The organism is Pseudomonadota bacterium (assembly GCA_018817425.1).
GTDB lineage: Bacteria > Desulfobacterota > Desulfobacteria > Desulfobacterales > RPRI01 > RPRI01.
Genome location: JAHITX010000030.1, coordinates 1 through 57671, shown reverse-complemented (window position 1 = coordinate 57671; position 57671 = coordinate 1). Strand labels below are relative to the sequence as shown.

Sequence of the window (57671 nt, the reverse complement as noted above, 5' to 3'; positions counted from 1 at the left end):
TTTAAAAAAACGATACGGCTGAGGAGGAAGACCATGCCTTTTTCTCGTTATGCAATTAAGTCTGTAAAACTCTTTCACAGCTTCAATGGTAGAGAAAAAATTAATGCTTACGCCACTTGTATCTGCTTTTTTAATATTTCTTTTGAAAGTATTTTTTAAAAGTTTATAAATTTCATTTTCTTTGCGTAAAAGATTAATACGGTGTCCAAAAAAACCGGACGAAACAACTGCATTGGGCAAATACTTGTCGCCACTTCTTAGTTCTATATACTTCCAGTTATGCTTTTTAGCATATTTTATAATCTGATCAAATATATCCTGAAATTTTATATCTTTTGAAATAAGTGGATCACAATAATCGGTAAACGGCAGAGAAACTCCCCTGCGTCCGGTTATAGTACTTTTTATATCCATCATCGGAACTATAGATGCTAATTTATCTTTATTATAAGCTGCAAAATAACATGGTATATAATTATAGGAATCGGATAAAACTTTTAACCAGGCAATCGAATGAAAAACAGAGCAATTATGGAGCATAGAAATCTCATCATCCCATTTTTCATAGCTTTCAGGATCCAAAATCTGAAAAGCAGAAGCCACGGTTTACAGTCTCCGGTTCTCGGTTTTCATTTAAAATTAGTTTCCACTCTTCGCTATACGGCTTACAGCTAAACGATAAACGCTAACTGCCAATCGCAAACCGTTTTATTTCATGCGCTACATATTCAATCTGCTCCTGGGTCAATTCAGGAAACATGGGAAGTGAAACAAGCTCATCCGCACATTTTTCCGCTACAGGAAAACTGCCTTTTTCAAGTTCCATAGTCTTATATGCATCCTGAAGATGTATTGGAACCGGATAGTGAATTCCGCATGATATACCGGCTTTTGTAAGATACTCTATAAGCGTATCCCTCCTTTTGGTTCTTATTGCATATATGTGATACACATGTTTTGTTTGTGATGTTTCAACAGGAAGTAAAATGTGCTCTGTATCTTCAAACAATTCTTTGTAAATTCCTGCATTTTTTCTCCTGGCATCATTCCATGCCGAAAGATATTTAAGCTTTACTTCAAGTATGGCGCCCTGTATTCCGTCCATGCGTCCGTTCCAGCCTATCATTTTATGAAAATATTTTTTTGACTGTCCGTGATCACGAAAGATGCGCATTTTTTCCGCTAATTCGATATTATTTGTAACAACTGCTCCGGCTTCACCATATGCACCAAGGTTTTTGCCGGGATAAAAACTGAAACATCCGGCATCCCCTATTGATCCTGCACGTTTCCCCTTATATTCCGCCCCATGAGCCTGGCAAGCATCTTCGATTACAAAAAGATTATGTTTTTTTGCTATTTTTGTAATAGGGTCCATATCGGCCATTTGTCCGAAAAGATGAACCGGGATAATGGCTTTTGTCTTAGATGTAATTGCTGCTTCAATAAGCTTGGGATTCATATTGCAGGTAGCTTTATCGACATCTACAAAAACCGGTTTTGCTCCGCTAAAACTGATAGCTTCGGCTGTGGCAATAAAAGAAGCAGGTACTGTAATAACCTCGTCACCATCTCCTATCCCAAGGGCTATCAAGGCAATCCATAAGGCATCTGTTCCGCTGCCCACACCAATGGCTTCTTTGCATTGGCAGTAAGGCGCAAAGGCTTTTTCGAAGCGTTCAACAAAAGGCCCACCCGCAAATGCGCAGTTATCAATGACTTGCTTTATTGCATAGTCGACTTCATTTTTAATTGAAAGATATTGAGATTTCAGATCAAGAAACGGTATTTTCATAATTAATTATACCTCAAACCTTTTTTTTGAGTATTTTAGCCGGATTCCCGGCAACAACAGCATTCGGTGGCACATCTTTTGTAACAACGCTTCCGGCACCTATAATAGCATATTCTCCGATCGTAATCTCGGAGAGAATTGTGCTGCTAGAACCTATAGAAGCTCCTCTTTTTACAAGAGTTGGCTCAACCTTCCAATCGGACTCAGTCTGTAAGTTACCATCTTTAGTGGTGGCCCGTGGCTTTTTATCATTAATAAAAGTTACATTGTGGCCTATGAACACTTCGTCTTCTATGGTTACTCCTTCACAGATAAAAGAATGGCTTGATATTTTGCAGTTCTTTCCTATAAAAGCATTCTTCTGTACTTCCACAAATGCACCAATCTTTGTATTATCGCCTATAGTGCATCCATAAAGGTTGATAAATTTTGAAAGTGTGACATCATTTCCAAGTATTACATTATCGGCAATACAGAGATAATTCATAACTGCACTAATTTCCCTTTGTTTTTGAGTGATTCAGTAGATGCTTCAAGCATTCTTACCACCTCATACCCTGCAACACCATCATTTTCAACTTTACCGCCGCCATTTAAATAATTTATAAAACTATCGACAGTGAGTTGAAGTGCTTCAGTATGATCAATCTTAGGTGCCCACATGTCTCCCGAACGATAGGATACCAGCAGGTTATATTGTCCTTCTTTTGTTTTTACCTGGACACCTTTATCGTAGATTTTTATCTTTTCATCAGGTTCAAGATCATTCCAGACAAGCATTTTTTTCTGGCCCCCGATTAGTGTTGTTCGCATCTTTATGGGAGAGAGCCAGTTTACATTGATATGTGCTATTAAATTATTGGAAAAGTAAAATGTAAGGTATGCAACATCTTCCAGACCTCGATCAAAGTGTTCTGCCCCTGTGGCAATTACAGCCTGCGGTTTTTCACCTAATACATACAGCATTATGGAAATATCATGCGGAGCGAGATCCCATACCACATTAACATCATGTTGGAAGAGACCCAGATTGACCCTGGTTGAGTCATAGTAGTAAAGATTTCCCAGCACTTTATCATCAACAAGCTGCTTTATCCTCCTTACTGCACCTGTATAAAGAAATGTGTGGTCCACCATAATTTTAAGATTTTTCTTTAAAGCTATTTCGACCAGATCCTGGGCCTCATTGCTGGAGTATGTGAAGGGTTTTTCAATAAATACATTTTTACCTTCTTCAAGAGCCATTTTTGCAAGTTCATAATGTGTGAATACAGGAGTAGCTATTACAACTGCATCAATACCTGGATCTTTAATTACTTCTTTATAATCTGTAGTTGTATTAATTCCGGGGTGTCTCTTGAGTGCTTTCTTAAGAGACTGGCTGTTTGTATCACATACGATAGAAACTTCCGAACCATCGGCAGTGCTGAAGTTTCTGACAAGGTTGGGGCCCCAGTAGCCATAGCCAATTACACCAACGTGAATCATAAAATATTCCTTTTATAAATGGGTAGGTTGTATCATGGATTCGTATTCAGGCGGTATGTATAATATTTGATTATTCTTTTTTTGATCCTCGAATCCCAAACCTTGATTGCTCCTGCCCGGTTTATGGTTAATGTGCTCCCTCACCGGTGAGAATTACAAGCGGGGTTTTCAGAAGAAGTTTAATATCAAGCCACAACGACCAGTTATTAATATATTTCAGATCAAGACGAACCATTTCATCAAAAGTGGTTTTGCTTCTTCCTGTAACCTGCCATAACCCGGTAATACCTGGTTTGGCGGAAAGCAATCTGCGTTTGTGCCAGATATCGTAAAGCTCACATTCATAAGGGATGGGAGGGCGCGGTCCAACAAGCGACATTTCTCCTTTTAGCACATTAATAAATTGAGGAAGTTCATCAAGGCTTGTTTTTCTAATGAAATTACCTAGTGGTGTAATTCGTGTATCATTACATAACTTATATACCCCAGGAGTATTTGGATCGGAATCACCCTGCCCGATAAATTTTTCAATATATTCTTTATGGCATTGACTATCACTGTTTTCATACATTGATCTGAATTTTAAGAAGGAGAATTTCTTGCCGTTTAATCCCATTCTTTCCTGCTTGAAAAAAACCGGACCTTTTGATGTCAGTTTTATGGCTAATGCAATAATAAAAAAAACAGGAGCAAGAAAAAAAAGGGCAAACAAACTACCTGTAAAATCCATTATCATTTTTAAAATTGATTTTGCCTGTTTTGAAATGCTCTGTTTTGAAAGGTCGGGATAAAGAGTTGTATTAAACAATCCGCCATTAATCTTCGAATCGCCATTTGCCTCCGGGAAAGCATGGACTGATATTTTAATTTTTTTTGCCAGTACTACATCTATTGCGATATTGATACTGTCATATACTTTTCTAAGTATACTTTCCATCGAAGTTTCGTCTATTGAATTTATTTCCGTAAATATTGCGCCCATAATCTTATTTGTTTCATACCAGCCACTAATATCAGTTTCTCTTAAACAGGAAATAAGAACTTGTTTCATTTTTTCAGCAGAATCCTTATCTTTTTTGGTTTGTAGTTCTGAGATATCAAGCAGCATGAGAATGAACGGTTTGTTTGATCGCTCTGTTCTTTTTCTTTCTATCTTAAGCATATAGAGAAACTGAGTCATGTCAAAAAACATATGGCTTACTTCGGAAAAAGGTTCTGTAACCGCCTTAGATGTATCATGAAGAAATTTTGTAAATTTTTTTACAGATAAGTTTAATGTATCCATAGCTTCCTGGTTTGATTCAAAATTCATTACTATTCTCCTTGGTTATAAGGCAATTGTTTCATAACCGGTAGTTCGATATTTATACTTATATAAAAAAGACTTTTCAATCATAACCGAAATGTTTTTATTTCGTCATGTTTAAAGAGTTTGGATAAGCCCTTAATATGTATAGTATTATATATAATTATAATTCTTATTGTTATTATAATAAATTATATAACATTTAACAATAATTATGTCTGTGACAAATATCACATTTTAAGCGTTAAAATTTTTATAATACAGGGTATGAAATCTTGAAAAATGACAACTATTCATTTTTCTCATTTATTATTAAACTTTGAGCTAATTTTACGACCAAAACTTTTGGATTTATCTTTTTTAACATTCCCATGATATGGATAGTACTGTGAGGTCCCAAAATACCGGGATCGAAGCGCAGCTGATTTAAAATTCATATCATTTAAAACAACGCCGATAATTTTGTCTTTTCCAAGAAACTTAATGGCCTGTTGAATGGGCCCTCTTGGTGTTATGCCAGCCCTTATTACAAGAATAATACAGTCAACTAATTTGTAAAGTACATGCGGTTCTGTTGTTGCAAGCACGGGGGAAGAATCAAGTATAATATGCCGGTCGCTATAGCGGGATTTCAACTCGTCAATGAGGCTTTCCATCTTTTTCGAACCGATCATTTCAACAGGATTTTCCTGGCTGCTGCCTCCGGTAAGAATATTAAGCTTATCAATACCAGTTTTCATTATAAGATCCGGTAAATCTGCATATCCCAGCAGATAATCCGATAAACCTTTAGCTTTATCGACGCCAAACCACCTTGAAAGTGAGGGATTCCTGAGATCGCAGTCTAATAAAAGGGCGTGGCTGTGGAATTCCATAGCGATTGTAATAGCAAGGTTTATTGCAATCAGGCTTTTGCCTTCCCCGCTAAAAGCGCTCGTTATAAGAATTGTTTTGGGTTTTTCACCAAGCGCAGGCATTAAAAGATATGTTCTAAGTTTTTTAAACTGTTCCGAAACAATTGAACCGGACTGGAAATAGCAAACTAGCTTGTCGTCAAAAACAGTGTTAACTGGTGAGGATTCGATAGTTTCCGCTGTAGATGCCTGAATATTTTCTTCTTCTGCTTTTTGCAGCGCTTCAAATATTTTTCCCATAACAATCCTTTAAAAATTAATAATTTTATCAAAAAAATCCGGATAAATTATAAATATGGTAACCGTTGTGCACATAAGAATTAAAATAACAAAAAAGATTACGGGCAAAATTAATTTTTTCTTATTTTTCTGCAATCCTTCCAGATCTCTGATGGCTTCTAAAATAACCGGTTTCCCGATACGTCTTAAATTACGTGAAAATCCAATGATAAGAGCATTATCACATACGGTATTTATCAAACGGGGGGTACCTTTTGAATATTTATATATTTCTTTTATGGAGTTTTTGTCGAATAAAGAAAGATTACGGCCTCCCGCTTTTTTAAGTCTGTATTGTATATACTCTTTTGTTTCACTAAAATTAAATTCGCTCAAGTTATAACGAACGGTAATTCTTTGTTTTAAGGCTCTGAATCGGGTGTCGGCTATAGTTTCGTTTAATTCAGGTTGTCCCAGAAGAATTATATGGAGCAACTTATTTTTTGAAGTTTCAAAATTTGTTAATAATCTGACTTCTTCCAGGATTTTTGGGTTCATGCACTGGGCTTCATCGATTATCAAAAAAACCAATTGCTTTTTATTAAAACAATCCAGAAGAAAATTATAAAGCAACATTAGATTATGCCCGCGTGATTTATCAGTAGTTGTTTTTATTCCAAGATCAATACAAACATAAGTGATAAAATCACCGGGTGACATTATAGGATTAAAAATATTAGCGGTACGAACATTCGGACCTAAATTACTTAAAAGCATGTGCACGAGAGTGGTTTTCCCTGTACCTACTTCTCCTGTAATGAGGCTGAACCCTTTTCCTTCCTTTACTGCATATTTAAGATGAGCAAGTGCTTCTTTATGTTTCTCACTAAAAAAGAAAAATCCAGGATCAGGTGTTATTTCAAAAGGTTTGTTAATTAAACCATAATACTTTTTATACATTTTCAGGCTGCTTCTTTCTCAATACTTGGTATGGTGGCGATTACCCTCAGACCAAGAACCAGCTCAACATCTTCCGCATCGTGGAAAGATGTATCCATCTGTTCACGTAAAACGGCTAGTCCGATGCTACATCCTATACAAAGAGCAAAACCGATGAGAAGAACTTTTTTAATATCCGGGGAGAATGGTTTTTCCGGAATACGGGCTGGATCAATTATCTTAAATTGTTCTCCTTTTTGTTTAAACTCCAGATTCTCCGCTTGCTGAGCTTCCTGGCTCTTTTTGAACAAGGTCTCATAATTTTCTTTTGTTTTGCTGTATTCCCGCATAAGCGAAGCCATTTCCTGCTCGCGTGATGGTATATTTTCAATCCTTGTTCTGTAGATAGTTATTTGTTTTGATATGCCGGTTATTTCGGACTGATATTGTTTTATCTCAAGATCTATCATCTGAAGCTGCTTGTTTAATTCTATGTAGCGAGGGTCTTTTTTCAGATCGTATGACTCTTGAACCGTTTCTTCATCAGATTCATGTTTGGATTCAAGATCGGCCAGCTTTTTCTTTGTTGTAATTACGTCAGGATGATTTTCAGTGTATTGGGATGTTAATTCATCTAAAAGTTTTGTCAATTCATCTTTTTGCAACTCATATGAACTTTTGCTTTTTGCTCTGGATTGAGCTGGTGCCAGTCTGTTGGCAGAAGCAGACAAAGGTCCGGCCAGGGCATTATCTTTTAGTCCGATTGTTCCGGTTTCCGAGGCTGTAGCCGGCGATTCAAAATCTGAGATCTGCTTCTGAATAAATAATTTCCGGTCCTGGGCTGCGTTAAGATTTTCTCCTATTCTCTGGTACTGGTTTTGAAGCTGCTCCAGAATTTTCAAGCTGGTGTCAAGTTGCTCCGGCAATTCGCCCATATATCGTTTTTTATACCGGCTGACTATCATTTCCAGTTCTTCCAGCCTTTTTTTTGAAGAAGCAAGTTCAGCTGTCAAAAATTCCGTTGTTCCGGTTGCCTGCTGCTCTCTTAGCTTGAGATTCTCTTCAATGAAAAGAGATGTTAATCTGTTGGCAACGGTAGCGACAATTTCCGGATTTATGCCGGTATATGCTATGGTAAAAAATGTTTTTTCTTCTTTTCTGGAAGGAAGTTCGACTGTGATATTTTTTTGCATCAACCCAACAAGTTGTTCCTTTGAAAGTTTTTTGCTTTCTTCACGGTATAACTTAAATTCATCCATTACCTGTTCCAGTCGGGTCCTGCTCATTACCTCTTTTGAAATAGACTGTAAACGCTCTTCGATGTGTGATGTTACAGTGGATTGAACAAATGCTTCCGGAACCTTTTGCGGTGAAACAAGAACAAGCGTTGACGCTTTATATATTCTGGGTGCATAGACGGCATAAAGTATAGTGCCTGGCAGTATGATAAAAAAAGGAATAATAAAATACCAGATTCTTCTTTTCAATATTTCAACATAATCAATGATGCTGTAAGAACGTGCTGAATTAATCATGGTTTTTATTTCCGGCTCTATGGTTTGTTGTATTTTTATTAGTACGTTGCAGTGATTTTAAAAATTCCCCTGTTTTCAGTGTAATCATCTGTAGATATGTTGGAATCTTTGTTTTTGTGCGATATGTCCAGATATAATGTCAGCCATTTCAAAGGTTTGTGTGACAGATTACAACCTGTACCCCATATCCAGTCTTTCTTGCCGGTATCAAACGTGGATCGCTCAACATTTCCATATAAGCCAAGAGAAGTTCTCATAGCAAGTGAATGTGTTATGGATCCTGTTAATCTGTGATATCGGCTGAATCCCAGATTTTCTGAAGTAAAATAATCTTCATTATATCCGCCCTGCAAGCTTAGTACATATGAAGTTTTTACATTCCGGTTAGTTATCCCGGCTTTATAACTCATACCGTCTGTACGTGAACCGGTTTCCGGATCTTTAACAAAATATCCTATCTGGGCGCTTGCATCAAAATTTGGGTTGAAGGAATAAGATACGCCAATAAATGGTTGATGGATATCGTAATCAACACTTGGAGGATCAAAGTTTCGCGTTGAAAAATTGTATTCTCCAAAAACCGACGATTTTGGACCAAAATGGTTTGTGTAACGCATAGTTGCTTTATGGCTTGTAAAATCTGCAGAGCTTTCAAAATTTCCGATAGTATAACCATAATCTAAATAGATGTCATTTTTCTGATCAAGCTTCCATGAAAAAAAAGGATTAACAAAATCTTCCTGGCTGTCATCCGGATTAGAGCTGTCTATCCTGTATATATTGTTTCGATAATTGACTCCGATCCGGTTTTGTGGTCCGAACTGGTATTCTACAGTAGGTGATAAAACATTCCGCCAGTATTTTTCTCTTTGTGTTTCAGTGGAAAGAACAAACTTGTTTTCCTCCGCGGGTGTAAAGTATTCCCTTTCTCTTGGATCATCCGAACGGATGAAAGAGTCTTTTAGAAAGAAATTGAAATGCTCTTTTGTAAGATATTTGGCATTTAATGAAGCATTGTGGCTAATATAGTTTAAATTCTCATGTTGCCCGTAAAACACAAAACCGGCATTATAATCAAGGTCTATCCCAGAAAATGTATCCATATTTGAATATTTCAGACCGGGCTTGATTGTAGTAATAAAATCTTTTTTTTTATTGTTTGATGTAAGATCAAGGTTGTCATTATACTCTTCTTCTACAGAAATATAAGGATGAAACCTGTCTTGTGAAAATGTGTCGGCAGAAAAAGCAACCACCGGTGCAAATATAATCAGTACAAAAAGCATCAGGGGCTTAATTGGCAGAACACACATCTTATGTGATAAATTATAAAAATATATCGTCAAAAATATTTTCTTCATGGCACAATCACTGCGTCTCCGTTTTTAATTGCAATATCAGGCTCTTTTCCTTCAATAATTTTCTCATAATTTATCGGAATTCTTTTTTCCATTCCGTTTTCTTTTCTTATAATCTCAATATTTTTCTGATCTGCCCAGTCGGTAAAACCTCCTATCATGACTATTAGTTGCAAAAAGGAAGTCTCACTGCGAAGTTTGAAAACCCCTGGATTTTTTACCTGGCCGGTGACATATACTTTATAACTGTTTGCCTGAGTTACTGTTACAGAGATTGTCGGGTTTCCAATGAAGTTTTTAAGCTTGGTTGTTATAACTTCTTTAAGTTGTAAAGGTGTAAGACCTGCGGCCTGGATATCGTCTGTAAGAGGTAATGATATTTTCCCATCCATCCTGACAGTAACGGATTTTGTCAAAGATTCTTCCCTCCAGACAAAGATATCAAGGACATCTTCCGCACCTATAATATAAGTATTACTATCAACAGCAGTTTTATCGACTGTTTTTACGGGTGGGGTTAAATCATTTTTTGGTTTGAATGAAGTACATGCCGGGAGTAAAGCAATCAAAAAAAATAATGTAATTATAAAATTTAGTTTTTTATGAATTTTCATATTTAAATTTCCCATATAACAATTTGATTATTGTTGAAAAGGTTTTTATGAAATTCCTGGTAATAAAATCAAAAATTTACTGATATGTCAATGATTTTAGGCAAATCAAACCTCATAGTATTATCTGACATTTTAAGCTTGGTATCTAAATTTGATAAAACTTTTTTATTTCTTCTACCACATAAATCTGCATATCGTCTGTAAGTTCGGGGTAAATGGGCAATGCAATAGTATTTGCGGAAGAATCCTCCGAAACAGGCATATCGCCTTTTTTATAGCCAAGAGACGAAAAACATTCCTGAAGATGGAGTGGGACCGGATAGTAAATTTCAGTGCCTATTCCGGCATCATTTAAATAAGATCTTAGTTCATCTCTTTTTCCGGACACTTTTATTATAAACTGATTATATATATGGCGGTTTTCTTTTTCAGGAGGAAGAGTTATTCTTTCAGAAAGACCGGCTTTGTCAAATAGCAGTCTGTATTTTTGTGCATTATTTTGCCTTGCGGCAGTCCATTGGTCAAGATATTTTAATTTAACTGATACAATTGCAGCCTGAAGAGCGTCAAGCCTGAAATTACCGCCTATATATTTGTGGTAATATTTGGGATGGGAACCATGAACCCTTAGTATTTGCATTTTTTCATAAAATGTTGAAGAATTTGTAGTAATAATCCCTCCGTCTCCAAAAGCCCCGAGATTTTTAGAAGGGAAAAATGAGAAACAGCCGAAATCGCCAAAAGATCCGGCCCGCTTTTTTTTATATTCAGAACCTATAGCCTGAGCTGCATCTTCTATTACCAGAAGATTAGCATTTTCTGCAATTTCAAGTATAGCCCCTATGTCTGCACACTGACCGTAAAGATGAACAGGCATAATGGCCTTTAAGGTTTCCCGCTCATTTTGTTTCATTGAGGAAATTGTTTCTGATATCTTATCAGGAGAAATATTATAAGTGTCCGGATCAATATCTGCAAAAATCGGTTTTGCACCGGTTCTAACTATTGCTCCGGCTGTTGCAAAAAAAGTATAGGGTGAGGTGATCACACTATCTCCAGGCCCTATGCCTGATGCCATAAGTGCAAGAAGAAGCGCATCAGTGCCTGATGATACCCCGAGAGCATATTTTGTTGAACAATAGTTTGCTATCTCATTTTCCAGTTTTTCTACATGCGGACCCAGGATAAAATACTGGCTTTCATATATTTCGGCGGTTATTTTTAATATTTCTTCTTTAATGCTGTTATATTGTGCTTTTAAATCTAGAAGAGGCACTTTCATAAGTAACGATTCCTTTACACTGTTTCCACACAAATCAACTCAATAGAGCTATCATTGGGGTTTGAAATGTTTATGGTTTTTTTTTCTGAAAATACAAAGGATTTTCCTTTAATAAGTTTTAGAGTTTTATTGACTGACTCAATTTTTGCAATTCCGTCTACCGCAAGATATTGCTTAGTCCTGCCGTATGGATTGGAAATTTTATATAATGAACCGGGGTATACAATTATATTTGTAACAGTAAACCCCTTTTTTTGTTCAAGAAGGGTGATATTTCCCCATTGGTAGTAAACCGTTTTATGACGTTTATATTCTTTGCGTTTACTTTTCTTTAGTTTTGATACTATATTTTTGACGTTTCTGCTGTTAGCAATATCTGACACAAAAACAGAATCGGGGGTTTCAACTATAACAATATTTTCAAGATGGTTTGCAGCTATAAGCCTTTCGCGTCCCATGATAAAACAATTTTTTGTATTCTCGATAACAACATCACCATCAAGTACATTATTTGTTTTATCTTTGGGCAGAAAATCATACAATGATTTCCATGATCCGATATCACTCCAGCCAAAATCGGAAGGAATAACCAATCCTTTTTCAGTTTTTTCCATTATTGCAATATCTATGGGAATATCTTCTAATTCTCCATAATGCTTTTTTGTAAATTGGTTTTTTCTTGAGGTTATATTTGTCATCATTTCAAAAAGAGAAGGTGTAAATTTTTTGAATTCTTCAAGCATTACATCAGCTTTAAAGACTAACATACCGCTGTTCCAGTAAAAATTTCCGGCTTCTAAATACTGTTGCGCAGTTTTTTTATCCGGTTTTTCAACAAATCGGTTAATATGTAGTCCATCAGGTGAAACTTTACTGCTTGCCTCTATATAGCCGTATCCTGTTTCAGGATAATCGGGCTTTATTCCGAATGTGACAATGTAGCCTTTTTCAGCTAATTTTATGGCGGATTTAAGTTTCTTATTAAAGAGTGATATATTTTTTATAACGTGGTCTGTTGGAAATACACAAATCATCGCGTCTTCTTTAATCTTTATAATATTCAATACTGCAAGTAAAATTGCAGGTGCCGTATTACGTCCGCGGGGTTCGCATATTATTTTGCCATCCGGATTTATACCTATTTCTTGCATATGCCTTGCAGTTTCATGCAGGTATTCCTTTGCGCATACTATTTTTATTTTATCTGGGTCTATAACGGATGCAAGCCTTTTTATAGTACTCTGGACTAAGGAATAATTGCCGATAAATCTTACAAGCTGTTTTGGATATAGCTCTCTTGAAACAGGCCATAGACGGGTTCCGGTTCCACCTGCAAGAAGAACGGAATAGATATTGTTTGTTGTGGGTTGCATATTGTTATTTATATACTTCTGCTTTTTTTGTGATATTTACTGTTATTGTTTACTGCATGAAGTTCTATAGGTTTGCATACACTTTCCACAGCATTGTATCCCAGAAGGATATTTACTTCTTTTTCAAGTAAAAAACCGGGCTTTAATTTCATTGTATCCGGAAGTTCTATGATAATATCCGATTTCCCAGGGTCTATTAAATGTACAAAGCCTTTAGATAGGCCGGGGTGATTTATAATAATATTTTTCAATTTCAAAAGCGAATCTTTTGAAGATGTTACTATATCAATATTAAAATGTATTTCTGATGTCCATTTTTCTTCAACTTTTTCAAACGGAACGATAGCATCGGCAAGCACTTTTAATGATTTCTCATCTTTTTGAATCTTGCCCTGGATAATAATAGATTTGTCTGTAGCAATTTCATCAAAGGCAAAAGCATAAACGGAAGGGAAAACAGTGGTTTCAATGCTTCCATGCATATCTTCCGTTACAACATATGCCATGTCATCCCCTTTTCTGGTTTTAATTACTCTTGTGCTTGTTATTATTCCGCCGAATCTTGCAATTTCACCGTCATTCATATCTTTTATAGCAAAAGAATCCGTGTTGGTATATTTTAGAAGAAGTTCTTTATACTTGTTAAGCGGATGCCCGGTGATGTAAAAACCAAGATATTCTTTTTCAAAGGCGAGAAGTTCTTTTTCGTTCCATTCATCAATTTCAGGAATTGCAGGAGTATCAGGTAATGCGCCATTATCTTCAATAGATCCGAATAAACCTATTTGCGGACTGTTTTTTTCTCTTTGGACTCTCTGTCCGTATTCGACAGCATCTTCAAGAGAAGCCATCATTCTTGAACGAAAGCTTCCTGTTAAATCGAATGCTCCGCATTTTATCAGGCTTTCTATAACGCGTTTATTAACTTTTTTAAGATCAACCCGTTCGCAAAAGTCAAACAGAGAAGTAAATTTCTTAATATTTCTTGTTTCAACTACTGCATCAATAGCGCCTTCTCCCACGTTTTTGACTGCGACAAGGCCGAACCTTATCTTTTGGTTGTTTACGGAAAAATCCCTGTCGCTTTCATTAATATCAGGGGGAAGAACAGGAACATCGTGGCTTGCGCACTCGGCAATATATTTTACAACACTATCCGTAGAACCCATTTCACTGGTTAATAGTGAGGCCATGAACTCAACCTGGTAGTGTGTCTTCAGATATGCGGTTTGGTATGCGATAAGTGCATATGCCGCACTGTGAGATTTGTTAAATCCATAACCGCCGAATTTATCAATAAGGGCAAATAGTGTATCGGCATTTTCTTTCGGTACGCCTTTTGCGGTTGCACCACTAACAAAACGTTTCCTTTGCGCAGCCATAATTTCTACGATCTTCTTACCCATTGCTTTTCTAAGATCATCGGCTTCAGCCATGGAATAACCAGCTATAACACCGGCAATTTTCATTACCTGTTCCTGATATACTATTACTCCATAAGTTTCTTTAAGTATGGGTTCAAGATCAGGTATAAGATATTCAACAGATTTTCTGCCGTGCTTTCTTTCCACATAATCATCAATCATTCCGCTTTCTAATGGGCCGGGTCTGTAAAGAGCTACAAGCGCTGTTATATCTTCAAAATTCTCGGGTCTGACCCTTTTAAGAAGCTCTTTCATCCCTTTGCTTTCAAGCTGGAATACTCCGGTTGTATTTCCATCTGAAAGAAGTTTATATGTGGCCGGATCATTAAGAACCAGATTATCAATATCAGGAGGGGTTTTACCTTGTTTTGAAATAAGGGAAAGCGTGTTTGCGATTACAGTAAGATTACGAAGTCCTAAAAAATCGAACTTTACAAGCCCAATCTTTTCAACCCGCTTCATATCAAACTGTGTAACAAGTTCGCCGTTTTTACCCTTGTAAAGAGGCAGATATTCATCGAGTGGTTTATCTGAAATAACAACTCCGGCAGCATGTGTCGATGCATGACGGGTTAATCCTTCAAGTGTGCGGCAAATGGCAATCAGTTCTGCAATATCAGATCGCTGTTTGACAAGCTCCGACAGCTTTGGTTCCTGTTTTAATGCTTCATCAAGGCTTATATTTAAAACATCAGGAATCATCTTTGCAATTTCATCTACTTCGCGCAAGGGAATATCTAATGCGCGTCCGACATCACGTATTACAGCTCTGGGCTTCATTGATCCAAATGTGATAATCTGGGAAACCCTGTTTTCACCGTATTTTTCTACAACATATTTTAGAACTCTGTCACGACCGTTTATGCAGAAATCGACATCAATATCCGGCATACTTTTACGCGCCGGATTTAAGAACCGTTCAAAAATAAGACCATGTTCGATTGGATCAAGATTGGTAATTCCAAGTGAGTATGCGACAAGACTTCCAGCTGCAGATCCTCGTCCGGGACCGACTGGGATATTATTATCTTTGGCATATTGTATAAAATCAGAGACAATCAGAAAATATCCGGGAAAGCCCATTGAAATAATAACCGACATTTCATGTTTTAAGCGTTCCCTGTATAGGTTTTCATCTATCGATGGATTTTTCAGTTTAATTTTTGCAAGAACCTGCTCGAAGCCTTTGGAAACTTTTTGTTCAAGAAGTTCCTGTTCGCTTTGTCCTTCGATAGTAGTAAACAACGGAAAATGGTAATTATTAAAATCCATTTCCACATTGCATCTTTTTGCAATTTCTGTGGTATTTTTAAGCGCATCAGGGGTTGTTGCGAAAAAGGAATTCATTTCTTCGCCGGATTTGAAATAAAGCTGGTCGGTCTCAAATTTAAAATGAGACGGGTCTTTTACTGTTTTTGCAGTCTGTATGCATAAAAGAATTTCATGCGCGCGGGCATCTTCCTTGTTAAGATAATGGCAGTCATTGGTTGCAACAAGGGGTATGGAAAGCCTTTTGCCCATATCAACAAGAGCTTCATTTATCTTGGTTTGAATTTCTATCCCGTTATGCTGAAGTTCTAAGAAAAAATTGTTTTCACCAAACAAATCCTGATAAAAACGTGCGGCACTATCGGCTTGCTTAATATCCCCCTGGCCTATAAGCGTTGGGATTTCGCCATGAAGACATGCCGAAAGAGCAATGAGGCCTTTGCTGTATTTTTGCAGTACTTCTTTATCTATTCGAGGCTTATAGTAAAAACCTTCCAGCTGGGCAATTGATGCAAGTTTGCAAAGATTTCTATAGCCTTCGTTATTTTCAGCAAGAAGTATAAGATGGGAAAGCCCTTTTCCATCTATAGAAGTTTTATCTGTAAGTTTGCGTGGCGCTAAGTAACATTCGCATCCAATGATAGGTTTTATATTATTCTCAATTGCGTTTGAATAAAATTCCAAAGCTCCGAACATGCTGCCGTGATCGGTTATTGCAACAGAATCCATGTTAAAATCATGTGCACGATTAAATAGATGTTTGAATCTTATGGCACCATCAAGAAGACTGTACTGAGTATGAACATGAAGATGAACAAAAGGAAAAGATATATTAGACATTATTAAACCTGATTTCAGTCAAGCCTGTAATTGGGGGCTTCTTTGGTTATAATTACATCGTGAACATGACTTTCTCTTAATCCTGCGGCAGATATCTTAATAAATTTTGCTTTTTCCCTTAATTCTTTCAGATTTTTGCATCCAACATATCCCATTCCGGCTTTAAGCCCTCCCACAAGCTGTAGAATATTTGACGAAAGAGAACCTCTGGAAGGAACACGGCCCACAATTCCTTCAGGAACAAGCTTGTCGTCTTCATCCTGATGCTCCTGATGATATCTGTCTTTGCTTCCGGATTTCATGGCTTCAATAGATCCCATGCCCCTGTAAACCTTATATGTTCGTCCCTGGAAAAAGATTGATTCACCGGGGCTTTCCTCTGTTCCGGCAAATAATCCGCCAATCATGATTACATGTGCACCTGCTCCAAGTGCCTTTGTAAGATCTCCTGAAAATTTGATGCCACCATCGGCGATAAGCGGAATTCCTGTTTTATCAGCAATTTTTTTGCAGTTCATTATTGCTGTTAACTGAGGCACTCCTGCTCCGGCAACAATACGGGTTGTACAAATGGAGCCGGGGCCGATTCCGATTTTTACTGCATCAGCTCCGGCTTTAACAAGAGCAGCAGCTCCTTTTTCCGTTGCAATATTTCCAGCTATAAGTTCTATATCTTTAAAGGTACTTTTTAAAATCTTTACAGCATCTAAAACATTTTTTGTATGTCCGTGAGCAGTATCAATTAGAATAACATCAGCGCCAGCGCCCAAAAGCTTTTCTGTACGTTCTTGTATATCAGGGCCAACGCCTACGGCAGCTCCTACTCTGAGTCTTCCCATTTTATCTTTACATGCATTCGGGTATTTTTTTATTTTTTCAATATCTTTTATAGTTATCATGCCTGCAAGGCGACCTTTTTTATCAACTACAAGAAGTTTTTCAATTCTGTGCTCATGTAAAAGTTTTTTTGAATCTTCAAGCGAGATGCCTTCAGAAACTGTAACAAGATTATCCTTTGTCATTACATCACATACCTTCTTGTCAAGGTTGGTTTCGAAACGCAAATCTCTGTTTGTTACTATTCCGACAAGTTTATCCCCTTTTGTGACGGGTACGCCTGAAATTTTGTATTCTTCCATCAATTGTACAACTTCATAAACTTTATGATCGGGATTTATAGTGATTGGATTAACTATCATCCCACTTTCCGATTTCTTAACTTTATCAACTTCAACAGCCTGACTTTTTATGCTCATATTTCTGTGGATAAAACCGATTCCACCTTCTCTGGCCATGCTGATAGCAGTTTGTGATTCAGTTACCGTATCCATGGCAGCGCTTACAATCGGAATATTTAATGTTATATTTTTGGTTAGTTGTGTAGTTGTATCGATATCTTTAGGCAGCACCTCTGAATAGTTTGGTACGAGCAAAACATCGTCAAAAGAATAGGCTTCCTCAATTTCTGTTTTTAACATGAGTTCCTCCACAGTATTTAGTATACTGCTAAGTTATAAATTTACTATTTATTAAACTATTGGAATAGCAAGAATTTTGATAATTTACCTGATCAAGGCTGCATAAGAACCAAAATCACCTTTAATTTTTCCTCCTTCTAATTATAGAAGGAAGGGCCGGATAGGGATTTTTATAAGATTTTTTAACTATCAGAACAGGATGTTTTTGGCAAGATTAAATTCCCTTCACTTGACAATGAAATAGCAGATGTATTAAATAATGGATTATTATTTTTGATTTATTTTAAAAAAGATACTTCATACCGCTGTATCAACTCTTTTACTGAAAGAATAACTATGCTTTTAGAAGTCAACCCTGTAAATCCACAGAAACGTCTTATCAGCAAGGTAGTTGATATACTTAAGAAGGGTGGGGTCATAGCTTATCCAACCGATACATATTATGGAATTGGCTGTGATATAATGAACAAAAAGGCTATTGAGAAAATATATTTATTAAAACAAAGGGATAAAAACAGGCCTTTTAGTTTCATATGTTCCGGATTGAAAAACATAAGTGATTACGCCAAGGTATCAAACTATGCTTACAAGACTATGAAAAGACTTTTGCCCGGGCCATACACTTTTGTACTTGAAGGATCAAAGCTGGTCCCTAAAATAATGCTTACAAACCGGAAAACAGCAGGAATCAGGGTGCCAAACAATAAAATTTGCCTTGCTCTTGTTGAGGAGCTTGGAAATCCTGTTATTACAACCAGCGCCACTATGCCGGATGGTACTGTCTTCGATAATCCGTCTTTAATCAATGAATATTATAATACACGAATCAGCGTAGTAATTGATGGGGGGCCGGTTGTAGGACAACCATCAAGTGTTGTTTCACTGATTGATGATATTCCTGAGGTTATCCGGCAAGGAATTGGAGATGTATCCATTCTATAAGTTCTTACAAAACAGGCCGGAGCTAATTTGCCCCCGGCCTGTCAGTGTCTTTAAGTATCCATTATTTATTCATATTTTTCATGCATGGTTTATTCATCATTCGTTCGTGTCCGCGACCGCCAAAGCCTCTGATTAATGTAGGATTTATTGCTTTCATTTTTAGCTTATGCTCAAGCCGTTTCTGATCGAACTGAGCTTTAAGCCCGGAGATCTCATTTTGGATTTTTTTGGATTTTTCAATATCCGTATTTTTTTTGGCGATTTCACTTTTTAATTCAAGTTTTTTTGCATAGATTTCCTGCCTTAGTTCTTCAGTTGCCTTAAAAAAAGCTTTGCGTTCTTCATCTGCTTTTTTCATTTCATCTTCGCTGAGATTTTTCATATAGCAGGAACCACGGCCATATCCGTCTCCGGGTCCATATCCTTGACCTTTTTTTGGGCTATATCCGTCTCCAGGGCCATATCCATTTCCCTGAACTGCAAAAGCGTTAAAAGCAAAGGCAACGATTGCTATAGCTAAAAAGATTGTAAAAAATTGTTTTTTCATAATACCTCCTATTTGTGTTGTGTTAATTCATAATAAAAACGACATTTGAAATTCACGATGGTATTTTTGCAAGCGATTGCTTTATTGTAAAGCAACCTGTATGCCATTTTATCAATAGGCTGTAAATTATTTATAACTTATTTAATAAAAGAGATATTCTGTCAGTTTTTTTAAATAGTTTTTTAAAAATAAAACGGGCTATGGATAACCTGTATGCATAAATAATGGATACGGATCAACATATGGGTACAAAATATCCAATTAAAATGCCTTATGATTCGCGCGTTTTTTGTAATCCGGTAAAACCGCGTTTTCGCCGCGAGCAGAAAATGAAATATTGTTAATATGTTATTTCAATATATTAAAATACCATGAAATTATTTCTGTCCCGAAAAGGATATATAAGATAGCTCCGATAGAAAGAAACGGTCCAAAGGGTACAGCCAGTTTTACATTTTTTCTGGTTTTAAGCATAACTGTAATTCCGACTATCGTTCCGGTTAAAGAAGCGGTAAAAATAGTAAATAAAACTCCTTGCCATCCAATAAAGGAGCCTATCATTGCAAGAAGCTTTATGTCGCCACCACCCATGCCCTCTTTTTTTGTGATAAGACTGTATATCCAGGCTACGGCAAACAAGCTTCCTCCGCCGGCAAGAATTCCTATGATAGATTCTTTAAAGTTCATTGACGGCAGAAAAAATGATGCCAGCAATAAACCTGTCGGTATACCGGGCAAAGATATAACATCAGGTATAATTTGATGGTCTATATCAATAAAGGTAATTACAATAAGTGCGGCCGTAAAAGCAAAATACACTATCGTTTCCACTGAAAGTCCGAATTTAATAAAACATGAAAGAGCGGCAAAGCCGCTTATAATTTCAACCAAAGGATAGCGCAAAGGAATATGTATGTTACATTTTCTGCATTTTCCCCTAAGGAATATATAGCTTAAGACCGGGATATTATCGTAAAATTTTATAAAGCTATCACAGCCGGGGCACATTGAACGGGGTGTGACAATTGATTTTGAAAGAGGAAGCCTGTATATGCACACATTCATGAAACTTCCTATTAAAAGCCCGAATATAAATGTTAATATATGGATAACATAATTATACATAACAAAGCCTTTCATGGGAGCCAGTTTCAAAACGCCCCATTTTGGCCGATCTCTGTGTTGGGCTCAAATTTCAATCCTCGAAATACTAAATGTATTCCTGTGGTTGAAATTTTCACCCGCCTTGAGCTTGACCAAACTGAAACGTTTTGAAAGTGGCTCCTGTATATAAAAATAATATGTTAACTGTTTGGTGATTATTGGCATTTGAATTATAAATAAAATTGTATATTCGGGATATTTTCAATTACATATCTCTGTTAAGTATACTAATATGCAGCTTATGTATATTGAATAAAAAAATCAAGCCTGTTATTGCCAAAATAATATATTGTTATATAGTTATAAACCTGATTAATATTAATCATGGTTCGTAAAAAATGTAAAATAATATGGAAGAACTATAAAATTGAAATTTCACGTTAATTTTATGCTTATAACTTTAAGTTGTTATAGCAAATAAGATACGCAGGAGAAAAAATGGCCGAGACCGACAAGGATGATCTGATAAAAATGATCGAAGAGGATGAAAACGATACAAATTTTCCGGAAATTATGCCACTTATGCCGGTGCGCGATGTTGTGATTTTTACCGACATGCTTCTTCCGCTTTTTGTAGGCCGTGAAAAGTCGGTCAGAGCTGTGGAGGAGGCGGTTAGAAAAGACGGTTTTTTACTGCTTGTCACTCAGAAAGATCCTAATGTCGAGAATCCTGCTCAGGATGAAATGTTTCGTATTGGTACTGTAAGCAAGGTTTTAAGAATGTTAAAGCTTCCCGATGGCCGTGTGAAAGCGCTTGTGCAAGGTGTAGCGAAGGCTAAAATAGTGAATTTTGTCAGGCGAAAATCAATTTATCGTGTAAAAATCGAAAGGATTTCCGAGGCGCCTCTAAAGGAGGTTTCTCTTGAGATTCAGGCATTGATGAGAATTGTACGCGAAAACTCAGAGAAGATAATGGCTTTTCGTGGGGAACTTACTGGTGATGTTGGTTCTATATTGGAAGGAATAAATGATCCCGGAAAGCTTGCCGATCTTGTTGCCTCAAACCTTAAGCTGAAAATCGAAGAATCCCAACAGTTGTTGGAACTTGTTAATCCGCTTAAACGTCTTAAGAAAGTAAATGAACTTTTATCAAAAGAAGTACAGCTTTCTGCTATGCAGGCCAAGATACAATCCGATGTAAAAGATGAGATATCAAAAAGCCAGCGTGATTACTATCTCAGAGAGCAGATGAGAGCTATTAACAAGGAGCTTGGTGATAATGATGAAAGAAGCCAGGAACTAAGTTCATACAGAAAAAAAATAAAACGCTGCAAAATGTCTAAAGAAGCTGAAAAAGAGGCTGAAAAGCAGCTTAAGCGGTTTGAAATGATGCATACGGATTCTGCAGAAGCTTCTGTAATAAGAACTTATCTCGACTGGCTTGTTGAACTTCCCTGGAGTAAAGCAACAAAAGATATTATTAATATCAAACATGCAAAAAAAGTTCTCGATACGGATCACTATGGGCTTGATAATGTAAAAGACAGGATACTGGAATATCTTAGCGTTAGAAAGCTTAATGCAAAAATGAAGGGTCCGATTCTATGCTTTATAGGCCCTCCCGGTGTAGGCAAAACTTCTCTTGGAAAAGCTATATCGACTGCAATGAAAAGAAAATTTGTCAGGATATCTCTTGGCGGAATAAGGGATGAGGCTGAAATAAGGGGGCACAGACGTACATATATAGGGGCACTTCCAGGTCGTATCTTAACCGGTTTGAAACAGTGCGGTTCAAACAACCCTGTTTTTATGATGGATGAAATTGATAAAGTGGGTGCGGATTTTCGCGGTGATCCTTCGGCTGCACTTTTGGAAGCCCTTGATCCGGAGCAGAATTCTGCTTTCAGTGATCATTATCTTAATCTTCCTTTTGATCTTTCAAAGGTAATGTTTATTCTTACCGCAAACTTAACGGATACTATTCCTTCCGCTCTTTTAGACAGAATGGAAGTGATTAACCTTTCCGGCTATACTTCGGAAGAAAAGAAAATAATAGCAGAAACTTTTCTCTTTCCGCGCCAGGCAAAGGAAAACGGCATAAGTACTAAGAAGTTATCAATCAGTTCGGAAGCGATGTCCCAGATAATCAATGAATACACATCGGAAGCCGGGTTGAGAAATCTTGAAAGAGAGATAGGTACCATCTGCCGTAAAGTAGCAAGAAAGATTGCAGAAGGCGAAAAAGGCTCTTTTGATATTTCGAGAAAAAATCTTCAAAAATATTTAGGTGTTCCAAAATTTATACCTGAAATGGATCAGGAGGAGAGTCAGATCGGCCTTTCGACAGGTCTTGCATGGACACAGGTCGGAGGAGAAGCTCTTTATATTGAAGCGGCATTGATTGCAGGAAAAGGGGAGCTGATAATAACAGGACAGCTTGGGGAAGTGATGCAGGAATCAGCAAGGGCTGCACTAAGTTACGCAAGAGCCAATCTTTCTTCTTATGGTATAGAGGAAAATATTTTTGATAATACTGATGTGCACATACATGTTCCGGCAGGAGCAATTCCCAAAGATGGCCCATCAGCAGGTATTGCAATGGCAACGGCTCTTATTTCGGTTCTTATAAATAAGCCGATTAATAAATATGTGGCCATGACCGGTGAAATTACACTTAGAGGAAGAGTCCTTCCTATTGGTGGTCTTAAAGAAAAAGCGCTTGGCGCACTTAGAGCAGGGATTCAAACTATAATTATACCTGAAAAAAATATTAAAGATCTTAAAGAAATACCTCAAAACGTAAAACGCAAGATCAAATTTATTACTGTAAAACAGATGGATGAAGTTCTTCCTTTAGCTATTGAGGGATATACGGCAGATGATAAAACAGATGAGCAGGATGGGAAAGCAAAAGCATAAACCGGGATCATTTCCAAAAGAATCGGCATTTGATTATTATGAAAATACTTGCTGTTGATACTGCTGCTAAAAGTTGCAGTGTGGCTATAGTTCATAATAAAAATCTTCTTGCAGAGCTTGTTAGTGAAGTGCGGGAGACTCATTCAAAACATCTTATGAGTATGATAAAAAAGATTTTTGAAACCTCCGGTTTAAATCCGCATGATCTGGATGGATTTTCCGTTACAAAAGGGCCGGGAAGTTTTACAGGCCTTCGTATAGGAATAAGTTCCGTAAAGGGTTTTGCCGAAGCAACAGGAAAACCTGTGGCCGGTATATCAACCCTTGATGCGCTTGCAGAACAATTACCTGAAACCCCTTATCTGATATGTGTTATGATAGATGCGCGAAAGGGTGAAGTTTATTCATCACGTTATAGATTTGTAGCTGGAATGGTTAAAAAACAAACACAGGAGAAAAATATTCTTCCGGAAAAAGCAATAGAAGATATTAATGAACCCTGCCTGTTTATTGGTGATGGCTCAAAACTTTACAGAGAAGTTATAGAAGAAAAGCTTGGTGGTTTGGTTCACTTTATATCTGATGAATTTAATGTTATTAAAGCTTCGACTGTTGCATTATTAGGAATTAAGAAGTTTTTGAATAATGATATTGAGGATGTCGCATCAATTGTTCCGTATTATATCAGAAGATCCGATATAAAAAAGCAAGAAGAACGATCTTAATTTCAATAACCTTGACAGACAAATGCTTTGTTAATACAAAACACAATTTTATTTATTATATGATTTTTGGAGGAGTTGATGGATTACAAGAAAACGCTTAATCTTCCCATTACAGGGTTTGCCATGAAAGCCGATCTGGCAAAGCGGGAACCTGTTTTATTAAAAGTATGGGAAGATATTAATTTATATAACAAGATACGAACTGCTTCAAATGATCGGGAATTTTTTATTCTCCATGACGGTCCTCCCTATGCAAACGGGAATATACATATCGGAACCGCATTAAACAAAATATTAAAGGATATTATAGTTCGAAGCAGGCAGATGGCAAATTTTAACGCTGTATATGTTCCGGGTTGGGACTGCCACGGGCTGCCTATAGAACATAATGTTGATAAGGAGCTTGGTTCTGAAGCCAAAAAACATTCCCAGGCCCAGATAAGAAAGCTTTGCAGGCGGTATGCAGAAAAATATGTTGACATACAGCGTGAAGAATTCAAAAGACTCGGAGTTTTAGCTGAGTGGGATAATCCGTATCTCACAATGGCCTATGAATACGAAGCTATCATTGCCAGAGAATGTATCAAATTCGCTTTGGAAGGAAGTCTTTTTCATAGCAAAAAGCCTATACACTGGTGCTGTAGCTGTAAAACAGCACTTGCGGAAGCTGAAATAGAATATGAGGATGCATCATCTCCGTCAGTATTTGTAAAATTTTTACTTTCAGATGATGTCTCAGAAGAAATTCCGGAGCTTTCAGGTAAAAAAACATATATAGTTATCTGGACAACAACTCCATGGACTATTCCTGCAAATCTTGCTGTGGCTTTGCATCCTGATTTCAAATATTCTGCGGTAGATGTGGGAAACAATGAAGTATTTATATTAGCTTCCGACCTTGCCCAAAAGTGCATGAAAATTTTTGATATTTCGGACTATTCGGTTCTTTGTGAAATAAGAGCACAGCTGCTTGAGAAAAAACATTGTTTACATCCTTTATATAACAGGGATTCACTTATAATACTTGGCAATCATGTTACGTTAGATGCCGGTACAGGTTGTGTCCATACGGCTCCAGGGCATGGACGGGAAGACTATGAAGTTGGTCTTCAGTATGGTCTTGATACCTATTCTCCTGTTAATGACAATGGCTGTTTTACAGATGATGTGGAATTTTTTAATGGTAAATTTGTTTTTAAGGCAAATGACGATATAGTTTTAAAACTTAAAGAATCAGGCTCTCTTGTTGCCGAAGAAAAAATCTCACATTCTTATCCCCATTGCTGGCGTTGTAAAAAGCCCGTTATTTTCAGGGCAACGCCTCAGTGGTTTATTTCCATGGATAAAACAGGTCTTCGAAAAAAAGCACTTGAAGAAATCGACAGGGTAAAATGGATGCCTGCCTGGGGAAGAGAAAGAATTTACGGAATGATTGAAAACAGACCGGACTGGTGTGTTTCAAGACAGCGTGCATGGGGTGTCCCAATAGCTGTTTTCTTCTGTGAAAAATGTAATGCTCTTCATATTAATCAAAAGATAGCTGATCATTTGTTTGAGCTTTTCAAAGAACACGGAGCAGATATATGGTTTGAAAAAGAAGCATCAGAACTTATTCCCGAGGGAAGTATTTGCAGTAAATGTGGAAGTGATACTTTCAGAAAGGAAACGGATATCCTTGATGTATGGTTTGATTCGGGGGTAAGCCATGCCGCAGTACTTGAACAGCGCCCGTATCTTAAGTGGCCTGCAGATCTGTATCTTGAAGGAAGCGATCAGCATAGAGGATGGTTTCACAGCTCTCTTCTAACTTCAGTTGGGACAAGAGAAAAGGCTCCTTACAAATCGGTTTTGACCCATGGATTTGTTGTTGATGCAAATGGCAAAAAGATGTCAAAATCTATTGGCAATGTAATTGCTCCCAAAAAGGTTATAGATAAATACGGAGCCGAAATCCTAAGGCTCTGGGTTTCCGCTTCCGATTACAGGGATGATATCCGGATTTCCGACAATATACTCAAACAATTAAGTGACGCCTACAGAAGAATCAGAAATACATGCAGGTTCATGCTGGGAAATTTATTTGATTTTGATTATGAAAAGGACAAAGTTGAATATGGTTTGATGCCTGAAATAGACAAGTATGCTCTTTTTAAACTTTGCGAACTGACAGAAAAGACAATTAAGGCTTATGATTCTTATGAATTTCATACAATATATCATAGCCTTTATAATTATTGCACAACAGATCTATCGGCTTTTTATCTCGATATTTTAAAAGACAGGCTTTATACTTCGTATTCTGAGTCCTTAGAGCGAAGAAGTGCACAAACCGTTATGTATTTAATACTTGATTCTATTACAAAAATTATGGCTCCGATTCTTCCCTTTACTTCAGAAGATATATGGAAAGCCATGCCTGCATATAAAGGTAAAGAAGAAAGCGTTCATCTTGCCCTTTTGCCTGCTGCTTCTGATGAATGGAAAGATAAAGCTCTTGGACAAAAATGGAAAAAAATAATCGAAGTTCGTACCGAGGTTACCAAGGTACTTGAAGAAGCAAGAGCTAAAAAAATAATCGGGCACTCGCTTAATGCTTCTGTTAAAATATCCGCAAAAGATGATTTGTTTGATCTTCTTGCCGAATATTTAGAAGAATTAAAAACTATTTTTATTACTTCGGATGTGACTTTGATTAAAAACGGGAAACACGAAGGTTCGACACAAAGCCATGAGATAGAAGGGCTATATATTTCAGCAGAACCGGCACCTGGAAAAAAGTGTGAAAGATGTTGGATTTACGATATGTCCGTAGGCTCAAACGCTGATGCACCAACTATTTGCAACAGATGCCAGGATGCACTTAAGCAAATAGTAAATGGCAAATAGTAAAGTGAAAATAAATAAATATATAAAACTTATAATTATAGCCGGAATAGTTCTCTTGCTTGATCAGGCTACAAAGATAATAGTATTAAAATATATGCCGCTTTATCATTCCATACCGGTTATTGACAGTTTTTTCAGCCTTACCCATATTCATAATCCTGGTGGAGCATTTGGATTTCTTTCAGACCAAAGCCCTGTTATCAGAAAACTGGTTTTTGTTGTTATTTCATTTCTTGCATTATGTCTTATTTTCTATTTTTATAAAGTTACGCCAAGAAATTATTCTATGCTTGCAACTGCTCTTGCCTTGATCTTTGGCGGAGCGTTGGGAAATTTGGTTGATAGAATACGTTTCGGGAAAGTTGTTGATTTTCTGGATTTCTATATAGGAAATTTACACTGGCCGGCATTTAATGTTGCAGACAGTGCTATTTCCATCGGGATGTGTATATTGTTGTTTCATATTCTGCTTAAAAAAATGCCAGACTGATGAGCCACTTTCAAAACGTTTCAGTTTGGCCAAGCTCAAGGCGGGAGAAAATTTCAACCACAGGAATACATTGAGTATTTCGAGGATTGAAATTTGAGCCCAACGCAGAGATCGGCCAAAATGGGGCGTTTTGAAACTGGCTCTGATTTAACACTGTTTTAGCTGCAACCGCATTTAGTATACGAACCGAAATAGAATATTGGAGATAATTCATATTCTATCCAAAAGGAGATTATATGCATCCTATTCTCTTAAAAATTGGGCCATTATCAATATATACTTATGGCTTTTTCATTGCATTGGGTTTTCTTGTGGGAATACTTTTTGCGACAAAAGAAGCAAAAAGACTTGGCGAAAACCCTGACATGATAATGGACCTTTGTTTTTATATTCTGGTTTCAGCAATTATTGGTTCGCGTCTGTTCTACGTTGCAACAAATCCGGGGCTGTTTCTTGATAATCCGGTTGAAATATTTAAGGTATGGAACGGTGGGCTTGTTTTTTACGGGGGCTTTATAGCAGCATTTATTACTGGAATTATCTATTTTAAAATAAAAAGAATTCCTGTAATGAAAACAACTGACATTCTGGCTCCTTCAATTGCTCTTGCGCATTTTTTCGGAAGAATAGGATGCTTTTTTGCGGGTTGCTGCTATGGGAAATACTGCGAATTACCCTGGGCAGTTACTTTTAACAATCCGGATTCTCTTGCCCCTATCGGTACGCCTCTTCATCCAACCCAGCTTTATTCAGCTTTGAATAATCTGATTATATTTTTGTTGCTGCTGTATATTCGCAGGCATAAAAAATTTAACGGTCAGGTATTTTGGATTTATGTTTTAGTTTATGGAATAACAAGATCTATTATAGAAGTATTCAGGGCCGATTTCAGAGGCGATTTTGTCTTTGGAATTCTTTCTGTTTCTCAGGCAGTGGGGATCTTGGCTGCGATAATATCAGCTATAATGCTTGTTGTCTTGGGTAACAAAGCGAAAAGTAAATAATTATAACAAAAAACGAAATATTATTTTGACAATTACTATAGGGTTCAAGGGGTCCAGGGTTCAAGGACTCGAGTGAAAAGGAAAGTATTTTATAACTTAAGAAAATAAACACTTGACCCCTTGGCCCCTCGAATCCCTGAACCCTTTATTTATTATATAAAATGCCTGAAATAGATTATAAAGAACTCAAAAATCATACCAAAGACGCAACTATAAGCGGCTTTTCCCCGGTATATCTTATCCATGGCGAAGAGCTGCTGTGTAAAACTGCACTCGAAGAGCTAATAAAAGCTTTACTGCCGGATTCTTCAGATTCTTCTTCGATAACTGAAAATCTTAATTTCGATATAATTGACGGGGTAAACGAAAACATATTTGATGCGGTCGAACGTGCTAACACTTTTTCTTTTATGCCGGGAAGAAAAGTAATTGCTTTTACTGACTCTAATTTATTTTATTCAAAAGAAACCAATGCGAGCCTTCTTGAAAAAGCAAAAGAATATTATGGAAAAAAGGACATGAAAAAAGCCTCTAAGGTTTTTACAAACGTAATGTCTCTGCTTGGGCTTTCTTTCGATGATGTGGATAAAGCAAACAGAAGCAAATCGCTTGGCATTGATGACGCCGGAGCAGACGATTCATGGTTCGATGATATTATTTCATATTGTCTTGGTAATAATGTAAGTGTTTCAGAATCGATAGACAGTACTTCTTTTTTTCTTAATGCTATTGGTAAGGGTTTTCCCCAAGAAAACCACATGGTAGTAACGGCACAGTTTGTTGATAAAAGATTAAGCCTTTATAAATCATTAAAAGAAAAAGGGGTGATAATCAATTGTCAGATTCCCAAAGGTGATTCCAGAAATGAAAAAAGTGCCAGGGAAATTATTATTCGTGAAAGGATTAATGAAGTACTGGTAAAAAGCGGCAAGACAATAGACAATGACGCATATCTTGCAATGTATGAAATGACAGGATTTGATCTGCGGACCTTGTTAAACAATGTTGAAAAGCTAATAAATTATACGGATAAGAGAAATAAAATAACTGCACGAGATGTAGAAGCGGTTTTGAAAAGAACAAAACTGGACCCAATTTATGAATTGACAAATGCCGTATCCGATAGAAATTTTACGGATTCTTTATTTTTCCTTGGTTCTCTTCTTTATTCCGGAATTCATCCTCTTCAGGCACTATCTGCAATAATAAACCAGATGAGAAAAATAATTTGTATTAAAGGATTTACAAAGAGTTCTTATGGCAAAGCCTGGGAAGCCGGGTTTCCATATCCCCGTTTTGTCTCGGTTACCTTGCCTGCTATAGAAAAGTATGAAGATGCATTTTTAAATCATATTGAATCCACGGATAGTTTTTTATCGGAAGACCAATATGCTGATACTGTAAATGAGCAAAAGAAAAAACACACAAAAAAGAAAAGCAAACCCGGCACCGATCTTTTGATTGCGAAAAATTCAAAAAGCCCTTATCCTTTATGGGGTTTGATTAAAAAATCGGAAAAATTCAGCATGGATGAGCTTCTTTTTGCATTTGAATACCTGAAAAACGCCGACTTGCACTTAAAATCATCCGGTCATAATCCTAAAACAGTACTTGAAAATGTTATATTGAGTATTTGCCGTCGATCTTAATATCAATAAATTGCAAAAAGGATATTATATACATGCCGAAAACAAAAATCGTATGCACAATAGGCCCATCCAGCGAGTCACCCGAAGTTTTAGAAAAACTTATTTTAAACGGGATGAATGTAGCCAGATTGAATTTTTCGCATGGCACTCATGAAGAACATCTTCAAAAGATGGCCGATATTCGGGCTATTTCAGACAAGCTTGGCGCGCATGTAGCTATTTTACAGGATCTTTGCGGCCCTAAAATCAGAGTGGGAAAAGTAAAAGAACCGGGTGTTCGTCTTGAGCCCGGCCAGACTTTTACACTTACAAGCAAAATTGTTGAGGGTAATTCCGAAAGGGTGTCCGTATCGTATCAGAGTCTTGCATCTGATGTTAAGCCGGGAGACAGGATACTGCTTGCAGACGGCATGCTGGAGCTTGTTGTAAAAAGGATACACCATATAGATATAATCTGTGAAGTCATAACCGGCGGAGTTCTTACTTCCAATAAGGGAATAAATCTTCCTACCGGCACTATAAAAACTGATGCACTGACTTATAAAGATCAAGGGGATCTTGTTTTCGGGCTTAAAAACAATGTAGATTATGTTGCTCTATCTTTTGTAAGAAGTGCAAAAGATATTATTTTTCTGAAAAATATAATTAAAAAAGCGCATAAAAATACTCCAGTTATAGCTAAAATAGAAAAACATGAGGCTCTTAACAATATAGAAGAAATCATGGATGTATCGGATGGAATAATGGTTGCGCGTGGTGACCTTGGTGTAGAGATACCTCTGGAAACTGTGCCGAATATTCAGAAAATGCTTGTTAAAAAAGCAAATGATATGGGCAAACCGGTTATTATAGCTACCCAGATGCTTCGCTCTATGGTCAATTCACCACGTCCCACAAGAGCTGAAGCCAATGATGTTGCAAATGCAGTATTAGATGGTGCTGATGCTATTATGCTTTCAGAGGAAACGGCAAGCGGTGACTACCCAGTTCAGGCGGTTCAGTACATGAGCAAGATAGCCGAAAGCGCCGAAGAAAATTATCCGCATGAAAAATACTTAAATCTTTTGCATAAAGCTGATGTTTCCGAATCGGTTGCGTATGCTTCATGCATTCTTGCAGATCATCTTGGTGTTAAGGCCATTGTTGCCACAACTCGTTCCGGTTCAACAGCCGCCCATATTTCACGGTTCAGGCCTAAACCCTTAATTATAGCTCTTTCTCCCGAAAAAACTACGGCAAGACGCCTTGCCCTATACTGGGGATGTTTGCCAAGTCTTGTAGCATATCCGGATGCTGATAGTTGCGGTAGTGAGAATACGGTTTTTTCGGTGCTTTCTTCAAATCGTGTATCAAAAGGAGATCTTGTTGTGATTACATCCGGTTCAAAAGAATATGTTGCAGGCACTACCAACATGATGAAAGTTATAAAGCTTTAGCGAATAAGAAAAAGATAGCTTATAAATTTACAAAGCTCATGAATTGTTAGCTGACAAAAGGAAAGGGGAAATCATAGTGTCTTCTTTTACTCATATTGATAAAAACGGCAATGTGCGCATGGTTGATGTTACAGAAAAAAAACCAACTCAAAGAAGTGCAATTGCTGGTGGTTTTGTTTCCATGAAAAAAGATACCTTGGCGATGATAATGAATCAAAAGGTTAAAAAAGGAAATGTCTTAGAAACAGCCAGGATTGCCGGAATAATGGCGGCCAAAAAAACATCGGAACTTATACCGATGTGCCATCCATTAAATTTAACGCATGTTGCTGTGGATTTTTATCCGGATGATGTTTCAAATACTATAAGAATAGAGGCTTCAGCTAAGATTTTCAGCCAGACAGGTATTGAAATGGAAGCTTTAACGGCTGTATCCGTTGCGGCTTTAACTATATATGATATGTGTAAATCCTATGACAGGGAAATGACTATTTCAGATATATGCCTTATTGAAAAACAAGGCGGCAAAAGCGGAAAATTCACGAGAGAAAAATATAGTTCTTCCTGACAAAAATTTGGATTTGATAATGCAAAAAAAAATAAAAAACATATTAGTTGCTTTCTTTCTGTTATCTGTTTTGATTTTGGGCTTTACAGGATGTGCTAAATTTATATTGGGCTCCAGAGTTGAAATGGAAGCAATGGTAAAACTATCTTCCTCAAAATATCCTGATTTTTGTGATGATTTAAATTATGAAAATCTGGATGAAAGCATAAAGCAAAGTCTTTCTTACCTTTTAAAAAGGCCTGCCGATAAAAAATTTAAATTTGCCAATGATATTTATACTACATCTCAAATGGTAGAATCTTTAGAAGCTTTTCAAAAGTTTATTATAAGCAGGCCATCAGCGGATGCCTTAAGAGATTATATTAAAACGAATTACTATGTTTATAAATCTACAGGAAACGATAAAAACGGAAGAGTTCTGTTTACAGGATATTATGAGCCTGAGCTTGAAGGAAGCCTTTTTAAAAATGACATATATAAATATCCGGTTTACGGGATGCCATCAGATCTTGTTACTATCAATCTTTCCTCATTTTCTTCAAAATATAAAGGAGAAAAAATTACAGGACGATATACAGGCCAAACGGTTGTGCCTTACTACGATCGTAAGCAAATCGAAACGGGAGCAATTGCTGAAAATGAAGCTATAGTTATTGCTTGGGTCAAAGATCCGGTCAGCCTTTTTTTTCTTCAGATACAAGGGTCGGGAAAGATTGATCTTGATAACGGAGAAATTTTAAATGTCCATTATCATGCTACAAATGGGCATCCATATAAAAGTATCGGAGCTTTATTGATTCAGCAGGATATTATACCGCGTTCGGAAATGTCTATGCAAAATATTCGTAAGTATTTATATTCCAATCCTGAAAAAATGCACGAAATTTTAAATCATAACCCAAGCTATGTTTTTTTTAAGACTGAACAAGCCGGGCCTTTTGGATATCTTGAAGTAAAACTTACGCCGCAAAGATCAGTAGCATTGGACAAAAGCATATTTCCATTATCAGGGTTAGTTTATGTAGAAACATTAAAACCTGATATAGATGAAAACGGAGAAATTATTGCCTGGTCAAATTATAATAAATTTGTATTAGCCCAGGATACGGGAGGTGCGATACGCGGGCCGGGCCGGGCGGATCTTTTTTGGGGTAACGGGAAATATGCCGAAATAGCAGCAGGGAACATGCAACATGAGGGGAGTTTTTATTTTCTTGTATTAAAACCGGCCAAAAAATAAGGCCAAAAAGATCTGTCGGCCGCTTAAGCAGCTTGGGAACCTATACTAATTACTCCTCATAAAGAGCATCGAAATAGCTGTTACATCTTTCAATAATTTCCTTACTGTCGTTTGCTTCCAAGATGATCCTGTTTACGGTGTCCTTTACTGAAATGGTCTCGTTCATGACTTTTCTCTCCCATGTGTTTACCTCAATATCATGTATGATTTTACCTATATGAACAGCTTTTGCATTTTTTATATTATAATGCAGCAACAGGCTTTCAAACGTAGACATGTTAAAGTATCGCCTAAATTTGGCTTCCGGAGTATCAAATAATATACCTTCTTTTATTGTTTCACCCTTTGGAAAAAATTTTATCTCGGCATTCTTGTCAATAAAGCGCTTTATGAGCCAGATTGATGCGCACTTATCTACCTCAAAACCTTCACATGTAGAAAATACCAGGTGTTTTTGACCGGCTGAGGCATGAGAGCAGGAAACAAAAATGATAAAGACAAACAAAGAAATAAATATTGAATAAATTAATTTGGATTTTTTCATAGTCATTTAAAGCTTTAGGAATCGACGGACAAATTCATCCATAGGATTGCCAAGTACTTCATCCTTAGTTCCCACCTGTTTTAGTTCCCCTCTGTTCATAATTGCAATTCGATCAGCCATTACAATTACCTCCTCAATATTATGTGTTACATATATAATACCCATTCCCAGCCTGTTCTTGAGTCCGATAATAAAATCCTGCAATTCTTCTTTCAACACAGGGTCAAGATTGCTGAAGGGCTCATCCATAAGCAAATACAAAGGATCTGAGGCAATTGCTCTTGCAATTGCAAGGCGCTGTCTCTCCCCCCCTGAGAGTTGATGAGGGTATCGATTATTGTAATTATTTAGATTAACGTTTTTTAGAATTTGATCCGTCTCGTGTTGCATGGCTTCTTTAGACAATTTCTTAGCCTTGAGAACAAATCCAATATGCGCTTTGACAGACATATGGGGCCAGAGAGCAAGATCCTGAAACACCATAGACAACTTTCTCTTGTGAGGCGGAATAAACCCATACTGCGTGCCGACCGTAGCATTATCAATTAATATATTTCCATCGTCAGGGTGCTCCAGACCGGCAATAAGCCTTAAAAGGCTTGTCTTGCCGCATCCTGAAGGTCCGACTAATGCCAGAATTTCGTTAGGTGAAACCTCAAGCGTTACACCCTTTAGTGCTTTTGTTCCTCCATATCTTTTCGTAAGGTTAGTTATTGATATCATTTTATTTCTGCAATCCTAAACATTTTTTTATGGAATATCAGAAAAACACCTGAAATGGCAAGTATCAAGGTTACAAGTATCAGGCACAACGCTGCCACCATTTGATCTGCACCATAATGCATCAAATTATAAGCCTTTATCGGGATTGTTTCTCTTCCGGGCGGAATGATTAAAAGCGTTGTTCCCAGCTCACCGAAAGAAAGAACGAATACTATAAAAAAAACAGCAAACAAGTTATGTCGTAGCAAAGGGATAACAATCTTTCGAATCATATTTGACCAGTATGATCCAGCCAAAAACGCCGCTTCTTCCAGCCGTCTATCAACTTGTTTCAGACCCGAGCCAAGCACGATTACCGAGTATGGGATGAAACGTGCAATATAACCCAAAACGATAATAATAGAACTGCTGTAGACCAGATCCGCCACGGGCCTATTCCAAACGCCTATCAGACCAATACCCAAGGTCGTTGCCGGTATGGAAAGAGGCAGAAATGTCGCCCATGATAAAAAGACCATTGGCCGACCTTTCAACCTGTCTATCAGATAAGCCAATGAAAATCCCAGAAACATTGTAAGCACAGCCCCGCAAAATGCGAGTATTACACTGTAGCAGATCTGATCCGAGGATGTGCTCAAAACTCTTATGTAAGTATCAAGCCCCCCCGCAGTTTTTATCAAAACAGCTACTGGAACGATGACGGAAAAACAAAGTATTGCTATACAAAAAATCAAGGCAACAATATTAAATACACCAAGTTTATATTTTGAATATTTTTTAATACCTGCAGATATTTGGATATATGACCGGTCTTTCATGTAAAACTTTTGCAGGGCAATTAAAACAAAAGTCACTCCAATCAGAGGCAGAGACAATAAAGTTGCAGCCTTTTCGTTATAAAAAGCACTGAACTGGATAAAAATCTCAAGCGGATATACTTTCACTCTTAAGATATCAGGGACGCTAACATTTATAACGGAAAACACAAAAACAAATATTGCCCCTGAAATTATATGGGGTGTAATAAGAGGTATTGTAATTTTGTAGAAGGTTTGGAACCTGTTGTGGGATAAAAAAGATGCCTCCTCCAGGTTCCTGTCAATTGACTTTAAGCCTGCAATGGTCATTATTGTGACAAAGGGGAAATAGGAAAGAGTAAGGACTAAAATCGCCCCCGCCAAACTGTGTATATCAAAAAAAAAATTATGCTCAATAAATGGGCCCATATGGGTCCATACAATTGCATGGATATAGGGAGGAATCAGGACAGGAATAAAATACGCAACTCCTATCACTCTTTTGCCCCAAAGATCTGTTCTGCTTATCAGTGACGCAAGAGGCACTCCAACAATAATGCTCAATAAGGCAGCTCCCCCGGCCAATTCAAGGCTGTTTTTGGCAAGGCCAATGTGACGGCTGTCAAACACTGCGAATAATTCGCCAAATTGCTCGGCGGTATCCGCCCGAAACGGCATAAGCAACATATAGAATATGGGTAATAGGACTACTGCACCAAACAGGAAAACAATAGTAAAGGAAAAACCGCGTGGAGGATTCATTTGGATTATCTTATAAACAGGCTTTGACAAAACCCGGCTGATTTTTCCATATTCCCTTCAACTTCATAATAATCCACTTCCATGGCCTTTATGGATGTAAATTCCGGCACATGACCCGGTTTTTTTACATTGTCCCTGAGAGGCATCTGCGCGGATTCGCAAAAGGAGAGTTTGCTTTCCACTTCCCTGCTGAGCAGATAATCAATGAGCTTCTTTCCCTCTTCAGGATTCGGACCGTTTTTGATAAGCGCAACCGTGTTAGGAATCAATAGAGTTCCAATTCCGTCATGGTCTGGATATAACATTTTCACCGGTTTGCCGGATTGAACGGCAACATTCACGTCATCAGTATCGGTGAAAGCAATGGGAAGCTTACCCTCAACAACAATATCTCTTGCAGTGGAATTCCCGTTTACAATTACAACATCGTTTGCCCTTAGCGCTTTTAAATAACCTTCAGTCTTTTCCTGTCCCAGTAAGCAATACATAGCCGCCATGTGAGTGGCTGTTGTGCCAAAAAGCGGATATGCAAGAGCAACCTTTCCTTTCCATTTGGCTTCCGTCAGTTCAAAAATAGATTTGGGCAGATCTTCTTGCTTTAAAAGGTTTGTATTGTAAACAAGCACCCGGGCACGGGCTGCAAAACCTGTCCAGAAACCGTCCTTGTCTTTAAACAGCTCAGGAATATCTTTAGCGGAAGGAGATCGATAGACGGCCAGAATCCCCTTTTGTTTCAAAGTAATGGTCCTGCCGATCTCAGAATTCCAGAACACATCGCATTTTGGGCGGTCTTTTTCTGCTATCAGTCTGTTTACAAGCCCTGTCGTTTTTGCCGCTTCAACATCAAATACTGCCTTGACCCTGACTCCGGTCTTTTTCTCATAATCTTTAAAAACAGGGTCAGAATATATCTGGTCCAAAGAAGTATAAATCACCACTTCTTGTTGCTTATCTTTTGAGCAACCAAATATCAGACAGATAATCAATATGGCCAATAAAATATTAACGGTTTTTCTCATTTTGAAATCCTTATATCGTATTGTTTCTATGAAAAAGAATATTCACCACGAAGGGCACGAAGAGTCACGAAGAAGTTTAATTAAATAGAAACCTTCGTGGTTAAGAAATACTAAGTTTGTTAAAATTCAAACATGACACCACCCGAACCTTCAAAATACGGTCTGTTCTCCTTAACACTTCTCAGGCTTCGTCCTGCGGCAAAATACACCTTTGCATTTTTTAAAAAATTATACTTAAAACCAAGTCTGAAATTCGTCTCATCAATTTTAGATGAATGAATATATTTTATCGTATAAACTTCGCTCAAGAGTTTGAGTCTATCCGTCAATTTATAGAATACATCAACTCCGAACCTGTATTTTTCCGTGTCGTAATCTTTATCAAAATAGTATTTAAGTTGCGTAATGCACAAAATCTTTCCAAAATGTTTCTGCATCGCCAATCCTGGAGCCCAAATTCTATCATCCCATTCGAGAGAGTCTTTGCCACTATCAGTTGGCACTTCCAACTGGAGAGTTGCGGCTATTGCCGGATATATCTTTTCTTCTTCTTTTATGAGATATTTCGGCTGAATGGCAACAAAATCAATACCTCTGATTTTATGGCCATCCTCGTCTTCTATGGCATAAGCACTTTCAATGCCGACTTCCAGCCTGGGTAAAAGCCCGTATATTATTTCAATTGTTGGTACACTGTAGATCTTGGCGTCTTTTGTATGCTTGTAGTTAAAAGTACCCCAGGCCTCCCAAGTTTTGTAAGGAATAACTTCAGCATTTCCGATAACAACCGGTGGACCAGCCACAACAATTTGAGGACAACACACAAACAAGATTAGCAGTAATATAAAGATAAAATGCGCTTTTTTCATTTTCCCTTCCGCTTTTGTTAATTGTTTCACCACGAAGAGCACGAAGGGGCACGAAGTTTTTTTATTTTTTATATTTCTTCGCTTTCTTCGTGACCTTCGTGGTGATTTATTATTGAGCTTTCACAACCCCATAAACGGGTACATGAATCACATTCTGATCCGGATCATCAGTATAAATGCTCAGTTGTGAAGACACATTCCCCGCAGGGCTTATTTTGTCAACTTTACCCTTTATCTCAAAAGCACTCCTCTTTTTGCCCAAAGGAGTATCAAAATGCAGAAACGGCAGATCACATTCAATCTTTACAATTTGAAACGTTGTTCCATCACTGGCAGAAACGGAAATAGCTTTGGAAAACTTATCCCCTTTCCCAACACTGCCAAATGACAACGCGCCCGGCTCGACCCTGATACGTCCCAAAATATTGGCCCAGACAGCAACATCAATCCGGGGTCTTTTTTTCAGGTTTGTATGGATAGTAATCACATCATTAAGTCTTCCCACCGGAACATCAGGTTTTAAAGTGACATGGATATTAAATCCCCGGCTGTTGTCTTCTGTAAATGGAGACGTTTCCACCTCAAAATACCTCTTGTCGGCATCGACTTTTTCCAAAACCAGCTTCTGACTTGACAGCTGCAGGAGTCTCACACTGCCGATAGCGGTTTTTCCCCTTTCCACATCACCGAAATTGATTCCCTGTGGAACTACCGCCACATCTCTTTTTATTACTCCCTTAATGATCAATTCAATCTCAGGCGCTTCAGGATCATTTGAATAAACAGTAATATGCTTTTCCTGTTCCCCTTCATACCGTCTGGTTTCAAACACAGCCCTGATCTCTCCAATTCCATCTGACGGGATCACTTTTTCTGAAACAACCGCTGCTGTACACCCGCAATCAGTACTCACCTTATTGATGGTGAGTGGCAAGATCCCTTCATTTGTAAAAATAAAAGAATGTGAGATGCTCTCTTCCGGCCCGGCAATTCCAAAGTCATATTCGAGTTCTTCAAATACTATTTTGGGCTCCGGTGCTTTTTCCAGTGTTACCTTTTCCAGAGAAGCACAGGAAGTAAATAATGTCACACAACATACCAATAATAAAAATAATCTAAAAGATTTCATATGAAATAGCCTCAATATTATTACACCACGAAGAGCACGAAGAACTCGAAGGAGTATAAATATATCTTCGTGTTTCTTCGTGTACTTCGTGGTTTCCAATTCATTATTTCACTACTTTCACTTTCTTACTTATCATCCCGATCTGGTCTTTGAAACTCGATATATTCACAGTAAGCAAATGCTCACCTTCCTCGACATTTGAAAGGTCCCACACCCAGTTAAAAGGCGTATAGCCTGTTTCGTCCTCGGCATAAAACTTGTGATCGAGGAAAAAACATATCTCAAACTGAAAATTCTGAAATATGATCTTGTCTTTTTCATCAAGCATAACCTTTACCATTGTTTTCCCCTGGATTACTGGAATGCCATTGCCCTCCGTGCCTTTTACATTTGCAAATTCCACTTTGATTTCCGGGCAATAGTCGATTGTTCTAAGGATATTATAGTGATGAGAGCGGCGTAGAACCGAAGTAGGCCGTACAGGCTTTTGTAACCTTTTTTCAACTACATTATTTTTGTATTCAAGAAAATCAATTTTTTTGTTTCCATAAGCAATAACCGAATTGTCCGGCAATGAAAAATAGGTGACAATCATCTTGAATTTGGGATTATTGTAAATATCTAACAGATTGTCTTTATCTTGACCGTTCCAATACTCTGTTATGGCACCCTTTACTCTGGGTTTCCAGTCCACCAACTGGTTCATCAGGGGGCCGCCCTGTATTCCCATTCGTATCATGACACGCCCCATCTCCGGCATTGAATAATTTATGTTATACTGCTGTGGATCAATATGCGCAGTGGTAATATCATGCTCTTCTCCTCCGGAAAAAGTAGTGGGATCATAGATTTCCTCTTTGCCGGATTCATCTTTTGCAGTAATTGTAAAGAAATATGCCTCATCCGGAACAATATTACCTGCTATATCCGTTCCATTCCAAATAACTGTATTTACTCCTGGCTGCATCTCCTTATTCTCTTCAATTGTATTGATAAGATCACTGTCGGGATCATATACATGAACCGTTACCCTCGCTGGTTTTGAAAGGGAAAATGAAAGAGCTATTTCTTCTTTTTGGGAAGGATTGAAAGATGTTTTGGAAATGGTGACTTCTTTCAGCAAATTACCGAATAATGGTTTGATATCTTTTTTAACAGGCATTATCGATAATTCAGGTAGTGGTGGTGGTTCATCCATTTGGGTAACCGGCTTTGTTGCACAGGAACAAGTGAAAACCAGGGCCAGTAAAATCAGGCAAGCTTTTTTCATTACATCTCCTTATGGCTTGTGTTTTTCACCACGAAGGGCACGAAGAACACGAAGAAATTATAAAACAAATCGTTTAATTCCACTTTTTAGATATCTTACATTGAAATTCATTAACAAACCAATCTTCACGCCCGACAATTTCATATACGTCAATATTTGGGCCTCGTGAATCGGCAGTATCTTTTAATCCAACTATAATATTATCTTCTACCAGGATGTCGATTCGGTATCCGCAGTCGAGCCTGATGCTTTTATAATCAACGGGAAGCGGATGCTGTAATTTGAAGGGAATGCCTGCCGTTTTCAATTCATGGGCAAGGCATTGTTCATAAGTGGATTCAAGCAAACCCGGACCTAAATGACGATGAACTTCCAGAGCACATCCGATTACCTTGTTAGACAATTCATCAAACTCCATTCTTCGTGCCCTTCGTGGTGTAATCTTTTCTTTTGTTCATTTGCGGTTCCACGCAACATCTTTACATTCCACACCCTTTTCCCCGAACGGCCTCAACCGCCTCAACTTACCGCTTCCCATATCCTTTATCCATATTTCCATTATCCCCGACCGTGTCGATACAAACGCTAATTTCTTGCCATCCGTTGACCATGAAGGGCTTATATCAAGGCCACTATAGGTTGTTATCTGCTTTAGTTTCCGGTCATCAAGAGAAAGTACCCAAATATCATAATTTCCGCTTTTATCTGAAGAAAATACAACCTGCTTACCATCTGAAGACCATGCAGGTTCCTGGCACAGGGAATTTGTCATCAATAGTTGTCTTGAAAAATTTCCTCTTGGATCGACAATCCAGAGTTCTTGTATGATCCTGCCGCAGGCGGATGAACAGTGAATGTTTGCATAAACCAACCGGCTGCCGTCAGGCGACCATGCCGGCCACATCTGAATTGCATACTGATCAAGAACTCTTTCGGTTTGCTTTGTCTCAAGGTTATAGATGAGAAGATCCGTGTCATCTCCCTCTTCGGGAGCTCTGAACCGGGCAAATGCTATTTCTTTGTTATCCGGTGAAAAGGATGGAGTTATCTTTGGGTATTTTTTTTCGGAAACGGCTATTTGGTGAGTTTCTTTTGTTTGTACATCAATAAGATTTAAGTTTCCATCACTTGTGGCGTAAACAATTTTTTTGCCGTCAAAAGACCATGATGGAGTCTTTTCATCATATTGGGTTTCGGTCAAACGGACCAAATTACTTCCGTCATCATTAACTGTAAATAAGTCCCAGTTACCGCCGATGCTTGCCACAAATGCGATATCACAGTTTCCGGTAGTGGCAAAAAACATTATACATATCGCAACTATTATAGAGGAGCTTTTCATTTATTAGTTCATTTTTATTTTTACACTACGAAGAGCACGAAGTGTGCGAAGGGGACAATAAAATCTTCGTGTTTCTTCGTGTACTTCGTGGTTATCAATCTGCGGTTTCAATTATGGTAATGGCGGCGGTTCTTGATTTATTATCGACTCCTTAACCGCCTGATGCTCATCCATAAGTGCTTTAAGCTGATCGGATAAATCATCTATTTGCTGTTTAACGTCTGGATTGTTTTCTAAATATGCTTTTACCGCAGTTTCGTTTTTACCCATATACAGCACATATTCCTGCGCTGTAGTGCCGAATGAACTATAACGGGCTTCTTTTTCCTGATCGAATTGAGCTCTTATTATTGCTTCTTGTTGGGCAAGAGCTGTCGGATCGTCTCTGAATTGGTTTGCGAGGGAAATTAATGCCTGGTAATTTGAAATCTGTTGTTGCATTTCAGCTATGGTAAGTTGACAATAGGAGTTAGTTGAAATTTCGGCTATACTAAATTGAGGCATAGAGATTAGCACTAAGATTGATATTAAAAATGACAACTTAATTTTCACTTTACTTGTTTGTAATATATTCATGAATGCCTCCATAATTAATGACTGTTAATGTATATTAAGTAATCGAAATAATCTCAAATCCAAAGCAACTAAAAATTTATCGAATAGTTCTTTATTGTAGATCATTGGCATCACAAAACTGGCCCGGAAACCTAATATCATTTTCAAAAGTTGTAATATTTGTCTCTATCTTTCCGAAACTTGTATACTTCCCTGACCAAAAACAATAGATCCGGTTGTATCTTTGTATCTACTATGGCATGCAGAACTCCTATGATACAAAAACAGGGTACAGTTAATATAAATATCAAGAACTAAGAGCGGAATTGTCCCCTATTTATTTTAAGAGATCAGCTAATGGTCAAACGTAGATTTGACCTCATTTATTTTTTCTGTTCCTTCACGGTTTGTTCTTTTGAACTCGTTATTTTTTTTATCATATTGATATATCAAAGAAATCAGGCGAGTTGGTCCTACATTCAAGAGTTGCTCATTGTATGAGCCTTTTGCATATTTATTGCCTACTTCATAAAGATCAATTTTGATTTCTTCAAATTTATCCCAAACAACATTCGCTCTTACTGAAGCGCAAGTAAATCTATAGTCATCGTCCAGAAATATGTTATTATTTTGATCGTGAATTTTGATTTTCACAACCTTCTCTGACTTATAAGTGATTGGACTATTATCTGATGACACAATTACCAATGTGATATATTGCCAATCATTCTCATGTGGCTTGCTTTCAGGAGGAAAAGAAAAATGCTGGGTAGTATATTCCGAACCAGTGCAAGAGATCGCAAAGAGAAGCATTATCAATGCCCCTATCAATGCTCTTTCTAACGATACATTAGCCTTATCAGACCACATCTTAATAGCCTCCAAAGAGCCGATAAAGATTTTCGGGATTATTGAGTTGACTTAATTGCCGCATAAAATTATTAAAACTATTTCTTATGTTGTCATCAATGTCTATTCTTCCATTTGGCGCACCTGGATATTGTACTCCTGCTTGATTGAAAGCATTCTTAAGATCTGAGTGGCAATCGTTGACCCAAGGAAACCACAACCAGTTATTCCATCCGTTTGCTGCATCAATTCTATCCATGAAATCGTTTTCTGACATACCTGGTGGCAAAGTAACCACATAATAGGGACTTGTTAGGTCACTAACACCATTTCCAAGGGTAGCCCCGGAGGAGCCGTTGGTGCCTTTCCCACGACCTGTCTCAGTTGAATATACAAAAGCATGATTCAAACCAGAGACGTCAAAAGCATTCGAAGAATAAACTCTTATTTCCAAACCAAACGGATCAATAAAATTCACCGGGTTATTTAGGACATAAATAAAAAGGTTCACGCCACCGCTTTGCCCTATTGGATCTGCCGTCAAATACCTCCCAGTACCCGGATCATAATACCTGTGGTAATTATAATGCAGCCCGGTTTCACTGTCAAAGTATTGTCCCGGAAACCTAATATCATTTTCAAAAGTTATAATATTTGCCTCTACCTCCCCAAAACTTGTATACTTCCCTGACCAAACAATAAATCCGTTTGTATGTTTGTATCTACTTTGGCATGCAGATATGATACAAAAACAGGATAGCAGTTAATATAAAATATCAAGAGCTAAGAGCGGGCGACCCCTATTAAATTATTTTGTTCAAGAGATCAGCTAATGGTCAAACGTAGATTTGACCTCATTTCCCCCTTGAATAATCAAAAAACAAGCACCACTTGGTGTTATCTTTCCCAACTCAATTACACTTTTAATTTCCTCTGAATTTATGGCATAAATATATATATATGACTTAGGTTTTCCCCAAAAGGTTTCTTTATATGTATAAAAACATATAAAACTTCCGTTTTGAGACCAGGTTATGGGAGACCAGATAGATCCAACAAGCTTTAGCTTCTTACCATTTAAAAAAACATGATCATTCTCTTCTTTTTTATCAAACTTACTATAGAATATATTATTAGAATCTTTAGATCTATAAGTGATATAGTTACTATTTGCATACCAAGATGCTAACTCTCCATTTGCTATTGTAGTAATATTGCCGGTTTCTAATTCTACATAAGCCACTGCGCCTTTTGCTGTATCAAAAAGGATTTTTTTCCCATCTGCGGACCAAGAGGGAAATGATCTTGCATCATTATTAACTATCTTCGAGACAATTACGTTTTCGTGTCTTGTATAGACATCAATTAAATGGAGAAAACCTTCTCCTTCATTATTCGTATAAATAAAAGCAATTTTCGACCCATCTGGCGACAATGCTGGATTTAGGCATAAAGCTCTATATTCTCCCAATATTGTTATATCACTTTCCTCCTCCAAATCCCTAATGCATAAACGACTGTATATATGTTCATCAAAACGATATTCAATAAATGCTAATTGACTATAATCTTTTGCAAGTGATATCCCATTAATCGAAAGTACACTATCACCATGGCGATAAATAATGTTAGGAATCTTTTCATTACTTGATACTTTGTAGATATCTCTTCCAGAGCAAAATAGAACATTAAATTTTAACGATTTCGAATCATCCACGCAATATCCAACTTTATTTACAATCATTAAAAAAAAGATAAAAGTGAATAATAAAAAAGTAATTATAAAATTAAATTTTATTCTATATAACATAGGTGCATCTAAAACCCTGCATTAACGACAAAAGGTAATTCCATTCCACATCTTTTCAAACTATCTCTTACCCAATCGCAACAGTTATGCTTAATGAATTTATAATCACTACCAGCCCATCCAGGTATTAGTCCATTTTGGTATTTAAGGATATTATTCCGTATGCATTGGTCTTGACAATTCTTATTGTTTCCACCACCTTTAGCTTCTTTACATTTGGTTGGTTTATTTGGATTAATCTCTCTATGGACACCATTGTCATCATAACCCCATGAGTCAGATTTGTTATTATTAAATTGCAAATAACAATGCCGCGGTGGGAACACCCAAGCGCCACCCCTCTGCCACCATTTACTACCGAATTCAAATGGCCTTTTACAAGCAATGACCTTTAGTCCTAATGGATCAATATTATTAATAGGATTATTTGAAGAATATATATAACTATTTAGTCCACCTCTAAGCCCAATGGGATCCTCAGTAATATATCTTCCAAATTCGGAACAATAAAATCTATTAATATTATATGCCAAATTACTTTCAGAATCAAAATACTGGCCCGGATATCGGAAATTATAAGTGATATTCTCAACAGATATCTCTATCATTCCAAATGCTGAATATGAAGCTGCCCAAACAACATTATCTGATTCATCTTTGATTATATGTGGCGCTCCTAAATGATCAGATTGTATATTATATAAAATATTAGCTTGATAATCATATAACAAACATGGATTTATATCTCTCTCACCATAGAAATAGTTCCTTATTAAATTACCATCAGAATCATACTCGCCTAAAAGATGATTTCCGTCATATATAAATTTTATTGATTCACCGTTAATTTGTTTTTCAATCCGTTTCCCTTTCACGTCATATTTATAGAATGACTGTATTCCATCTTGTGGAACAATAGAAATGAGTTGATTCTCATAATTATAAGCATAATTAGTTATAAAATTATTTGAAGACAAATGCCGCATATTTCCATTGTTATCATAACTGAATGCTTTCTCACCGCTGCTTATTAGCTGGTTTCTATTGTTATAATTCAAAGAAGCTTGATTAATCGCTGACAACCTGTTGCCCATCGAATCATATGCAAACAACTCTTGAGATGTATCTGGATAAATAATTTGAGTTATCTGATTATTATTATCATAAAAATAATTTGTTGTACCGGCAAGCAATGTTTTTGTTACTATATTTCCAGTATTATTTAATGAATTAAGCTGATTATATATTATGGTTCCATCAGCATTATAATTTAAAATCTGTTGCAAATTACCCGTTCCATAATAACTGTATGTTGAATAACTGCCATTGGTATAATCTTTTCTGATAATTCTATTCAAAGAATCATAGCTGTAACTTACTCCTTTCCCATCAGGTAATTGTAATTGCGTCATCAAATTTGCAGTATTATAATTATAGCTAATTGTTAAATTTTCGGGAGTTATTGTTGTTAATTTATTGCCTCTTGCATCATACGTATATGTTATATTTTTCCCGTTCATTGACGTTTGAATCAATCTACCAGCAGCATCATAAGAATAAGTATTCGTGGAATTATCATTAGATTCCAGTATCTTCCTATCAATAAGATCATAGGCAAAGTTTGTTATGCTTCCATCTGAATATGATTTTGATATCATTCTATTCAAACTATCATAAGAAAAAGTAATTATGCTGCCGTTAGGGTCGGTTTTTCCAGTCAGGTTTCCCAATACGTCATATGTATAAAAATATGATACTCCATCAGACAGCGTTTTATTCGTTAAATTATTGTTAGCGTCATAACTGTAAAGTGTCTTATTGCCATTTTTATCGGTAAAGGAAATCATATTCCCATTTGCATCATAAGCAAGTGATACATGGCTTCCTTTGGGGTCAGTTTTTCCAGTCTTTCTTCCAAAGATATCGTAAGAAAACGTCATTTGAAGACCATTGGCATCGACAATGCTTATTATATTATCATTATGATCATAAGAAAAATTTTGTATGTTGCCAATAGGGTCAGTTTTCTGAATTATCCTATCATATTGATCATAAGTAAAACGTATCTCTGTGCTATCGGGGAATAGAATAGTAATTCTATTCCCATTAGCATCATAAAAATATTGAGTTACATTGTTAAGTGGGTCTTTCACGGAAAGTAAATTTCCCATAATATCATATGAAAAATTGGTAGTATTTCCATTTCCATCTATCATTGAGAGACGATTCCCTGCATAATCATAAGTGTACTTTGTAATATGTCCTAACGGATCTATCTCGCTTAACAAATTCCCACTATTATCATACTCATAGGATGTAATATTACCTAATGAATCTATTAGACTAACCAAATTTCCATGTTCATCTGAAACATAGGAGGTAGAACTTTCTAAAGTTCCGCCAAACCCCCTAATAATGGTTGTTAAATTCCCTTTACTATCATATTCATACCTTGTAATCCTTCCCAAAGGGTCAGTTTCAGATTGAACTAAATCAGTCCCAGCAACATATGAATAATTCCAAGTATTCCCTAATGGATCGGTCTTGCTTGCAATATTTCCTTCTGCGTCATATGTATAAGTTGTCCGGTTCCCATTAAAATCCTCTTCCCAATCCACACTTGTTGCGGTAATCTTATTAAGCTGTAACTGCTTTGTATTACCCAATGGATCGACTACACTTTGTATCACACCAACATCATTAAAATAATAAGTCCACTTGTTTCCATGAGAATCTTTCTTTTCTGTTCTGTTGTCAAAATACGTAACGGTGTATGTCTCCCCTTTTTCTTTAAAAGTAGAAACCCTGGGGGGTTCATGGGTATCATACCCCACTGTCTCAATTGTATTTCCTCTTGCATCAATAATCTGTGTTAAAAAATTATTGCTGTTGTATACATACTGCATCGTATTTCCCAGAGGATCTGTAACCGAAATCAGATTTCCGTTTTGATCATAGGCATAGCTTATACTTCTACCGAAATTATCTGAAATAGAGGAAATCTTACCATTTGGTCCAAGCTGAAAATCCACATAATTCCCGGATGCATTGGTAATACGACTTAAACATCCAACAGAATTATAAGAAAAATTTAATTCATTATCATTTCTGTCAACTATTTTGTTAATCTTGCCGTCAATTCTCAGTTCATATTTTAGCCCGTTTTTTTCATTAATCGTGTAAGTATTATCACCATTCTTTATTAAATCATAATTAGCGCCATATTTTGTAAGGCGCGTCAAAGTGCCGTTGTCATCTTCTTTATAAAAGTTCTTTTCTCCGGTTTGCAGAAGCACTCCAATTATTTTCTCATTATGCTTATTCCTTGTAATGATTAGCTTTCTTCCAAAGTTCAAAGCCCAGCTATACCCAAGTAGACTTGAAGTCCACTCCTGGCTATTATATGTTCTTGTAATTTTTAAGGATGGACCATTCCCTGCAAGCATTAGATCTGTAAAAGTTTTTTGGTATCGGCCTGTGTTGGCATAAACCGGGCAAACCTTACAAAATAATTCACAACATTCCTTTGAAGTATATTCTCCATGAAATACCCCTTCATTATTGTATTTACCCCAACCGTTGTTTCCACCGGAAGGATTCACACACTTATGCCCCTGATCCCAACTCTTATTATAAGACCAAGCGCTATTTGATACAGCCAGAAAGGATAGTAATGTCAGTAACAAAACCGACTTTATTACAATATTAACATTTTTTCCCGTCATTTTATCACCTCTCCTTATAAGCTCTATTGAGATGCAACTTTATATATATAAATATTTTTAATAATCTATCCGAACCAGCGTATATCTGAACATCGATGTATTCCCGCCTGCATCTGTTGCAACCAGGCCGATCCGGTAATCCCCTATGTCAACATATTCGCCATTATTGTTTTTACCATCCCAGAAGGCAACATTCGCTCCTTCTGATACACTACCCATATTGGATGACCTCAGCAAAGCGCTTGTCTCAATACTGTATACCCGAAGCTCCACCGAAACTACATCTTCAGAAATATTATAGTTGATAACCACCCCTTCACCATTACCATTCTCATCGCATTTTTCACTAAACGGGCTGTAATAATTTGGATCTGCACTGACATTACTGATTTCGGGCCTTCCGCCGGTCATTACCATTGAATTATTAGGCAGACTATAGCGCCATGCGCCGGTAATTAGAAGATCTCCAGAACCTGCCTGGGCAATATTTCCATTATCATCCAATCCATCCCAATAGATGGTATGCGTACCTGCCGGAAAGGCTTCTCTGTTTAATATCGTTCTGATTCTTGTGGGATCTGATCCACCCCAAAGCGGCCCGATAAAAAACGTCACTTCTTGTGCACTGCAAAGCGTAAACGAATAAGCTCCTTTCTGATCATCGAAAGGGCTAAAATTTTCTGTCCAGGTTCCTGATCGGGTATTACAACCGCTACTTATCGGAAAGTCAGATCTTGTTCCGCCGGTAGTATTCGTCAAATCATAAGTTACAACCTGACCATCAAGTATATACTGCATAACTGCATAATAAACGCCATCATTCACAGCAATTCCATTATCATCTTTGCAATTCCAATAATCAGCATATGAGCCCATATTCCTGTTTTCATTATTCACAAGGGTTCTAACCACATTTCCATCAGCATCTTTAATCAAAATTGACACCTTTGATCCGGCGCTTATGGATGTATTGATATTGGTGCCTATTGGTTCAGGGCTTCCCGGCATCAGAGTGCCATCAGAATAGAATTCATTAATTCTCACATAATCATTATTGGCGCTTGTAATAGCAGTAAGGCGAAGCCTCGTTGCGTTCCCTAAAGCAGGTAGTGAAACTGTAGAAGTAGTTACACTTGGAAAATTAATCTCCTGTGAATAGATAAGACTGTTATTATTATCATAAACATCAATTCTTGCTCTAGACATTCTATATGATGAAGAATACCATCTTACAGAAAAGCCATTCAATAATTGAGGAGTATTGTAGGCAATTTCAAACCATGTATTAACACCATAATAGGGGGTTTTTCTATAAGCTGATTGCCATCTTGAAGAGGTATTCCCATCAATGGCCTTGTCAGGCGAATAGGATGAATTATATTGGCTGCTGGCGCTTGCCGTCATTCCGGCACCCAAAAATCCTACCGAATTTTTCTGAATAGATAGGCTTGTCTGTACATTCACCGTAATCAAAATCTGATCAATCCCCGTTAACCCGGTTGAATCCGTAACCCTAAAAGTGGCAGTATGAGTCCCGGCTTCCGTATAAGTATGCGATGTATTTCCGGATGTTGCAGAAGACCAGTCATATGTGCCGTCACTTTCAAAATCCCACTCATAAAGAACCACATCATTATTCGGGTCGGTAGCGCTACCGTAAAGATTAACATTCAAAGGTGCGTTACCATTTGTCGGGTTTGCCGAAGCCGTTGCAGTAGGTGAACCAGGAGGTCCTGTTCTTATTACTGTGGTCATTGCGTGAGCCGTTGCCGTTAGACCACTGTTATCCGTCACTCTGAATACAGCACTGAAAGTTCCTATGTTCGTATATGTATAGCTGGTATTTCCGGTTGTAGTAGAAGACCAGTCGTAGATACCATCTCCCTCATAGTCCCACTCATAAAGGACAATGCTACCATCACTGTCATAACCCGAACCTATCAACTGAACTGTCAGTGGCACCTCACCGTTTGAAGGTTGCACATTTGCCGTAGCGGTCGGCGGATTGTTTTGAACCGTTATGGTTACTGTTGCTGTAGCCGATTCGCCGGTGCTGCTTTTAACATATAATACGGCATTATAGACTCCGGGAGTGTTATAAGTATGGTTATAATCTCTTGCAACCGTATCATATGTATCCCAGGAACCATTGCCGTCAAAATCCCATCTGAATATTTCAATAGTACCTGCAGGGTCTTCGCCATCCGTACTAAAATAAACTGTTAGTGGGGCTGAACCACTAACCGGCGTGGCACCCGGAATTGCCCTTAGAATGCCGACAGTGAAATTTGAGGTCTCAATAGCTTCATTGCCGACAAGGTCACTCACCTTCACAGTCAGGCTATTGCTACCCACGGGAAGCGGCAAGCTGGAAGCGATTTGATAACTGGCGTCGGTTTCCGTTACGGTAAAAGCATTTGTCATATCAGTGCCGTTGATCTGGGCATAAAAAGTTGATTTGTCAATTCCTGAATCAGCATCACTGAAAATGACTGTTATTAGCGGAGTAATAGTATTTAGAAATGCCCCATCAACCGGGTTGGTAATGTTTATTGTAGGAGGAGTTGACTCAGGAATAATAGCAAAGCCGTCAATTTCATATCCATACACACCAAGATCTGCAAGCGTTAGAAACTGACTGTTTGCACTATTCCCGTCCGATAGAAATATTCCTGAATTGTCAGAGCGGCAAAAATAAATCTCATTATCATAACCAATATGTATACATTTCAATTGAACTGTATTATCAATTCCAAGTTGGTTATTATATAGATAAGACCAATATGTATTTCCCCCAAAGGACTCATTTACATCAGCCTGACCCTCAATTGAGAAAACCACGGAACCATCAAGCCCTATGTGCTCAGCACTGATCCGGTCTGTCTCAGCAAGACCCAGCATGGTGTTGTTAAAATAAACATCTTTGTTTTCATCTCCAAAAGATCGTAATATGCCGCCTTCACTGGCCAACGAAAAAAATACATCATCCCCGTTGTCAACCTTGCTCAGGGCTACTATATCTGAAAAATCGGATAATCCAAGATTCCATCCGCTCATATATTCAGCGTAGGTTCCGTCTCCTGGAGAGGCAAATATCCATGGATTTCCTTCAACCGAAAAAATATAACGAACAGGTGCCGTACTGCTAAAGACGGTAAAATTGGCAACAGCAGTACCCGTGTTGCCTGCATTGTCTTCAATTGATGCTGAAATAACATGACTTCCCTGGGCAAGGGGCGTCACAACCTGATATGTTGCAGAAGAATCCGTAATAGTAAAAAAACCGGAGTAATCCGTTCCATCGATTTGGATATAGAAACTACTTAAATTGCATCCTGTGCCCGCGTCACTGAAATTTAAAGTTATATACGGTGTATCATCGCTTATAACAGAACCGTTTAGAGGATTGGATATGCTTATTTCAGGCGGGCCGGCAGCATAAACAATAACACTAAAAGAAAATCTTGCACGAGTCGGATTGTTAAAAAACCAACTCTTGGAGCCTGATGTACTTTCGGGGTACAGTTGACCCCCTGTAATTTCAGAATCATAAAGATAATATGGTTTCCCGTCAACCGTGGTGCCATCTGGGTTATTAACGGTTACAGCATCTGTTGAAATATTATCAAATACTACCCAAACCGGTGTCTCTAAATTATGCGAACCTTTATTGTATAAAGAAACGTTCAGATAGTTGACACTTGTACTGCGGTCATACATCATCCTTGATTGTACTAAATCGATTTCCCCGGTCACTTCGGTTGCAGCAGAAGCTATTGCAGAAAGGCTAAGCAGAAGCAAAACAAACAATGAAAAAACTATAAATCGGCAAGGTGTCGAACTCTTCTCTTTCATATGAACCCCCTATAAAGTCCATCAGTTAAAACGGAATGTATTGAAATGTGGAGTTTAATATGTAGCATAAAACCCTTACTCAGCAAAATTTAAGAAGTCAATATTTATTTTCGAAAACATTTATAGAATAAGCTAAAGCTGCATATCAATATACATAAATAAACCATGAAAACTTGAATATTGGAAATATTGTAGCTTGTAGTACTTTCCTCCCCATTAATTCAGGCCATCACCTATTTTTTAAAGGCTTTTTATATTCATATCGCTATTGGCCAAAAATAAAAAACCGGGCCGCAAAAGTTATTTTAAACTTCTGACAACCCGGTTATTCTTTCTTTGAGAATCCTTGGGTTTCCGTACTGTCTTTTTCTAAAAAGAACAATTTTAAAGCAAACAGGCAGTTTGGCTTTATCAGAAGTACAATTTAAATAGTATATTTATAAATTTTTAAGAAATTTTCTTCTACCGATACAAAACAAGCCCGCTAATCCGGTACCCAAGAAAATCATGGTTCCCGGTTCAGGAACGGAAGAACTTGTTTGAATATTAATATTTGAAATAGTGCCATATGAGTCATAACCCCAATCATTTGCCTCGAAACCAAAAGCCAAATCTATTACTGAGCCCTGATATGGAGTCATATCAATTGTCCATGATCCGGAAAAAATTAAATCATCCGTTGTAGAACTATTATAACCCCCAAATTCCTTTTTATAATCTGTAAAATTAATGACAGCAACAAGCCAGTCATCATTTTCAGGACAAACTGTAAATGAATAGTCAAAGGTAAGTTTTGTTGCTGAGGGTTCTACATAAAAAGCAGGATGATAAAAATAAAAAGCGGAAAAAGAAGTATCAGCTTCAGTAAATGTAACCACACCACTGCTTTCAACTACTCCCGTTTCTGCCACAAAAGTACTTAAATCAACTGGTGTTGCTAATAAGATATTTGCCCACAATAAAAAAGTTATACAGGTCAAAAAACAAATCAAAATGCGCTTCATGAATAGGTTCTCCTAACTCTCACTATCGAATAATGATAAGTGAAAACATTATAAGATAAATTGCTAAACAAAACAATAGGGTACGATATATTATTACTATTATAATGCAACAATAATGTGGTTTTATTTTTCAAAGCAATAATTGGGCCAAAATATATAACTAATTAATATTATATAATTTATAAAAATTATGGATTCAATGTAATCCTTGAAGTGTAAAGAAATCCGACATATTTATAGGTATAATGGAAAATATTGATTTAAAATAAAATGACTAAACAATATACTTTTGTAAGTTATATTCTATATATTTATGATAGTTATATTTGCCTTTGAATTATTTATTTAATTTTGCTTACTATTAGTAATTACTATCAATAAAATATAATTGACTGAAATTATATGTAATAGAAATATAGAATAACTTTAAACAGAATTTTTATAAAAATATGTAAAGAAATCCGACAGTATGTTATGGCATATTGTATAAATAATATAATAAATATATGAATATATTAAATTACCAAGATGTTAACTATGTTTGGAAGAATATTGGAATATGTAAAGAAATCCGACAGTATGGAATTGGTGTGTAAAAACTATATTGGTTTTTATAGAACTTTAGGTAAGATTGCTATCTAAAAAAATGGCTTTGCTCATATGAGCCAGTTTCAAAACGCCCCATTTTGGCCGATCTCAGCGTTGGGCTCAAATTTTAATCCTCGAAATACGCCATGTATTCCTGCGGTTAAAATTTTCGCCCGCCTTGAGCTTGACCAAACTGAAACATTTTGAAAGTGGTTCATATTACATATTCTTTTGAAAATCGCGAAAAGGAGTTTTTCAGTAACGACTGTTTCAACTTTCTATGGTTTGCACCAGCAGCTCTTTTCTGTAATGATCCAATATAGTTGCTTTTGAAATCATACCCATAAACCGTTTGTTTTCAACAACAGGTATGCTGTAAAGGCCATTGTCATCCATTATTCGAAGGATTTTTAACAGATCATCATCGGTTGTAACCGTCAACACACTCGGATCCATTATCTGTTCCACAAATACAGTATCATACATTATGGAATCGAAAAGATATGGCCGGATATCATCAAAAAGCACCAGGCCCATAAAATGTTTGCTTCCAGGGTTTTCCACCGGATAATAGTTTCGATGTGAATACTTAACGATTTCTACAAACTCCCTTAGAGACATATCCGGTCTTACAGTGGTAACATCTTTTTCAAGAAGTTCCGAGATGCTTAAATCCGTGAGTACCCTGGCATCGGTTCCCGGTCTTAAAAGCTGGCCTCTTTCCACAAGATCCTTCATATATAAAGAGGCCGGTTCAAAATAATGGCATATTGTTGCGGCAAGAGAAGATGTTATAATCAACGGAACAATCACTTCATAGCCGCCCGTAATTTCAATAATCAAAGCGATACCGGTTAAGGGCGCCTGAAGTATGCCTCCGATTAAACCTGCCATGCCCAGGAGCGCATAGCAGCCTTCCCCCGCAAGATTGAAATTAGGGAAGAGATAGGAAAGTCCTCTGTTGTAAGCAAGTCCTGCAAAACTTCCGATAACCAGGCTGGGGGCGAAAATACCTCCTGAGCCGCCCCATCCCAAAGTAAGGGAGGTAGCAAAAATTTTGGCAAAGCAGGCGATAGCCACAATACCAGCCCCTTGTGTGTAAACTCCTTCTATCATTTTTCTAATGGAATGGTATCCTTCACCAAGAACATCCGGCAAGAAATAACCAAAAATGCCCACAGCACAGCCTCCGATAGCAGCTTTAACCCACAGAGGCAATCTGACTTTTTCACAGCGTTGATGCATTACTCTCAAAGATCTTGTCATTACAATGGACAAAAAGGCGGCTACCAGAGCAAGCCCAACACAGGCTATCAGATCATGAAAAGAGAGATTAAAAACATGATGGCTAAAGGCGATTTGATTGCCGGCCAGCAAACGGCTTATTTCCGTTCCCGCAACCGAGGCAACAGCTATTGGCACAATTTTTTCTGTTGACCATTCCCCAAGAATAACTTCCATAACAAAAATCAGTCCGGTAATCGGAGCGTTAAAAATTGATGATATGGCTCCGGCAGCACCGCAACCCACCAAGGTTATCCTTTGTCTCTCATTCAAGGAAAGTAAACGGGCGATATTGGAGCCAATAGCAGCTCCGCTTACTACAACCGGCGCTTCCGGCCCTGCTGATCCACCAGTTCCTATAGTCAGGCAGCTTGAGACCAGCCGGGAGAAACTTGAGCGCAGGCGCAGAAAACCTCCGTATTTGGAGATAGATTTAATTACTTCCGGAACTCCGTGTCCCGGCTCTTCCCTGATAACTTTGTTTAAGAAAAGAGAAGACAAGGCTGCCCCTGCTGCAGGGAGAAGAAATATCCACCAGTAAGATCTATAGTGACTAAAAAACTCCAGCATGAATTCCAACGACCGGTTCAAAGCAAATGCCGCAATTCCGCTGAATACTCCAACAACCATGCCGGTAATTATAAGTAAAGGCCGGTCATCATGCCTTAATGCTTCCCATTTTAGCGGAGATTGTCGTGAGAATATGTTTCTCATTTATCGGTCTTTTCCAGGCGTTTTTCAAACGTGTCTATCTTTTCGTAAAATATTTCGGGTGTGGGTGAGCTGTTTAGAAAATTTATAAATGAATTATCCCTTAAGCAAAAAGATATGCGTGACAGAATATACAGATGAGATTTAACTGATGGACATACAATCAAAAACATTACTGTTACCGGTTTCCCGTCTATTGCGCTAAAATCAATTTTATTTTTTAAAAAACAGGTGCTGATAAACGCTTTAGTATCAGTACCTGTCATAGGGCTTCTTGGGTGAGGAATGGCAACACCTTTCCCGATACCTGTGGGAGTTAAATTCTCACGTTCAATCAGCTTATTATATAGTATTTCTTTGTCATACTCCGATATATCCGGGACAAGGGATACAGCATTTTTTAAAACTTCGTTAGCGCTATCTCCTGGGATATCATAGTGTAGTCCACCACGTTTCATCGCTAAAGTAAGTGCGTTTTTCTCTGATTTTTTTGTATCATTTCTGTTATGATCAGAAAGTGTGAAGTTGATATTGTGCTTTTGGGCCCATTTATCTAAAGCTTTTTCATCGAAGATGCAAAAACCTTCTGATTGCCTGACAGGAATCTTGCCCTGGCGAATCCATCGTTCTACGGTAGATTGTTGAATATTGAGACAAGCTGCAAATTCAACGGGTTTTAATTTCATTTACTTAAGCCTCGCATTGCTTAATTTGAACAAGGAATGCAGATTAATTTACTGTTTTCTTCTGGAACCATCTTAGTTTTCATGGTCATTTCACCACATATGGCACATGCTATGGAAGGTGCCAGAGGAGCATATGGCGGCATGAAAAATTTAATCTCTTTAGTATAAAAAACTTCATTAAACGGCCTTGAAAAAAGATCGACAGCTTTTAAATATTTCTGGCGGGCTTTTTGCCGTTCATTTGCTGTTCCGTCAGAAACCGCTTTTTCAAGCTTATTGAACTCATCTAAGTTTTTACCGCTGTAATTATATTCGGTTATTCTTGAGAATCGGAAAGCTTTTTCTTTAAAACGGTTTATAACAGTATATGCATTTTTCCCGTAATCTTTAATTATCAGATTACCTTTGCCTGCAGTTGTACCAATCATTACCTGAAGCCCGTCAACTGCGCATGAATCATTCTCACAAATGGCTACAACCTCTTCATCAATTGAGCGTTTAATATCAAGCAGCTTTATACTCTCTTTTGCGACAACATAACCGTAAACAAGACCTGGACAAAGATGCCCATGAAAATCAACACATTGCTTAAGATCAAAGGGTATTTCGGTTTCCGCTTTATCGGATTGTGATGTGTTTTCCATAAAAAAATCCCCTTATCAATAGAGCCAGTTTCAAAACGCCCCATTTTGGCCGATCTCTGCGTTGGGCTCAAATTTCAATCCTCGAAATACTCAATGTATTCCTGTGGTTGAAATTTTCGCCCGCCTTGAGCTTGACCAAACTGAAACGTTTTGAAAGTGGC

44 protein-coding genes and 1 pseudogene (1 of these 45 running past the window's edge) are annotated in these 57671 nt (G+C 37.4%); 10 read left to right on the top strand and 35 right to left on the bottom strand.

Annotated features, from left to right (window positions below; translation table 11 throughout):
* The 14 genes from KKC46_06500 to guaB all read right to left on the bottom strand — a co-directional run.
* A protein-coding gene (locus KKC46_06500; protein MBU1053465.1) for a GNAT family N-acetyltransferase crosses the window boundary here: on the bottom strand, window positions 1–603 show its 5' portion. Its footprint begins 438 nt before the window's first position; 603 of the gene's 1041 nt are visible here — the first part of the coding sequence; it begins with the start codon at window positions 601–603; its stop codon lies off the left edge, out of view.
* 82 nt (window positions 604–685) lie between these two features.
* Window positions 686–1795, bottom strand: coding sequence for a DegT/DnrJ/EryC1/StrS family aminotransferase (locus KKC46_06495; GenBank protein ID MBU1053464.1), 1110 nt, complete (start codon window positions 1793–1795; stop codon window positions 686–688).
* A 13-nt stretch (window positions 1796–1808) separates the two neighbouring features.
* Window positions 1809–2282 (bottom strand): N-acetyltransferase, encoded by a 474-nt coding sequence (locus KKC46_06490; protein ID MBU1053463.1) that lies wholly within the window; start codon window positions 2280–2282, stop codon window positions 1809–1811.
* Window positions 2279–3283, bottom strand: coding sequence for a Gfo/Idh/MocA family oxidoreductase (locus KKC46_06485; GenBank protein ID MBU1053462.1), 1005 nt, complete (start codon window positions 3281–3283; stop codon window positions 2279–2281). Before KKC46_06485 ends, KKC46_06490 begins: the two co-directional genes overlap by 4 nt.
* A 127-nt stretch (window positions 3284–3410) precedes the next feature.
* Window positions 3411–4595, bottom strand: coding sequence for a sugar transferase (locus tag KKC46_06480; protein MBU1053461.1), 1185 nt, complete (start codon window positions 4593–4595; stop codon window positions 3411–3413).
* A gap of 296 nt (window positions 4596–4891) precedes the next feature.
* Complete coding sequence (locus KKC46_06475; GenBank protein MBU1053460.1) at window positions 4892–5743, bottom strand: polysaccharide biosynthesis tyrosine autokinase; 852 nt, start codon at window positions 5741–5743, stop codon at window positions 4892–4894.
* A 9-nt stretch (window positions 5744–5752) separates the two neighbouring features.
* Window positions 5753–6682, bottom strand: a complete 930-nt coding sequence (locus tag KKC46_06470) for an AAA family ATPase (protein MBU1053459.1) — start codon at window positions 6680–6682, stop codon at window positions 5753–5755.
* Window positions 6683–6684: 2 nt separating this feature from the next.
* Window positions 6685–8196: a hypothetical protein gene (locus tag KKC46_06465; protein ID MBU1053458.1), complete on the bottom strand. Its 1512-nt coding sequence runs from the start codon at window positions 8194–8196 to the stop codon at window positions 6685–6687.
* A 38-nt stretch (window positions 8197–8234) separates the two neighbouring features.
* Window positions 8235–9557 (bottom strand): outer membrane beta-barrel protein, encoded by a 1323-nt coding sequence (locus tag KKC46_06460; protein ID MBU1053457.1) that lies wholly within the window; start codon window positions 9555–9557, stop codon window positions 8235–8237.
* Window positions 9554–10168, bottom strand: a complete 615-nt coding sequence (locus KKC46_06455) for a polysaccharide export protein (protein ID MBU1053456.1) — start codon at window positions 10166–10168, stop codon at window positions 9554–9556. The genes KKC46_06460 and KKC46_06455 overlap by 4 nt, the downstream gene beginning before the upstream one ends.
* A 145-nt stretch (window positions 10169–10313) precedes the next feature.
* Complete coding sequence (locus tag KKC46_06450) at window positions 10314–11450, bottom strand: DegT/DnrJ/EryC1/StrS family aminotransferase (GenBank protein ID MBU1053455.1); 1137 nt, start codon at window positions 11448–11450, stop codon at window positions 10314–10316.
* A gap of 14 nt (window positions 11451–11464) precedes the next feature.
* Complete coding sequence (locus tag KKC46_06445) at window positions 11465–12823, bottom strand: mannose-1-phosphate guanylyltransferase/mannose-6-phosphate isomerase (protein ID MBU1053454.1); 1359 nt, start codon at window positions 12821–12823, stop codon at window positions 11465–11467.
* An 8-nt stretch (window positions 12824–12831) separates the two neighbouring features.
* Window positions 12832–16356 (bottom strand): DNA polymerase III subunit alpha, encoded by a 3525-nt coding sequence (gene dnaE / locus KKC46_06440; GenBank protein MBU1053453.1) that lies wholly within the window; start codon window positions 16354–16356, stop codon window positions 12832–12834.
* Between the two features lie 14 nt (window positions 16357–16370).
* Entirely contained in the window at window positions 16371–17834 is a 1464-nt protein-coding gene (guaB, locus tag KKC46_06435) for an IMP dehydrogenase (GenBank protein MBU1053452.1), read from the bottom strand.
* A 336-nt stretch (window positions 17835–18170) separates the two neighbouring features.
* On the opposite strand from guaB, the gene KKC46_06430 reads away from it, so the two are divergent.
* Window positions 18171–18776, top strand: a complete 606-nt coding sequence (locus KKC46_06430) for a threonylcarbamoyl-AMP synthase (protein ID MBU1053451.1) — start codon at window positions 18171–18173, stop codon at window positions 18774–18776.
* Window positions 18777–18837: 61 nt separating this feature from the next.
* Here the strand turns inward: KKC46_06430 and KKC46_06425 are convergent, their stop codons facing one another.
* Together KKC46_06425 and KKC46_06420 are read right to left on the bottom strand one after the other, a co-directional pair.
* Window positions 18838–19323, bottom strand: a complete 486-nt coding sequence (locus KKC46_06425) for a periplasmic heavy metal sensor (GenBank protein MBU1053450.1) — start codon at window positions 19321–19323, stop codon at window positions 18838–18840.
* A 348-nt stretch (window positions 19324–19671) separates the two neighbouring features.
* Window positions 19672–20448: an A24 family peptidase gene (locus KKC46_06420; protein MBU1053449.1), complete on the bottom strand. Its 777-nt coding sequence runs from the start codon at window positions 20446–20448 to the stop codon at window positions 19672–19674.
* 477 nt (window positions 20449–20925) lie between these two features.
* Between KKC46_06420 and lon the strand changes: the two genes are divergently transcribed.
* From lon to KKC46_06375, 9 genes are all read left to right on the top strand, one after another.
* A complete protein-coding gene (lon, locus tag KKC46_06415) occupies window positions 20926–23346 on the top strand; it encodes an endopeptidase La (GenBank protein ID MBU1053448.1) in 2421 nt (806 codons plus the stop codon).
* A 38-nt stretch (window positions 23347–23384) separates the two neighbouring features.
* Complete coding sequence (gene tsaB / locus KKC46_06410; protein MBU1053447.1) at window positions 23385–24071, top strand: tRNA (adenosine(37)-N6)-threonylcarbamoyltransferase complex dimerization subunit type 1 TsaB; 687 nt, start codon at window positions 23385–23387, stop codon at window positions 24069–24071.
* A 78-nt stretch (window positions 24072–24149) separates the two neighbouring features.
* Window positions 24150–26957 (top strand): isoleucine--tRNA ligase, encoded by a 2808-nt coding sequence (ileS, locus tag KKC46_06405; protein ID MBU1053446.1) that lies wholly within the window; start codon window positions 24150–24152, stop codon window positions 26955–26957.
* The gene (gene lspA, locus KKC46_06400) at window positions 26947–27447 is read left to right on the top strand and encodes a signal peptidase II (protein ID MBU1053445.1); all 501 of its coding nucleotides are present in this window, start codon (window positions 26947–26949) and stop codon (window positions 27445–27447) included. The genes ileS and lspA overlap by 11 nt, the downstream gene beginning before the upstream one ends.
* A 236-nt stretch (window positions 27448–27683) precedes the next feature.
* Window positions 27684–28451, top strand: a complete 768-nt coding sequence (gene lgt, locus KKC46_06395) for a prolipoprotein diacylglyceryl transferase (protein ID MBU1053444.1) — start codon at window positions 27684–27686, stop codon at window positions 28449–28451.
* A gap of 161 nt (window positions 28452–28612) precedes the next feature.
* Complete coding sequence (locus KKC46_06390) at window positions 28613–30100, top strand: hypothetical protein (GenBank protein MBU1053443.1); 1488 nt, start codon at window positions 28613–28615, stop codon at window positions 30098–30100.
* 32 nt (window positions 30101–30132) lie between these two features.
* Window positions 30133–31536: a pyruvate kinase gene (pyk, locus tag KKC46_06385; GenBank protein MBU1053442.1), complete on the top strand. Its 1404-nt coding sequence runs from the start codon at window positions 30133–30135 to the stop codon at window positions 31534–31536.
* A 76-nt stretch (window positions 31537–31612) separates the two neighbouring features.
* Window positions 31613–32104 carry a cyclic pyranopterin monophosphate synthase MoaC gene (moaC, locus tag KKC46_06380; protein MBU1053441.1) on the top strand — a complete coding sequence of 164 codons (492 nt, stop codon included), beginning with the start codon at window positions 31613–31615 and terminating at the stop codon, window positions 32102–32104.
* Window positions 32105–32123: 19 nt separating this feature from the next.
* The gene (locus KKC46_06375; protein ID MBU1053440.1) at window positions 32124–33344 is read left to right on the top strand and encodes an MltA domain-containing protein; all 1221 of its coding nucleotides are present in this window, start codon (window positions 32124–32126) and stop codon (window positions 33342–33344) included.
* 49 nt (window positions 33345–33393) lie between these two features.
* Here KKC46_06375 and KKC46_06370 read toward each other — a convergent pair whose 3' ends face one another.
* From KKC46_06370 to KKC46_06280, 19 genes and pseudogenes are all read right to left on the bottom strand, one after another.
* Complete coding sequence (locus KKC46_06370; GenBank protein ID MBU1053439.1) at window positions 33394–33888, bottom strand: chromate resistance protein; 495 nt, start codon at window positions 33886–33888, stop codon at window positions 33394–33396.
* A gap of 6 nt (window positions 33889–33894) precedes the next feature.
* A complete protein-coding gene (locus KKC46_06365) occupies window positions 33895–34611 on the bottom strand; it encodes an ABC transporter ATP-binding protein (GenBank protein MBU1053438.1) in 717 nt (238 codons plus the stop codon).
* Window positions 34608–36170, bottom strand: a complete 1563-nt coding sequence (locus KKC46_06360; GenBank protein ID MBU1053437.1) for an iron ABC transporter permease — start codon at window positions 36168–36170, stop codon at window positions 34608–34610. The genes KKC46_06365 and KKC46_06360 overlap by 4 nt, the downstream gene beginning before the upstream one ends.
* A gap of 5 nt (window positions 36171–36175) precedes the next feature.
* Complete coding sequence (locus KKC46_06355; protein ID MBU1053436.1) at window positions 36176–37189, bottom strand: extracellular solute-binding protein; 1014 nt, start codon at window positions 37187–37189, stop codon at window positions 36176–36178.
* A gap of 119 nt (window positions 37190–37308) precedes the next feature.
* Window positions 37309–38058 carry a hypothetical protein gene (locus KKC46_06350; GenBank protein ID MBU1053435.1) on the bottom strand — a complete coding sequence of 250 codons (750 nt, stop codon included), beginning with the start codon at window positions 38056–38058 and terminating at the stop codon, window positions 37309–37311.
* Window positions 38059–38167: 109 nt separating this feature from the next.
* On the bottom strand, window positions 38168–39187 hold the full coding sequence (locus KKC46_06345; protein MBU1053434.1) for a DUF1573 domain-containing protein: 1020 nt from the start codon (window positions 39185–39187) through the stop codon (window positions 38168–38170).
* Window positions 39188–39290: 103 nt separating this feature from the next.
* The gene (locus KKC46_06340; protein MBU1053433.1) at window positions 39291–40457 is read right to left on the bottom strand and encodes a hypothetical protein; all 1167 of its coding nucleotides are present in this window, start codon (window positions 40455–40457) and stop codon (window positions 39291–39293) included.
* A gap of 57 nt (window positions 40458–40514) precedes the next feature.
* A pseudogene (locus tag KKC46_06335) lies at window positions 40515–40875 on the bottom strand (GxxExxY protein).
* Window positions 40876–40911: 36 nt separating this feature from the next.
* On the bottom strand, window positions 40912–41799 hold the full coding sequence (locus tag KKC46_06330; GenBank protein ID MBU1053432.1) for a hypothetical protein: 888 nt from the start codon (window positions 41797–41799) through the stop codon (window positions 40912–40914).
* 111 nt (window positions 41800–41910) lie between these two features.
* Entirely contained in the window at window positions 41911–42375 is a 465-nt protein-coding gene (locus KKC46_06325; protein ID MBU1053431.1) for a hypothetical protein, read from the bottom strand.
* Window positions 42376–42708: 333 nt separating this feature from the next.
* Entirely contained in the window at window positions 42709–43224 is a 516-nt protein-coding gene (locus KKC46_06320; protein MBU1053430.1) for a hypothetical protein, read from the bottom strand.
* 1 nt (window position 43225) lies between these two features.
* A complete protein-coding gene (locus KKC46_06315) occupies window positions 43226–43966 on the bottom strand; it encodes an RHS repeat-associated core domain-containing protein (GenBank protein ID MBU1053429.1) in 741 nt (246 codons plus the stop codon).
* 66 nt (window positions 43967–44032) lie between these two features.
* Window positions 44033–44920: a hypothetical protein gene (locus KKC46_06310; protein ID MBU1053428.1), complete on the bottom strand. Its 888-nt coding sequence runs from the start codon at window positions 44918–44920 to the stop codon at window positions 44033–44035.
* Window positions 44921–45021: 101 nt separating this feature from the next.
* Window positions 45022–48738 (bottom strand): hypothetical protein, encoded by a 3717-nt coding sequence (locus KKC46_06305; protein ID MBU1053427.1) that lies wholly within the window; start codon window positions 48736–48738, stop codon window positions 45022–45024.
* Between the two features lie 57 nt (window positions 48739–48795).
* Window positions 48796–52593, bottom strand: a complete 3798-nt coding sequence (locus tag KKC46_06300) for a PKD domain-containing protein (GenBank protein ID MBU1053426.1) — start codon at window positions 52591–52593, stop codon at window positions 48796–48798.
* A gap of 437 nt (window positions 52594–53030) precedes the next feature.
* Complete coding sequence (locus KKC46_06295) at window positions 53031–53597, bottom strand: PEP-CTERM sorting domain-containing protein (protein MBU1053425.1); 567 nt, start codon at window positions 53595–53597, stop codon at window positions 53031–53033.
* Between the two features lie 858 nt (window positions 53598–54455).
* Window positions 54456–56183, bottom strand: coding sequence for a chloride channel protein (locus KKC46_06290; protein ID MBU1053424.1), 1728 nt, complete (start codon window positions 56181–56183; stop codon window positions 54456–54458).
* The gene (locus KKC46_06285) at window positions 56180–56866 is read right to left on the bottom strand and encodes a PTS sugar transporter subunit IIA (GenBank protein MBU1053423.1); all 687 of its coding nucleotides are present in this window, start codon (window positions 56864–56866) and stop codon (window positions 56180–56182) included. Before KKC46_06285 ends, KKC46_06290 begins: the two co-directional genes overlap by 4 nt.
* A 20-nt stretch (window positions 56867–56886) precedes the next feature.
* Window positions 56887–57510: a formylmethanofuran dehydrogenase gene (locus KKC46_06280; GenBank protein ID MBU1053422.1), complete on the bottom strand. Its 624-nt coding sequence runs from the start codon at window positions 57508–57510 to the stop codon at window positions 56887–56889.
* Between the last annotated feature and the right edge of the window lie 161 nt (window positions 57511–57671).

Excerpts from the sequence above, each read along its gene's own strand:
- KKC46_06495 (MBU1053464.1), bottom strand. The coding sequence starts at position 1,795 with ATGAAAATACCGTTTCTTGATCTGAAATCTCAATATCTTTCAATTAAA.
- KKC46_06490 (MBU1053463.1), bottom strand. The coding sequence starts at position 2,282 with ATGAATTATCTCTGTATTGCCGATAATGTAATACTTGGAAATGATGTC.
- KKC46_06485 (MBU1053462.1), bottom strand. The coding sequence starts at position 3,283 with ATGATTCACGTTGGTGTAATTGGCTATGGCTACTGGGGCCCCAACCTT.
- KKC46_06480 (MBU1053461.1), bottom strand. The coding sequence starts at position 4,595 with ATGAATTTTGAATCAAACCAGGAAGCTATGGATACATTAAACTTATCT.
- KKC46_06475 (MBU1053460.1), bottom strand. The coding sequence starts at position 5,743 with ATGGGAAAAATATTTGAAGCGCTGCAAAAAGCAGAAGAAGAAAATATT.
- KKC46_06470 (MBU1053459.1), bottom strand. The coding sequence starts at position 6,682 with ATGTATAAAAAGTATTATGGTTTAATTAACAAACCTTTTGAAATAACA.
- KKC46_06465 (MBU1053458.1), bottom strand. The coding sequence starts at position 8,196 with ATGATTAATTCAGCACGTTCTTACAGCATCATTGATTATGTTGAAATA.
- KKC46_06460 (MBU1053457.1), bottom strand. The coding sequence starts at position 9,557 with ATGAAGAAAATATTTTTGACGATATATTTTTATAATTTATCACATAAG.
- KKC46_06455 (MBU1053456.1), bottom strand. The coding sequence starts at position 10,168 with ATGAAAATTCATAAAAAACTAAATTTTATAATTACATTATTTTTTTTG.
- KKC46_06450 (MBU1053455.1), bottom strand. The coding sequence starts at position 11,450 with ATGAAAGTGCCTCTTCTAGATTTAAAAGCACAATATAACAGCATTAAA.
- KKC46_06445 (MBU1053454.1), bottom strand. The coding sequence starts at position 12,823 with ATGCAACCCACAACAAACAATATCTATTCCGTTCTTCTTGCAGGTGGA.
- dnaE (MBU1053453.1), bottom strand. The coding sequence starts at position 16,356 with ATGTCTAATATATCTTTTCCTTTTGTTCATCTTCATGTTCATACTCAG.
- guaB (MBU1053452.1), bottom strand. The coding sequence starts at position 17,834 with ATGTTAAAAACAGAAATTGAGGAAGCCTATTCTTTTGACGATGTTTTG.
- KKC46_06430 (MBU1053451.1), top strand. The coding sequence starts at position 18,171 with ATGCTTTTAGAAGTCAACCCTGTAAATCCACAGAAACGTCTTATCAGC.
- KKC46_06425 (MBU1053450.1), bottom strand. The coding sequence starts at position 19,323 with ATGAAAAAACAATTTTTTACAATCTTTTTAGCTATAGCAATCGTTGCC.
- KKC46_06420 (MBU1053449.1), bottom strand. The coding sequence starts at position 20,448 with ATGTATAATTATGTTATCCATATATTAACATTTATATTCGGGCTTTTA.
- lon (MBU1053448.1), top strand. The coding sequence starts at position 20,926 with ATGGCCGAGACCGACAAGGATGATCTGATAAAAATGATCGAAGAGGAT.
- tsaB (MBU1053447.1), top strand. The coding sequence starts at position 23,385 with ATGAAAATACTTGCTGTTGATACTGCTGCTAAAAGTTGCAGTGTGGCT.
- ileS (MBU1053446.1), top strand. The coding sequence starts at position 24,150 with ATGGATTACAAGAAAACGCTTAATCTTCCCATTACAGGGTTTGCCATG.
- lspA (MBU1053445.1), top strand. The coding sequence starts at position 26,947 with ATGGCAAATAGTAAAGTGAAAATAAATAAATATATAAAACTTATAATT.
- lgt (MBU1053444.1), top strand. The coding sequence starts at position 27,684 with ATGCATCCTATTCTCTTAAAAATTGGGCCATTATCAATATATACTTAT.
- KKC46_06390 (MBU1053443.1), top strand. The coding sequence starts at position 28,613 with ATGCCTGAAATAGATTATAAAGAACTCAAAAATCATACCAAAGACGCA.
- pyk (MBU1053442.1), top strand. The coding sequence starts at position 30,133 with ATGCCGAAAACAAAAATCGTATGCACAATAGGCCCATCCAGCGAGTCA.
- KKC46_06375 (MBU1053440.1), top strand. The coding sequence starts at position 32,124 with ATGCAAAAAAAAATAAAAAACATATTAGTTGCTTTCTTTCTGTTATCT.
- KKC46_06370 (MBU1053439.1), bottom strand. The coding sequence starts at position 33,888 with ATGAAAAAATCCAAATTAATTTATTCAATATTTATTTCTTTGTTTGTC.
- KKC46_06365 (MBU1053438.1), bottom strand. The coding sequence starts at position 34,611 with ATGATATCAATAACTAACCTTACGAAAAGATATGGAGGAACAAAAGCA.
- KKC46_06360 (MBU1053437.1), bottom strand. The coding sequence starts at position 36,170 with ATGAATCCTCCACGCGGTTTTTCCTTTACTATTGTTTTCCTGTTTGGT.
- KKC46_06355 (MBU1053436.1), bottom strand. The coding sequence starts at position 37,189 with ATGAGAAAAACCGTTAATATTTTATTGGCCATATTGATTATCTGTCTG.
- KKC46_06350 (MBU1053435.1), bottom strand. The coding sequence starts at position 38,058 with ATGAAAAAAGCGCATTTTATCTTTATATTACTGCTAATCTTGTTTGTG.
- KKC46_06345 (MBU1053434.1), bottom strand. The coding sequence starts at position 39,187 with ATGAAATCTTTTAGATTATTTTTATTATTGGTATGTTGTGTGACATTA.
- KKC46_06340 (MBU1053433.1), bottom strand. The coding sequence starts at position 40,457 with ATGAAAAAAGCTTGCCTGATTTTACTGGCCCTGGTTTTCACTTGTTCC.
- KKC46_06330 (MBU1053432.1), bottom strand. The coding sequence starts at position 41,799 with ATGAAAAGCTCCTCTATAATAGTTGCGATATGTATAATGTTTTTTGCC.
- KKC46_06325 (MBU1053431.1), bottom strand. The coding sequence starts at position 42,375 with ATGAATATATTACAAACAAGTAAAGTGAAAATTAAGTTGTCATTTTTA.
- KKC46_06320 (MBU1053430.1), bottom strand. The coding sequence starts at position 43,224 with ATGTGGTCTGATAAGGCTAATGTATCGTTAGAAAGAGCATTGATAGGG.
- KKC46_06305 (MBU1053427.1), bottom strand. The coding sequence starts at position 48,738 with ATGACGGGAAAAAATGTTAATATTGTAATAAAGTCGGTTTTGTTACTG.
- KKC46_06300 (MBU1053426.1), bottom strand. The coding sequence starts at position 52,593 with ATGAAAGAGAAGAGTTCGACACCTTGCCGATTTATAGTTTTTTCATTG.
- KKC46_06295 (MBU1053425.1), bottom strand. The coding sequence starts at position 53,597 with ATGAAGCGCATTTTGATTTGTTTTTTGACCTGTATAACTTTTTTATTG.
- KKC46_06290 (MBU1053424.1), bottom strand. The coding sequence starts at position 56,183 with ATGAGAAACATATTCTCACGACAATCTCCGCTAAAATGGGAAGCATTA.
- KKC46_06285 (MBU1053423.1), bottom strand. The coding sequence starts at position 56,866 with ATGAAATTAAAACCCGTTGAATTTGCAGCTTGTCTCAATATTCAACAA.
- KKC46_06280 (MBU1053422.1), bottom strand. The coding sequence starts at position 57,510 with ATGGAAAACACATCACAATCCGATAAAGCGGAAACCGAAATACCCTTT.